Origin of the sequence: Bacillus cereus group sp. BfR-BA-01356, from assembly GCF_022663635.1 — a bacterium.
Lineage (GTDB): Bacteria > Bacillota > Bacilli > Bacillales > Bacillaceae_G > Bacillus_A > Bacillus_A cereus.
On record NZ_JAKUFX010000012.1, the window covers coordinates 1 to 57,671 of the forward strand.

A 57,671-nucleotide genomic window follows, 5' to 3' on the forward strand; every position below is an offset into this window, starting at 1 on the left:
TGAATCGAGAGATTCATAAGAAAACGTCATCCTTTCTAGTCTAGCTTTTTTAGAAAGAATAACGTTTTTTTACACTTGGGGGTAGTGAAGATTTTTAAGTTGATGGGCATGGGATGCAATAAACATACTAGTTTAAATTTACAAATAAAAAAAGCCCACTTTCTCAGTGGACTTTCTACTCTATAACGGTAAATCCCTCTTCCTAAATACTACAATCGCTACGATAAAAATACAAAGCGCTACAGTAGTTAAACCTATACTTACCGGCCATATATTATATGATCCTTCAGCAATTTCTTTCGGACGAAACAGCGTGAATAATGATAGGTTTTTCATCCATTCTAACTTATCACTTAACTTCCCTACCATATCCAATACGAAAAATAAGATAGTTAAACTCGCTGAATAACTTAGTGCTTTTCTTTCGTCATTACATATACAAGAAAAGAAAAATGAATACGCACTAATGACTAAAAATATGAGCCCTCCGACTACATTTATCTTCAAAAATAATTCTTTATTTAAGTTATTATCTTGTAAAAACCATTCTGCACCTACTAACCCAGCTACATACGTAACAGATACAATAATTAGAAGTCCCAATATGAGAACAGCAGCTTGTGTAATCGCAATTTGCACTCTAGATACAGGTGTTGCTAGCAAGTATGCCATTGCGCCTTTATCTACATGACGAGCAATTAAATGTGTCGCAACTGTTACGCAAAAAATTGTTAAAATGATAATAAATAATAGACTATAGTATTCGCCCGCTAGAAAATCCATTACGTTTTGAATCGGACTTTCCATACCAACGATTTTTTTCACGCTATCAGGCATGGCAGCTATTAATTCATTTAGCCCTTTCGCTGATACCATTGACGGGAATATCCAAATTAATAACCACAGATATAAAGCTGCACCAGACGCATAACTCAAAATATTTTTTTGTGTTTCTTTCAAACTAGCTAAAAATAATTGCTTATTCATGCGTTACCCCTTCTTTCTTATCGTAATAATGCATAAATAAATGTTCTAAATCCATCGCTCTCGTTTGAAGTGCCGTTACATTATAGTTTGAAAGTGTTTGTAAAACAGTTTGATAGTTTCCTTGTACAATGATAGATGCCTCTCTGCCTTTTACCGCTTCAAATTGCAAATTACACTTTGTAAGGGACTCAATCTCTTCTTGTGATGATACTGTTACATCTATCACCTGTCTTCTCATACTTTGTAAATCGTGAATATTTTCAACCGTTACGAGTCGACCATCTTTAATAATAGCTACTCTATCACAAGTTCTCTCAATTTCAGTAAAAATATGTGATGACATTAGGATTGTTTTTCCTCTTTGCTTTTCCTCTAATATTAAATCTATAAATACTTGCTGCATAAGTGGATCAAGTCCAGATGTTGGTTCATCTAAAATTAACACCTCTGGATCGTGCATAAATGCAGCGACTATCCCTACTTTTTGCTTCATTCCTTTAGACATTTTGCGAATCGGTGTTTTCACATCAAATTGCAGACGCTCTATCAGTTCATCTCGTCTTTTCGTATCCTTTAATCCTCGCATTCCTTGCATTAATTTTAAAAACTCTAATCCGTTCATTCCTTCAATAAAAGAAATTTCACCCGGTAAGTAACCAACTTCCCTTTGAATTTTCGCCGCTTCATTCCAACAATCTAATCCAAAAATTGTCGCTTTACCAGTTGTCGGTTTTATAAATCCCATTAAATTACGAATCGTCGTTGATTTCCCGGCACCATTCGGTCCTAAATAACCAAATACTTCTCCCTCTTTTACATCAAATGTAATATGAAACAAACCTTTTCCGTTCGAAAACTGTTTTGTGACATCTTGAACTGAAATCATAATTCCACCTCATTTTTTGAAATATTTAATGTGTGATATTTCAAAATTATTGTACTCCTCATCTTCCATATTCGCAACAACTTTTTGAAATATTTATTAGTCCATATTTCAAAATTATTGTTTTCCATTATTTTTTCTTGTATATTTTAAGTGAGGTGATTGCATTGAACGGCTTTGAAAGAGTAAAAGAAAAGAAAAAGCGTGCCATTAAAGAAGCAGCATTCGTATTATTTTCAGAACGTGGATTTAATGAAGTGAAAATAGAACATATCGCAAAAGAAGCAAACGTTTCTCAAGTTACAATTTATAATCATTTCGGAAGTAAAGATGCGTTATTTAGGGAGCTTATACAAGAATTTATCATATCTGAATTTCAATATTATAAAGAGCTTGCAGAAGAAAAATTACCTTTTCATGATATGATGCAAAAAATGATTGTAAGAAAAATGAATACTGGCGGATTATTTCAACCTGATATGTTACTACAAATGATGCAAAGGGACGAAGAACTCCGTAAGTTTATTTATAGTTATCAAAATGAAAAAATCCTACCCTGGTATTTAGAAATATTAGAACGAGCTCAGCGCAAAAACGAAATTAATCCACACCTTACTAAAGAAATGATGTTACTTTACATTCAAATGTTTACAAAATTAGGTGATGAATTTGGAGCACAACTTCTTGAAGGAGATCGGGAAAAACATATAAAAGATATCGTTACGATGTTCTTCTATGGTCTTTCTGTTCCACAAAAATAAAAAGACACGAATTTCGTGTCTTTTTTATTTTATAGAAATGACTCTACCCTTTTCACTACTTTCAATCGCTAATTGAATCAGTTTAATAACATCTAAACCTTCTTTTGCTGTTACAGGTAGTTCCTCACCATTTAATATACTATCTCGTACACCTTTATAATAATTGTCATAACAACCGACTTCTGTTGGAATACGCTCTAAGCTTTCTTCTGTTTCTAAAGTAGCAAAATTCTCTTCATCGTCTACTCCATAACCGTTATCACCTGGCTTCATTCCATTTTTTAATTGCTCTTCCTGCGAATCCATACCGTACTTCACGATAGAACCTTTCTCTCCATGCACTATAAAATGCGGTCCAGCTTTTTTCACATAACTGCTACTACGTAAAATGACACGTTTAACTCCGTAATGAAGTACTATGTGGAAATAATCATCCACCTCTGCACCTGGTCGTTGTTTTATTACATCTGCACTTATCGCATCTGGTTTCCCGAATATTGATAACGCTTGGTCAATTAAATGCGATCCTAAATCGTATAATATACCGGATCCTGGTAGATTTTTTTCTCTCCATCGATCACGTACATGTGGACGGAAACGATCAAAATTCGATTCATATGCGTATACATTCCCTACTCTGTTTTCTCCTAACAATTTCTTAATTGTTAAGAAATCATTATCAAAACGACGATTATGATATACGCTTAACATTACATTATGCTGCTCTGCTAATGAAATAAGCTCTTCTCCTTCTTCAATTGAGACAACAAATGGTTTTTCTACAACAACATGCTTACCTTTTAAAATTGCTTCTTTTACATATGGAAAATGAGTTGTATTAGGTGATGTAATAACAACTAAGTCAACATCAGCTCGCTTCACCAATTCATCAATTGTACTAACAACATTAGCGTTTGGTAATGTTTCTTTTACTACCTCTTCTTTTGAGGATAATACAGCACGAATATCATATTCTTCTATTGTTTGTAATAGTGGGATATGAAATGTCGTACTAGAAAAACCATATCCTACAATCCCTACACCTATTTTTTTCATGTTGCCCCTCCATTTGTCCCGCTTTAACGGGCAGTAAGATTCCTAACTCAAAATTCAGTGAAAGCTAAGGCATTAGGTGAGGAATCAACTGCTTGTTAAAGCCCGATTGGTTCAACTAATAATCAGTGAGGATGAAGAAACTCCCCATTGATTAAAGTTTCACTTTATGAGAACGATTTCATTCAGTTATTATAACAAGATTATTATTATTTACATAATAAATTGCCTAGAAAAAAGCATCTTGCTACTATTCATAGCAAGATGCCCTCTTTATTCTGGTCTTTTCTTCGTCCACGTTTCTACTACTTCACCAGTATCATTAACATCTAGCACAAGGCTACCATTACTATACCGGTCTTTATTTCGATACGCTTTCGGATCAATCTCTTCTACAATGTTTTTCTCTGTCTTCATGTAAACTAATTCATCGTCCCGAACAATTTCAATACCGACAATGCGGTACGGATTACGTTTTAATTCTTTGAAAATAACAAGACCGCGTTTCGCCCTCGTTGACTTTTCAATTTCTGATGCTTTTAGACGTTTTACAGCACCGCGCTGTGTTACGAGAATAAGTTGATCTTTGTCACCATTTAACGGTTTACCAGAAGCGACATAGTCATCTTCTTTTAAATTAATTGCTTTAACACCAGCAGCTCTTACACCGACTGGACTTACTTCATCTTCATGGAAAATAAGTGCATATGCACCGTGTGTAGCAAGAACAATATCACTCGTTCCATCTGTCGCAAATATATCGACAACTTCATCATCTTTTTTCAAGTTTACAGCAACGAATGCCCTTGAATAACGCTGAACTTTATATTGATTTAATTCTGTTTTCTTTATCATACCATTTCGTGTTACAAATACGATAAATCGTTTTTCTTCCTCAAAGTTCGGTACAACCGTTGCCCAAATGATTGTTTCATCCCGGTCGAGTGAAACGATATTAGCAACGTGCTGACCTAAATCTTTCCAACGAATATCTGGCATTTCGTATACTGGCAGATATATATAGTTTCCTTTATTCGTAAATAAGAGGACTGTCTCTGTCGTATTCGTATCGAATCGTTCAAGTAAGATGTCACCCTCTTTCATACCGAAGTCTTTGCCGTTTGAGGCATTATGTGAGCGCCATCCAGTACGTTTCACATATCCTTCTTTCGTTACAGTAACGATGACATCTTCTTGTGGGATCATCACTTCTACATCGATTTTAATTTCCTCGATTTGATCTTCAATAATCGCGCGTCGATCATCACTATATGTTTTCTTAACTCTCTTTAAATCTGTTTTAATTACTTGAAGTAATCTTTTTTCACTTTGTAAAATTGCCTGTAGCTCAATAATTTTCTTATTAAGCTCATCTGCTTCTTCTTGTAACGCCGTAATGTCTGTATTCGTTAAGCGATATAATTGCAAGGAAACAATTGCTTCTGCCTGTGCTTCTGTAAAGCCAAATTTTGCACTTAAATTATCTTTCGCGTTACGTTTATCTTTTGAAGCTCGAATTGTCTCAATTACTTGGTCTAAAATCGATAATGCTTTCTTTAAACCTTCTACAATATGTTGACGATTTTCTGCTTTTCTTAATTCATATTGCGAACGTCTCGTAATAACCTCTTTTTGATGTCCAATATAAGCATCTAAAATTTTCGGTAATGTCATAAGTGTTGGACGACGATTATTGATCGCTACCATATTAAAGTTATATGGAATTTGCAAATCTGTATTTTTATATAAATAATTTAAAATACCTTCGGAGTTTGCTTCTTTCTTTAATTCAACAACAATTCGTAAACCAGTACGATCTGTCTCATCACGCACTTCAGCAATACCATCTAACTTTTTATCTAGACGTAATTCATCCATTTTCTTTACAAGGTTTGCCTTATTCACTTCGTAAGGAATTTCAGTGATTACAATTTGTTGTTTCCCACCGCGCACTGTTTCAACTTCTGCTTTTCCGCGAATAATAATTTTACCTTTACCTGTTTCATACGCCTTTTTAATACCATCAATCCCCTGAATAATACCGCCTGTTGGGAAATCTGGTCCTTTCATAACTGTTAATAAATCGTCAACAGTACTATTTGGCTTATCGATACGCATCATTGTAGCATCAATAACTTCTCCAAGATGATGCGGAGGAATTTCTGTTGCATAACCAGCGGAAATCCCTGTAGATCCGTTCACTAATAAATTCGGGAACGCTGCTGGTAATACAACTGGTTCTTCACTCGTATCATCAAAGTTTGACACGAATTCAACTGTTTCTTTATCAAGATCACGTAATAATTCAGATGCGATTGGTGATAAACGAGCTTCCGTATAACGCATCGCTGCCGCTGGGTCCCCATCAACACTACCGTTATTACCATGCATTTCAACTAAAACATTACGTACTTTCCAAGTTTGGCTTAAGCGTACCATTGCTTCATATACAGAGGAATCTCCATGTGGATGATAATTACCGATAACATTACCTACTGTTTTAGCTGATTTACGAAACGCTTTATCATGTACATTACCTTCTACATACATAGAATATAAAATACGTCTTTGTACTGGCTTTAAGCCATCACGTGCATCTGGAAGTGCACGATCTTGAATAATATATTTACTATAACGTGCAAAGCGATCACCTAACACGTCTTCAAGCGGGAGGTCATGAAACTTCTCTGCTTGCATGTTATTCCACCTCCGTCTCCATAATCATTTCATTTTCTAAAATATTTCCTTCTTCTTGCATACCAAACTGTACATTACGTTCAATCCATTTACGGCGCGGTTCTACTTTATCGCCCATTAATGTTGTAACGCGACGCTCTGCTCTTGCTGCATCATCAATTTTCACGCGAATTAATGTACGCGTTTCAGGATTCATTGTTGTTTCCCATAATTGATCCGCATTCATTTCACCAAGTCCTTTATAACGTTGTAACATATAGCCTTTTCCAACTTTTTTCGTTACACCGTCTAATTCCTCATCTGACCAAGCGTATTCAATTACCTCACTCTTACCTTTTCCTTTACTTACTTTGTATAAAGGAGGAAGTGCGATAAATACTTTACCAGCTTCGATAAGTGGCTTCATATATCTGTAGAAGAACGTTAATAACAATACTTGAATATGAGCCCCATCCGTATCGGCATCGGTCATAATTACAACTTTATCGTAGTTAATATCTTCAACATCAAATTCATTTCCTACACCGCCGCCAATCGCATAAATGATTGTATTAATCTCTTCATTTTTAAAGATATCAGCAAGCTTTGCTTTTTCTGTATTAATTACTTTACCACGTAACGGTAATACGGCCTGGAAACGTCGGTCTCGTCCTTGTTTCGCAGAACCACCGGCAGAGTCACCCTCTACTAGGTACAGTTCATTTTTTTGCGGGTTACGTGATTGTGCAGGTGTTAATTTCCCGCTTAACGTACCTTCTGATTTTTTCTTTTTCTTACCACTACGCGCTTCTTCTCTTGCTTTACGGGCTGCTTCACGGGCTTGTGCTGCTTTAATTGCTTTTCTCACAAGAAGTGTAGCTACATCAGGGTTTTCTTCTAAAAAGTATGCTAAATGCTCAGATACAATGGCATCAATTGAAGAACGCGCTTCACTTGTACCTAGTTTCCCCTTCGTTTGCCCTTCAAACTGAAGCACTTCTTCTGGTACACGTACCGAAACGATAGCCGCTACACCTTCACGAATATCTGTACCTTCTAAGTTTTTATCTTTTTCTTTTAATAGTGCTACTTTACGAGCATACTCGTTAAACACACGCGTCATCGCTGTTTTAAATCCAGCTTCGTGTGTTCCACCATCTTTTGTACGTACGTTATTTACAAACGAAAGAATATTTTCTGAGTAACCATCATTAAACTGGAATGCTAGTTCTGCTTCAATCCCGTTTTGTTCACCAGTGAAATATACAACCGGGTGAATTGAATCTTTTTCTTCGTTTAAATATGAAACGAAAGCTTCGATTCCTGTTTCATAATGAAATATATCTTCTAAATCATTACGTTCGTCTTTTATCGAGATTTTCATTCCTTTTAATAAGAATGCAGATTCACGTAATCTCTCACATAATGTTTCATAATTGTAATTTGTCGTGCTGAAAATCGTTGTATCTGGTTTGAAATGCATCGTAGTACCAGACTCTTTCGTCTTCCCGATTTTCTCAAGCGTCGTTACAGGAACACCGCCATTTTCAAAGCGTTGTTCGTAAATATTTCCGTCACGCTTAATCGTTACGACTAACCATTCTGATAAGGCATTTACAACCGATGCCCCAACACCGTGCAAACCACCACTCGTTTTGTAACCACCTTGACCAAACTTACCACCTGCATGAAGTACAGTTAAAATAACTTCAGGTGTAGGTTTCCCAAGTTTATGCATTCCCGTAGGCATTCCTCGCCCTTTATCTATAACGCTAATACTATTATCTTTATGTATTACGACTGAAATTTCGTCGCCAAATCCCGCTAACGCTTCGTCAACGGAGTTATCTACTATTTCATATACTAAATGATGCAATCCACGGCTATCCGTACTCCCGATATACATACCCGGGCGTTTTCGAACGGCTTCAAGTCCTTCTAACACTTGAATCGCATCTTCATTATATTGGAACTGATGCTTCGCCAAACTCCTTGCCCCTTTCCTAATCCAAAATCAGAACATATGTTTCTATTATAGAATAACGCCTCGACTATAGTTTTGGCAAGTTATCTTATCTCTTTTATATACCATCTTCAATAGAAAAATCCTTGTTTTCTCACAAGGATTCCTCTAGGCTACTATTTCAGAAAAATAATCGTTTGTCAACGAGAAATGGATATGTATTCCAAGATTACACATTCCAAACCTTTATTATGATCCAAATGATCAAGATCCAAAATGGGATTACAAATAACAATCCCCAAAAACAGCCTTTAAAAAATCTCATGATGAACACCTCGTTCATCGGCCCTACTTATCTATAATGAGGGCTGAATCAATCTTTCTACCTTTAAATCTATACTATTTTGTCATCGCATGTTCTACTTTAATACAACGATCCATTATTACAGTATAGTCTTTTTCTTTTAAAAGTTTATATGTATCCTCATCTTGTACTCCTAATTGTGCCCAAAAAACATCTGCATCAATCTCTACAAATTCTTTTGCAACATCCATTAAAAACTCTGAGCGACGAAATACATTTACAATGTCAACGTGTTCCTTAATATCCTTTAGTGAAGAAACTGCCTTTTCTCCGAGCACCTCATCTACTGTTGGATTAACTGGAATAATGCGGTATCCAGCATCTTGCATTGCTTTTGAAACCATATACGATGTACGTTCTGGCTTATCTGATAATCCAACAACCGCAATTGTTTTGCTTTTCTTTAACACTTCACCAATTTCCGTACGAGTTGGGTTTTCAATTGTCATAATTAATCCCTCCTATTCCTTTAGTATAGCCGATAAAGAAAGTCTCTTTCAATATGAAAGAGACTTTCTTTTATTTCGATTATTGATTCTTTGTAGCTGAATTATCTGCTAAAGTAGCCGATTTCGTCATTTTTTGACCGTTACGGTAGAATGTAACTTCTACTTTCTCGCCTACTTTTTTCTTTTCATATAAATATTTACGGAATTGAAGAGCATTCTCTACTTTTTGATTATCTAATGCTACTACAATATCATATTGCTCTAAACCAGCTTTTTCAGCTGGTGATATTGGGTAAATTTTACCTAATACAACGCCGTTTGTTACTTCTTTCGGTACTTTCAATTGATTGACTGCATAAGCTTGCACATCTTCTAGTGAAACAACACCTACTCCAAGAGCTGGACGTTTTACTACTCCATCTTTTTCAAGAGATTCAATAACTGGTTTTGCGATGTTAATTGGAATAGCAAATCCAATTCCTTCAACTTCTTGTTGTGCAATTTTACTTGAATTAATCCCAATTATTTCACCATTTTGGTTAAATAATGCACCACCACTATTACCTGGATTAATCGCTGCATCCGTTTGAATAACTTGTGCTTGCCAATCTGGTCGTTTATCCCCATCAATATCAACCGGAATTTCGCGTTCTTTACTACTGATTATACCTTCCGTTACACTTCCATCAAATCCAAGTGGATTACCGATTGCAATGGCTTTTTCACCCGCACGAAGTTTACTTGAATCACCTAAAGTGGCAACTTTATTTACATTAGATCCATCAATTTCAACAACCGCTAAGTCTAACCAAGGGTCCTTACCAACTAATTTCGCATCAACTTGCTTTCCGTCGCTCAGCTTCACAGCAAGTTTATTTGCTCCATCTACTACGTGGTTGTTTGTTACAATATATGCTTTATTTCCTGCTTTTTTATAAATAACACCTGATCCTGAACCGGCTTGTTGTTCTTGACCTGTCGGTTGCATTGCAAATGGATCAACACTTTGTTGCATATTAATAACACCTACAACAACATCTTTCGCCCCTTCAATCATACCAGGTAAATCAGTTTCATTTTTCGCTTTATTTACAACAGGAACTACAGTACCTTCTACTTTTGAATCCGAACTAAATGACGATACTGGCGCTCCATTATTTTGAGCCCATGGCATATATGGTGCTGCAAAACTAATCGAAACCGCTCCGACTACAGCTCCCACTAAACCTGTGAAGAAATAGCCTTTTTTACTACCTGATTTTCTCACTTCTCTCGTTTCACTATGCTCTTCATTTAAATTTGGTCCGTCGTAATATCCCATGTTTTATTTCCCCTCTCTGGTGAATTCGTATTTTCAGTATAGTCACGTTTTGTGTCCTTCTTGTGAACTCATCGTGAAATCCAATTAAAAAAATACACTTATCTAACATTGTAGACAAAAAAAGTATTTTTTGTACATTTCACCTTCAAAAGAGAGTATAAAATTACCATTTCCCTAGGCTAAATTACACAAATCGTTCTAGATTATTCTTCAAATTTATAACCAACTCGAATAACAGTACCGATATGCTTCGCTTTATCTCCTAGCTTATTTCGAAGTTTTTTAATATGGGTATCAACCGTTCGGTCATCACCGTAATAGTCATATCCCCATAACTGGTCTAATAAATGTTGACGTGATAACACAATTCCTTTGTTCTCCATTAAATACACAAGAAGTTCAAATTCTTTATGTGTCAATATAATTTCTTCTCCATCTACTAAAACAGTTCTAGATAGACGATTCACTTCTATTCCAGCTAAAGACATAGCATTTTCTTCCGCTACTCCTACCGCACCATCCGCACGTTTCAATAACGTCTTTGCGCGAGCTACTAATACTTTCGGGCTAAATGGTTTCGTTACATACTCGTCTGCACCTAATTCGAAACCTAGCAATGTATCATCCTCATCCGAACGTGCTGTCAACATAATAATTGGTACTGCTGATTCTTTTCTAATTCTTCTACAAACAGACCATCCATCTATTTCCGGTAACATAATATCTAACATAATTAAATCAATTTCATGCTCTGCAAATAACTCTAACGCTTTTTTTCCATCTTCTGCCTCGATTACTTCAAAGCCTTCATTACGAAAATAATCACTAACAATTTCACGTAATCTTCTTTCATCTTCAACAAGCAATACTGTTTTATTCATATAATCTATCCCGCCTTTTTACTCTTTCAATCGAATAATACGTTGATTGGAGCTTCCGCGAAATGGAAGTGTTAAATCTTTTTCCTCAATTTCAAACCTTCCATCGACTAAAACATCCCCATAATGTAACAACTCTATCATATCATTATTTTGAGAACTCTGTATCTCTTCTAACGTATAACCTGTATACATCCATAGGTTTTTTTTCAAATCTTTCACGATTTTTGCTACCATTTTCACTTCAGCAGCTTGAAAAAATGGATCTCCACCTGAAAATGTTACATCAGTTAATGGATTACTTGCAATCTCTTTCACAATTTCTTCTACTGTCATTTCCGTTCCGTTGCAAATATTCCACGATTTCGGATTGTGGCAACCAACGCAACGATGCGGACAGCCCGCAAAAAACACGACTGTCCGCAATCCTTCTCCATCTACTACACTATCATGAATAATATTCATCACTTTCATTTATGTTTCACCCGATCTATCTCTTCACTACGTTTCGCACTATTCCACTTTGACATATCTCCTACAAGATAGCCTGTTATACGGCGAATTCTTTCTATATTAGCCTCATCTTCATTCCCGCAACTTGGACATTCATTCCCAATAACCCCGTGATAACTACAGCACTTACAACGGTCAACAGGATGATTAATTGAACCGTATCCAACGCCATGTTCTGCCATGGCTTGTACAATTTGTTTTAATGCCTTTTTGTTATGCATTGCTGCTCCGTCTAGTTCAATATAAGTAATATGTCCCCCGTTACATAGAGCATGAAACGGGCCTTCTAAACGGATTTTATTTATCGCTTGAATGTTATAATAAACTGGAATATGGAATGAATTCGTATAGTAATTATGGTTCGTTATACCGCTAATCACGCCAAATTCTTTTCTATCTTTTTTCACAAACTTCCCTGATAATCCTTCTGCTGGAGTTGCAATTACTGAGAAATTCAGTTGATGTTCTTCTGTCGCTTTATCCATTCTATCTCTCATAAAGGAAATAATTTCATACCCAAGTTTCCATGATTCTTCATCTTCCCCATGATGCTTTCCTGTTAAAGCTACTAAACATTCCGCAAGACCGATAAAACCAATACTTAACGTCCCTTGTTTTAAAATCGAGGCTACGGAGTCTTCAGGCTGCAACGTTTCTCCACCACGCCATACACCTTGTGAATATAAAAACTGAAAATCTCTTGCTCGCTTCGTACATTGATACGCAAATCTTTCTAATAACTGCTTAATTCCTAAATCTAAATAATAGTTTAGCGCTTCAAAAAACGCTTCTTTTGAACCACTAATTAACGCTAATTTCACTAAATTAATAGACGTAAATGATAAATTCCCTCTACCAATCGCTGTTTCTTCTCCATGTATATTAGACATAACACGGGTACGACATCCCATGTAACATACTTCACTTTCTGGTCTTCCATCATAATGTACTGCATTAAACGGAGCATCTAAAAATGAAAAGTTAGGGAACAATCGTTCAGCCGTTGTCTCTAATGCTAATTCAAATAAATCGTAGTTCGGATCACTTTCTTCAAAATTCACACCTTTTTTCATCTTGAAAATTTGAATCGGAAAAATCGGTGTCTCCCCTTTACCAAGTCCAGCTTGTGTCGCTTTTAAAAGTTGTTTAATTAACATTCTTCCTTCTTTTGATGTATCTGTTCCATAATTAATAGAAATAAACGGTACTTGTCCTCCGCCCCTACTATGCATACTATTCGAATTATGAACGAAAGCCTCACACGCTTGATACGTATCATTTTCCGTTTCTTCCCATGCAAATTCTTCTATTTGTTCTTTCGTAAGCGGATATGATTGTAATCGTTTTTTATGTCTCTCAATTGTTTTTCGTACATAAGGTGCTAAATCAATATCAAAGAGTGCAAACGATTGACCACCATGCTGCATATTTTGATTCGCTTGAAAAATAATAGACGAAAGAGCCAATGCACTTTTAATGTCTTGCGGTTGTCTCATATGTCCATGTCCAGTATGAAAACCATTAGCAAGCATTTGCGCTAACGGAATTTGTGAACAAGTCGTCGTTCCTGTTGCATAAAAATCTAAATCATGTGGATATAATATATTTTCATTTATGGCTTTTTTCACTTGATCTGACAATAAATTCTCAACAGCATAATATTTTGCACTCTCAGATGCGAACGTTCCCATTACGCCCATTGGAGAGCGGCCGTCTACATTTGCATTTTCTTGCATCAAATCTTGTTCATTGCCGTGGACTATTGTCTCAAACACTTTCATTAATTCTTCTTCTCCACGTGTATTATTTTGTAACATTTATAACCCTCCACCAATATGTTGTTATCTTTTGATTAAAATGTTACTACATATAGTCTTACTGTTTCTGTGAGAAATGTAACATTACTGTGAAATTTTTTTCACGAAATAATGAATTTTTCATTTACAAAAAAGAAATGTGCTCTTTACAAATGTATGGTACAATATACGGGAAAAACTCTTTTTACCCTTTATCAACACATTTGAATAAAGGAGACTGAACTTATGGTTACTACATATCTTTTATTTATCGTTGCCTACTTACTTGGCTCGATTCCATTTGCACTAGTTGTTGGAAAAATCGGCTACGGAATCGATATTCGTGAGCACGGGAGCGGTAATCTAGGCGGAACAAACACATTCCGCACATTAGGGAAAAAAGCAGGTTTTACCGTTACAATTGCTGACATTTTAAAAGGGACATTAGCAACAAGTCTACCAATGATTTTCGGGTTAGATATTCATCCACTATGGTTCGGGTTAGCGGCTGTTCTTGGACATGTCTATCCAATCTTCGCGAAATTCCGCGGTGGTAAAGCAGTTGCAACTTCTGCTGGGGTGCTATTATGCTATTCACCAGTTGTTTTTGCAATATTGGCTGTTGTATTTTTCACCCTTTTATTTACAACAAGATACGTATCACTTTCTTCTATGGTAACAGCAGTTGTTGCTGTTATTGCATCCATTGTTAGCGGGGATAAAATCTTCATTATTGCGATGTGTTTATTAGCAGGTATGGTTATTTATAAACACCGTGCAAATATCGGACGAATTATAAATAAAACTGAACCAAAAGCAAACTTTTCAAAAAAGCAAAAATAAGATCGTAACCCACATAACGCAAAAAGAAAACGTGAAGCATATTAATACGTCTTTTTGCGTTATTTTTTATACTAAAGAAAAAGCAACATAATTTGGAGGAACTATACATGAATCTTTCCGTAACAAAAGAAGCAGCACAATGGTATAAAACTGAATTAAACTTACAATCAAATGAAACACTACGCTTTTTCGTACAATACGGTGGTTGCAGTACTGTGCAAAAAGGACTTTCTTTAGGTATTCGTAAAGATGATCCTGCACATCCTGCTGTTCAAATTCAAGAAGAAGGTATTAATTTCTTTATTGAAGGCGATGATGAATGGTTCTTCGATGGACATAATTTATCTGTTACACTTAACGAAGGTGACGACTTCCCACAATTTAATTATGAAAAATAAAAAAACGTGGCTTCTGCCACGCTTTTTTATTTTTTCTTAATTTCCTCATATTTCGCATACCACTCAGGATATAACTTTTTAAATGATACAGGGCGGAACCCTTCTTTTTTCGCACAAATATTCGTTGTGCTTGCAGTAATACACAGTTCACCATCACCATTATATATTTCATAACCATATACAACGCGAAGTGGGCTCACAGTATCTACCCATGTTTTTACGATTGCTTTTTCTCCGTAACGCATCGCTTTACGGTATGAAATTTGTAAATCTAACACAGGAGAAATAATTCCTTCTTTCTCCATTTCAACATATGAAAAACCTAAATCTTGTATAAGTTTCGTGCGACCTAACTCAAGCCACACTAAGTAGTTTGAATGGTAAACAACACCCATTTGATCTGTTTCCGCATAACGGATTTCAACTTCATGTTCTGCTACAAACATATGTATTCGCCTTCTTTCACTTCTGCTACCTTGCATACATTTAATCATAATACAGTGACATCAAAAATAAAATAAAAATAGTGAATCTTTTCCCGAAAGGAGCCAGCATATGATTCAAATTGTAACGGTTCGTAGTGGTGATAGCGTATATAGCTTGGCATCAAAATATGGATCAACACCTGACGAAATAGTAAAAGACAATGGATTAAATCCAGCTGAAACGCTCGTTGTTGGTCAGGCACTTATCGTTAATACGAAAGGGAATAATTATTATGTACAGCCTGGTGACAGCCTATATCGAATTTCTCAAACATATAATGTCCCCCTCGCTAGTTTAGCTAAAGTTAATAATTTATCTTTAAAATCTATTCTCCATGTCGGACAACAATTATATGTACCAAAAGGCACAAAACGAGCTGTAGAATCCATCACTTATTTACAACCTTCAACTATACCGATTAAAGAGAGTTTAGTTAATGCGACACGCGCCATCAATCCATTTTTAACATACTTAGCCTATTTTAGTTTTGAGGCAAAAAGAGATGGCACATTAAAAGAACCTACTGAAACAGCTAAAATTGCTAATATTGCAACGCAAGGTAAAACAATCCCTATGCTCGTTATTACAAATATTGAAAATGGTAATTTCAGTGCCGATCTAACATCAGTTATTTTACGCGACGCAACGATTCAAAACAAATTTATTACTAACATTTTGCAAACAGCTGAGAAATATGGCATGCGAGACATTCATTTCGATTTCGAGAGTGTAGCACCTGAAGACCGCGAGGCGTATAATCGCTTTTTACGAAATGTAAAAACACGCTTACCTAGCGGGTACACATTGAGCACAACTCTCGTACCGAAAACAAGTTCAAATCAAAAGGGAAAATTTTTCGAAGCTCACGATTATAAAGCGCAAGGGCAAATTGTTGATTTCGTCGTCATTATGACATATGACTGGGGATGGCAAGGCGGTCCACCGATGGCGATTTCTCCTATCGGTCCAGTGAAAGAAGTACTTCAATATGCAAAATCTCAAATGCCTCCACAAAAAATTATGATGGGGCAAAATTTATACGGGTTTGATTGGAAGCTTCCATTTAAACAAGGAAATCCACCCGCAAAAGCAATTAGCTCTGTCGCAGCTGTTGCACTAGCTCGTAAATATAATGTCCCTATTCGTTATGATTTCACAGCCCAAGCTCCTCATTTTAATTATTTTGATGAAAACGGCGTGCAACACGAAGTTTGGTTTGAAGATTCACGGTCTGTTCAAAGTAAATTCAATTTAATGAAAGAACAAGGTATAGGTGGTATTAGTTACTGGAAAATCGGTTTACCATTCCCACAAAATTGGCGTTTACTCGTTGAAAATTTTACGATTACGAAAAAGGGCTGACAAAAGTCAGCCCTTTTTGTACATTTTGTTAAGATTCATCTTTGATTTCACTTTTTAATGAGTCAATACTTTCTAAACGTCTTTGATTTTTTGCTTCAATAGCAGCACGATCTTTTTCATTAGAAAGTTCCGCTGTTTCTTTTGCTTCATTAAAGTTATCAACTGTATTTTACACCATTTCTTGTAACTTTTCAGCGTTGTCACTTCGATTATCTGGATTTGGCATGTACTTCCCTCCTAATATTGTATATACACACCATCTTAAATTACCTATCTTTCCTCAAATTTATACATAAAAAAGGAGAATGTAATATTCTCCTTTTCTTTAACCATTATCAACAATCGGTTGTTTACCTGTTTGATCTTGCATTTGCTTTCCTTTATTTCCACCAGCTTTTTTCGATTGTGTTCCAATATGATTTGGTGCAAAGTCTTTTGAATTTTTTTTCGGATTACCCATTACTATCGCCTCCTTAACACTAGTATCGTACTAGTGTTAAGAATTATTCAGCTTGCTTAAAAAGTTTCATTTCATAACGTTTTTCAATGCGCTCTTCAATGCGATCAATTGCATCACGATCGCTTAATAATTGTTGTTTATTTTCATTTACAAGTTCTTCAAACGATTTACGGCGACTTCTTCTCATGTTGTTCACCCTCTCTCCTTCGCTTTCTTATTACATAGTATGAGCAAACAAAAAACTCTTTAATCAGATTTGCAAGAAAATTTTATGTTTTAGTACTCCTAAAAAAACTCCGTGTACAATATATTGCACACGGAGTTTTTTATACCATAATATTTAAATACCCTTTCAACTTTTCATCTGCATTCATTTCATTTTCTTTATAATCATGAAGCGCCTGTAATACAAAATCATACTGCTCTAAAATATAACTTTCTAATTTCATAACATCCTCTAAGCTATTAAGCATAATTCTCGTATTACCAACTTCACTTTTTAACGCCGGTTCACATTTTAAACTTGTACATATTTCTTTCACATCTTCTTCTAATATCTCTGTTAATACATATTTCTTTCGCCCTTTTACCTTTACTCTCATAACTGGATAAAAAGCTTTTATATCTAAATAACTTCCTACATTCATACAACGTAGCCATTCTACATTACGTTTATTACGTGCAAGCATTTCTTTCACCGCTTCGTATACTACGATTTCATCAAGTGAGACCTTATTTACTTTTCTCTGTCCTTCTTCTTCAATAGCTGCACACTTTTGATAAACAGCAGCACACGTAATGCAATCGTCAAATGCATTATGAGAGCTTAAACGAATTCCAAGCATTCGCTTTAACGTTTCAAGTTTATGATTAGGCGCCTGCTTCATGTATTTCTTCGCTAAAAATACAGTATCAATTACTTTATTTTTAGGTTCAGGTAGCCCTAGCATATTTACATTACTTTTCAAAAAGCGCATATCAAAAGAAGCATTATGGGCCACAATAACATTTGTATGTAAAAATGCTAAAAATAAAGGTAATACCTCTTCAATCGTCGGTGCATCTGAAACACGATAATTGGTAATACCGGTTAAACTCGTTATTCGGTCCGGAATTGGCCGCTCTGGATTCACGTATGAAACAAATTGATCTACCAGTTCATGATTACGATATTTCACCGCTGCAACTTGAATAATTTTATCATTATAAGGGTTAAATCCTGTTGTTTCAAAATCAATTACAACATAATCTAACGGTAAGGATACATTCCCCACTCCATACACTCCTTTATCTCTAAACGATTATATTTCTTACATCATATCATGAAGTTATTACTACTTGAAAAAGAAAAGGCAGAAATGGGAACTCTCCACCTCTACCTTTTCACCATTATTTTAATTTAGCAACCCTTTTCTCCATCTCTTTTTGCGTCATCGGCCCAATAAACTTATCTTGAATGACACCTTTTGTATCTATAAAATACGAAGTTGGAATCGTAATTACTTTATACGCTGTTGTCACATCAATGTTCTTGTCCAATAAAATAGGAAAAGTAATTCCTTTTTCTTTAGCAAAATTGCTTACCTTTTCTTCCCCCCCACCTTTTTCTGAAGGCGTATAGTTGATTGCTAAAATTTCTACGTTTTCTTTATGTTCTTTATAGAAAGCCTCCATATCCGGCATTTCTTGTTGGCAAGGTCCACACCACGTTGCCCAAAAGTTTAAAATCACTTTCTTTCCTTTTAAATCTGATAGCTTTACATTCGTTCCATCTAACTTCGTTAATTCGAAGTCTGGCGCACTCTTCCCTATTTCAATACCATTCCTTGCGATAATCTCTTTCATCGCAGCTTCACTTTTTTCTTGCTTCACTTTTACCGCCTGCTCTTTATTACCAAACTGTTCATAAGCTGCGTATCCCGCTAAACAAAGTAACACTACAATAATCGTAAGCTTCCGCCACATTTTATATCACCCTAACGTATTATCTTCTTTTAACACATTCATCAAAATACTATATACCTTATTTTAGCTTATACGGACAAGCTTGGAAATATTCAGAGTCGAAATAATTAGAATATTCTTATTTAAGGTGTAATTTTTTCCTTTTTATCATATAATTAGAAAAACAGATGAAGTGTTGTTTATCTTCTTATGGGCCCATTCACCTTTTTACTTTCGTACTTATATAAACTTCAACAAAAGGGGGATTTTTTATGAATTCATTCGAAAAAATAACATTATATATTCTTAGTTTTCTTTTATACCCAATCGGTATTATTACATGGATCATTTCACTCTTTAGTAACGATCTTGAAAAAAAGAACATAGGGCGTATTTGTCTTTACATCTCTCTAGTCTCATTCGTCCTTTTCTTAATCCTTGGAATTGCAACTTTCCTTATGACTGCTACTTTTAACGTAGATCTAAATCATTCAGAATCTATCCAATATCAAATAAATGATGTTGAATAAAGATAAGGTCACTGCTCTTATCTTTATTCACATCTCTTTCAAAATGAATGACTATTTATTAATTCTTCAGGACTTCCACATGCAACAATACTTCCTTCTCTCATTATGACAACACGATCCGCTAGTATCACTTTCTCTACATCATGTGTTGCCACAATTCTCGTTACATCTCTTCCTATCCCTTCAATCATATTCCAAACCAGTTCTTGATTGCCTGGATCTAACCCAGCCGTCGGTTCATCTAAAATAATAAGAGTTGGATTTGATACAATCGCTCGCAATAATGCGAGACGTTTTCTTTCGCCTCCTGAAAGCTCTTCACCGCTTTTATGTAGCACAGTTTGACTCCCTTCAGGTAACCCTCTAATAATCGGCGTTACATTTATAAGTTCACTATTTTTTTCTAACTGATTTTCTAAACACTCTTCCCCGAAATACATATTCTCTGTTACCGTCGTTCGGAAAAAACGTGGTTCTTGCCAAACTGTAGTCATACGAGCTTCATTACCATAATAAGCAATGCTACCGTTAGATGGTTTATACAAGCCCGTTATTAACTTTAAAAGCGTTGTTTTTCCTGCACCGCTTTCTCCCACAATAATAACGAGTTCACCAGGACGAATTTGCAAATCAATATTACGAATTCTGCATTTCTCTTCGTCATTCTCCTGAAATGAAACATTTGTTATCCTGATACCCATCGCTCTTTCTACATTGTTATCTGCTGCTCGTTTATTTAAAAAGCAAAAAGTTCTATTTGCCGAAGCGACTGCAACTTGTGTCATTATTAATAAATCGCCCACATAATGGACAGGGAAAAAGAGCATCTCAATTGTCGCTAACACTGCAATGAGTGAACCAACTTCTATTTCTCCCCTCATTATTTTTTGTGCACCTATAATGAGAACAAGGATATATGCTCCTGTTTCAATCACCGTTCCAACTACTCCAATACAATGTTGCATCATCGTCTTCTTTACTTCCGATTTATACGATTGTGCCGTTACTCTTTTAAATAAGCGAATTGCCCATTTTTCTTTTTGTAAACTCCGCAAATCTTGTATCCCCTTTACAAACTGTGACACCATCTCTACAACACTTGAGTGATTTTTTTGAGCAACGCTTGCAATATCTCTTACCTTTTCTCCCATCAGTATTGGAACAATTGTACTTAAAAATAAAAACGGAGTTACCCACAATATAAACTGTATATCTATATGTTGTAGTGCTATGAAAGCTCCAATAAATTGGGCAATAGCGTGTATATATTCTATTAATATAGAGCCATATAATCTGACCCAGTTCGGAATATCAGACACGACCAAAGTTTCTAACTCTCCTTGCTTAATCTTCTCACTCTCTTCAAACGGTAATGAGAAATAGTGACGCAATAATTCTATACGTTTCGTTTGTAATATACGTTGACTCGCTTTTGAACTTATATAATCAAATAAAAGATTGTTCGCCCACATTAAAAAGCGACTACCCGCAAATAAAGCTATATATAAATACGCACCTTTTAGCTCTCTTTGAATAAGATTGTCTACAATTAATCCCATGAAAATTGGGCGTGATAAATTTAAAATGGCAGCAATTATCCCACTACATACAGCTGCTATTACTAATATTTTCTCTTGTCGTAACGGCAACAATATTCTTTTATACTCTGTCATGACGTTTCCTCCATTTTTATAGTAAAAAGAAAGGGATGAAACCAAATGGTTTCATCCCTTTCCATAAAATAAGGAAGCTAACTATTGTTAGCTTCCTTATTGTTCATTTCAATTATTTAGTTCGACACTTTTGATTCTTCAATTTTCTCACGAAGAACCATTTGCAGAATACCACCGTGACGGTAGTAATCAATTTCAACTTCACTATCGAAACGAGCTACTACTTCAAATTGTTTTTCGTTGCCATCTAAATCAGTTGCAACTACTTTTACAAGATCACGTGGTCTAACTGATTTGTCGATTTGAATTTCAAATGACTCGTTACCAACAAGACCTAACGTTTCAGCACTTTCGCCATCTTTAAATTGAAGTGGTAATACACCCATTAACACTAAGTTACTGCGGTGAATACGTTCGAAGCTTTCTGCGATTACTGCTTTAATACCTAATAAGTTAGTACCTTTCGCAGCCCAGTCACGAGAACTTCCCATACCATAATCTTTACCAGCAACAACTAGAAGACCTGTGCCATCTTCTTTATATTTCATAGCAGCATCATAGATAGATGTTACTTCACCAGTCGGCCAGTATGTTGTATATCCGCCTTCTGTTCCTGGTGCAATTTGGTTTTTAATACGGATGTTCGCGAATGTACCACGCATCATAACTTCATGGTTACCACGACGAGAACCGTAAGAGTTAAAGTCAACTGGTTGTACGCCGTTTTCTAATAAGTAGCGTCCAGCTGGTGTGTGCTTACCGATTGAACCTGCTGGTGAAATGTGGTCTGTCGTTACAGAGTCACCAAATTTACCAACTACACGTAAGCCTGATAACGTTTCAACTTCACCTGGTTCTTTAGATAAACCTTCAAAGAATGGTGGGTTTTGAATGTATGTTGAATCATTATCCCAAGTATATAAAGCTTCGTTTGAAGTTTGGATTTCATTCCAACGCTCATTGCTGTTAAATACTTGTGCATATTCTTTCTTGAACAGTTCAGATGTAACAACGCTTTGAACTACATCTTCAATTTCTTTAGCTGATGGCCAAATATCGTTGAAGTAAACAGCATTGCCATTTGCATCTTTACCGATTTCATCATTTTTCAGGTCAATATCAACAGTACCTGCAAGTGCATATGCCACAACAAGTGGTGGTGATGCTAAGTAGTTTGCTTTTACAAGTGGATGAATACGACCTTCAAAGTTACGGTTACCAGATAAAACAGATGTTACTAGTAAGTCGTTTGCTGCGATTGCTTCTTCTAATTCTGGCGCTAATGGACCAGAGTTACCGATACAAGTCGTACAGCCGTAACCAACTGTTTGGAAACCTAATTGATCTAAATATGTTGTTAAACCAGACTTATCTAAGTACTCTGTAACAACTTTAGATCCTGGTGCTAATGATGTTTTTACATACTCAGGTACTACAAGTCCTTTTTCAATTGCTTTCTTCGCAACTAGACCTGCTCCAATTAATACGTATGGGTTTGATGTATTTGTACAGCTTGTAATTGCTGCGATTGCAATTGCACCTGTTTTCATCGTTACTTCTTTATCTTCTAATGTAACCTTCACTTCTTTATCGAACTCTTGCTCATTAAATCCAAGTCCTTGTGTTCCAACTGGTGCTACAACAGCTTTATGGAACGCATCTTTCATATCTGAAAGTGGAATTAAATCTTGTGGGCGTTTCGGTCCAGAAAGGTTAGATTCAATTGTATTTAAATCAATTTCAACAAGATCAGTATAGATTGGATCTTTACTGTCTGCTGTATAGAATAAACCGTTCGCTTTACAGTATTCTTCAACAACGCGAATTTGTTCTTCATCTCTACCTGTTAAACGTAAGTATTCTAATGAAATATCATCGATTGGGAAGAATCCACAAGTTGCGCCGTATTCTGGTGCCATATTTGAAATTGTTGCACGGTCAGCTAAAGGCATGCTCTTTAGTCCATTACCGAAGAACTCAACAAATTTACCAACTACACCTTTTTGACGTAATACTTGTGTTACTTTTAATGCAACGTCTGTCGCTGTAGTACCACTTGGAAGTGTACCAGTTAATTTCACACCGATTACTTCAGGTACTGGGAAGTATGAAGGCTGTCCAAGCATTCCTGCTTCTGCTTCAATACCACCAACGCCCCATCCAAGAACGCCGATACCGTTAATCATTGTTGTATGTGAGTCTGTTCCAACTAATGAATCTGGGTATGCAACTAAGTCACCTTCAGCATTTTTCACAGCATGAACAACTGGTGCTAAATATTCAAGGTTTACTTGGTGTACAATACCTGTAGCTGGTGGAACCGCACGGTAGTTATCAAATGATTTCTGTGCCCAGCTTAAAAATTTATAACGTTCTTCATTACGTTTAAACTCTAAGTCCATGTTGAATGCAAGCGCGTCTGCCGTACCCGCTCTATCAACCTGTACAGAGTGGTCAATTACAAGGTCTACAGTAATTTCAGGATTAATTTTGTCAGGATCTCCGCCCATGTCTGCCATTGCTTTACGAAGCGAAGCCAAATCAACAACAGCTGGAACACCAGTGAAATCTTGTAAAATTACACGAGATGGTTTAAATGGAACATCGATATCTTGAACATCTTTCGTTCCCCATTTCGCTAAATTTGTAACATGCTCTTCTGTGATTACACGTCCGTCTACTTGACGAAGTACTGATTCAAGTAAAACTTTCACGGAATATGGTAATTGAGATACGTTGCCAACCCCTGCATTTTCAAGCGCTTTCAAATCATAATAATGATACGTTTTTCCATCTACTTCAAAAGTTGCACGTGATTGAAATGGATTATGTTTGACCATTATGTTTCCCCCCTGTTAAACGTGACTAAGTTGTCTGAATATAAAATGTAGACAAACTTTTCAATACCTTACGATAATATCTTATTACAACTTTCTAAATAAGTAAATAATAAGAAACTTATAGATTATCATAAGTTTTCTTTATGTTTCTAAATTTGAATAGCTTTCATGCTCCTTATGAATACTATTATCATAAAGTAAAGTGCTCTATCCGCGGTTTACTTACAGTTCGTACATACTATGAACTGCTCATCATTCAACATACAAAAAATGTTATAGAGGTGAAATAAAATGGGTAAAAGAAAAGCAAATCATACTATTTCAGGAATGAATGCTACATCTGCACAAGGACAAGGAACTGGTTACAATGAAGAATTTGCAAACGAGCCTTTAACTCCAGCAGAGCGACAAAATAATAAGAAACGTAAAAAGAACCAGTAAAGAAAAATCCCAAAAGGTCTATTTTCCTTTTGGGATTTTTTCTAATGTTTATAACGTAGTAATTCCGAAACCGTTACAAATCGATAGCCCTGCTTTTTCAGTTCAGGTAAAATTTTTGCTAGTGCCGCTACCGTTTGACTACGATCATTTCCTCCATCATGTAACAATACAATATCGCCACTTTTAGCATTTTTCACTACATGATTTACAATGGATTCAACCCCTGGATTTGCCCAATCACGTGGATCTTGATGCCACGACCATAGAACAGTTTGATAACCAGCTTCTTTCGCTGTTTTAAATACAGCGTCGTTAATATATCCGCCAGGAGGACGGAATAACAAAGGTTCTTTCACCCATTTTTCAAAAAATTTCTTTCCATCTAAAATATCATTTTCTAATTTTTCATCTGATGAATTACTCGCATACAAATGATTCATCGTATGATTTCCAATTTCATGTCCCTCTTTTAACACTTGTTTCACTAAATATGGATTGCGCTGAACTCGAAATCCAATCATAAAAAATGTCGCTTCAGCCTTATATTGACGTAATAAATCTAAAACTTGTGGTGTATACGTTGGATCTGGTCCATCATCAAATGTAATTGCAATAATTTTTTCATTATTAGGTACTTCCCATGTTACATAACCAGTTGGTTCTAACTCTTTTCTGAGCAACATTTTCGCTTCCACTTTTTCCACTTGAAATATATGTACTGCACATAGCAAAGAAAAAACTAATAGAAAAATTTTCTGTTTTAGCATAACGTTTACTAAAGCAGCAAGGTTGTCGAATAAACAACAACCTCATTTACTTTTCTAATTGATCTACATTTCGCATTATATTTTGGAGATTATTTTCATATTGCTCAAGTTGTGGACGTTGTGTTTCTGAAGCTACCTCTAGTGCATTTTGAATTTGTTCATATGCTTCCTGAACCTCTTGGCGTAATTTTTTTAAATCATGACCGTAGTTTGGATCATTTTTCACAATGTTGTTAAATGCATTTTCTGCTTGTGTAACGCCTTGCTGCGCTGCTTGAAACGCTTGTTGTTTATCTTTATGATATGGCATTATATAATCCCCTTTCTGTAATAGTTAGTCCCAATTATCTTTACCTTTTTTTCTAAAAACATTCTCGTATAAATTTGCAAACTTCTCTCATTCTAAAGAGGAAGAGGAGGTGTCACATACAATGGGAAAAAACAATCGTGAAGCGAAAGAAAAAAAGGACAACCTGAACCATTAAGCGGATCTCATAAAGTAAAAAACCGTAACCATTCACGCCAAAAACATCATGCGCATCATGATATGTAAAACAAAAAGTGCACACTAGCTATCTTTTCCACATACAATGTTTATATTTTTCCATTTATTCTTCACCCCTAATTCATTCATGCATAACATAGTATGAATTGAGATTTTACGGAGGGTGTCTTACATGGGCAAGAAAAAGAAGGATTGTCTTTTTCATGTTGATGGTTTCGAAGAATGGATGGATCAATTTTGTTCTGACTCTTGTAGTAACTTTAGTTTCCCAAATCAAATTCATATTGACCTTTGCGAAACGGAACAAGAATACATTTTGGAAACAGATGTACCAAATGTAACTGAACAAAATGTAGTCATTAAAAAGATGAAGACAGGCCTAACCATTTGCATACTTCATAATAATATTTCTTTACAGCGGATCATTCCTTTACCCGATAATATTATTTATAAGAAGATGCTAGCCTGCTTAGAAAATGGATATTTAGCCATTCATATTTCCAAAAATGAAGTTGCTGATAAGCATGAAAAGAAAGTTCTTTTTTCAAATTAAGAGTTAATATAATACACACTAAGCCCCAGTTGGTTACTGGGGCTTATGTTATTTCGCATGCATTTCTATATTAGAATTTCTATCATATCTTTTTTTCGATAAACCTTTTGTAACTAAAAGCACAGGAAATGCCACAGTTGAAAATATAGCTAATGCTGAAAATACTGCAAACCCATTTTGGTACCCGTAGTAATCGAGAAGTACTCCTCCAAACCACGGACCTATTACTGCTCCAATTCCCGAAAAACCCATCGCACCGAAGTATGTTCCTTTTAGATGCGCAACAGCAATATCATCAATAAATACATCCGTCATCGAAAACATTAAGACTTCTCCAATTGTAAAAATAATTGTACAAACGGCAGCACCTAGCATAGATTCTACTATTCCAAAGCCAAATAATCCCCCGCTCACAAATAAAGTCCCAACCATAATTGATGTTAACGGTGTATACTTTTTGCACATTTGAATAACAGGGTATTGGATAATCACTACAACAATTGCATTTAAAGCGAGCATATATGAGAATAGCTTCACCCCATCCTCAAATATATGTGCATTTGCAAAATATTGAGATACTGTCGTCGTTAAATGTGAAAAACCGCAATTACTCAAAATAATACCGACTAAAGCAACTAAAAATACTATATCTTTTCGCAATATACGCATTGCATTTAACATTGTAACAGGTTTTTCTGTACTCACTTTCTTTTTTTCCATTGGATACTTCTTAAATTGGAACGCTAATATAGCTGTATATAGAATATATACCCCAGCTGCTACTAAAAAAGGAATTGTTGATTTTGCACTTCCAATCTGTAATCCAACAATTGGTCCAATAGCAACTCCAACATTTATTGCACCGTATCGTAAGTTATAGACGAGTAACCGATACTCAGGCTTTGTTAAATCTGATAATAATGCTCTTGATGTTGGCTCAAAAAACGACCTACATAATCCATTTAAAGCGTTTAATAAAAAGAAACTTAAAACATGATCCGCAAGTGAAAAACCTATAAACACAAAAATCCAAACGATCATGGACCAGAGCATAATTGTTTTCCGGCCAAATCGATCTGATAAATTCCCTCCGATAAAACTAGCAAAAACACCAACAAGTGCACTCGTTCCGATAATAGCACCAGTCATTCCAGCTGATACACCTTTAACAGTCGTTAAATAAATCGCTAAAAAAGGGATACTCATTGAAGTTGCAAACCTAGCAAACAATGTCCCTAAAATAATACTCATTCCAAGCGGATGAATATGCTGTAACTTCCCCTTCATCGTTAAACCTACTCTCTCTATTTTCACAAAAAAAAGAAAGCAAAGGATCTGCTTTCTTTTCCTTTTTCTATACTTGAGCTGTTGATACCCGAGTTGTTCTCGTTATGTCCATATCAATTCCATATGTGAACTGTAATTCTTTACACACATCTTTAATTAAGATTGCGACATTATACTTTTCATTAAATTGTAAAACTATGTTTTCTACTTCTTCATATGTATACTTATATTCCCCTGTAATGACACTTTTTAGATCAAAGCATTCGTTAATACAAAGTTGTACAAGTAGCTGGTCATATTTCTCTATTACATCTTCTTTCTTCCAAAGTAACTCTTTTACATATAACCGATCAAACTTCACACTTTCTCGATTACAATCCGTTAAAATCCGGGTCATTTCATTTAATTCTCGATATAATTCAGAAATATTTCTGCTTAAACTAAGCAGTTTATCTACGCCGTTTTCATATAACATATTCATTCCACCCCCGCATTTTCTTTTTCTTATTATAGCAAGAAAATTCTAAAAATAGTTTCTTTCTTCTGAAATATTAGGAAACTAATTTCAATTGCTTTACAATGAAACTAGTTAATGCGAGAGGAGAAAGAAAATTGGAGCACAAATTATATTACACTGACGCTTATAAGCAAGACTTTACTACTAAAATTATAAAGCAAGATTATGATAAAGACGGTAACTTATACGTTGTTTTGAATGAAACAGCATTTTATCCGACAGGTGGCGGACAACCATATGATACTGGTACATTAAATGATATCAATGTAATCAATGTAGAAGAGATAAACGGAGAAATTCGTCACTACATTGCAGAACAATTACATACAGAAGACGTAGAAGGTAAAATCAATTGGGAGCGCCGTTTTGATCATATGCAACAACATGCAGCTCAGCACATTTTATCTGCTGCTTTTTGGGACCATTTTAACATGCCTACAATTGGATTCCATCTTGGTAAAGAAACAGTAACAATTGATTTAGAAACAGAAAATCTTCATGCAGAAACGGTTGAAAAAGCAATACAAATTGCAAACAAAATTGTTTTTGAAAACCATCCAATCCGCATCCAGTGGATGAACTTAGGAGAAGCGAAAAGGTTGCCCCTTCGTAAAGAACCGACTATGACAGAAAATATACGCGTTGTTATGATCGAAAACTTTGACTACAACGGCTGTGGTGGAACGCATCCGAAACGAACTGGTGAAGTTGGTCCTATTCAAGTACTAGGATGGGAGCGCAATAAAGGTGGTATACGCTTAACGTTTATCGCTGGTTGGCGTACACTTAAATTAATGGGACAACAGCAACAAATTATGAAAAATGTTTCTAAACAATTAAACAGTAGCGAAACTGATATTCCAGCAAAAGTGGCGCAACTGCTTACTTCTCAAAAAGAAAACGAAAAAGCAATACAAACAATGAATGAAAAATTATTATTTGCAGAGGCAAATGAACTACTTCTACAACCTATAAAAATTCATGCCGGCATACTTATTTCTAAAGTATTTACAAATCGTTCTATGCAAGAAATCGCAAAACTTTCCGCTATTATTACAGAACAACAAGAGCATGCAATTACGTATTTCGTCATCGAAAATGATGAAAAACTACAATGTATTCTCGCTTGCGGAAAATCAGTATCACTCGATATGAATGCTCTTTTAAAAGATGCTCTTCCTACAATTGAAGGAAAAGGTGGCGGAAATAAAAAGAGTGCTCGCGGTGGCGGGAAAGCAATTATGAGCGGAGATGAATTTTTAAATCAGCTTGTTTCTTCTTTACAGTCGGCGGTGTAAAACATTTTTAGGAAGGATAGCTAATAGCTATCCTTCCTCTATAGTTACAGGCCAATATTTTGTTTCAATCCTTGGTAACTCCCTGCATTTGAAAAACCTTCACTTATAAGAGTTATAAAAGTTTCCGAAAAACCATAGTGACTTAAATCTTTAATCGGCACCATTTGCACATCATGAATCGGATTATGATCAAATTCATTTAAGGGTAACGTAATTTCCCCTGTAATCTTTTCAAGTAAAAATTTAATATGTAATAAAGATGGACTGGCATCCGGTTTATCACAAACATAGAGTAGCTTCTTAATTTTAACTTCTAATCCCGTTTCTTCTCTCATTTCTCTAATCATCGCCTCTTCTAACATTTCACCATTCTCCACTCTTCCTCCAGGTAAAGACCAATTCCTATTAGCAACTTTTTGCTTTACTAGCAATAATTTTTCACCTTCAATTAAAATTCCCGTAACACGAACTTGCATTACATTTTCCATATGTAATCTCCTCTTCCCATTATATTTACAAATTAACCCTTCCATAAAAAGAACGTACGTTTTATAATTAAAGAAAATTATGGAAGAAAGTAGTTGTTACATTCATGCGTCCACCTTTAACAAAGTCTATATCAATTGAAGATTTCCAAAACTATTATTGGTTAAAAGCAGAACTCCAAACATTTTGTCGTGAGCATGGGTTGCCAGCTAGTGGCTCTAAGATTGAAATAACCGATTGTATCTCACATTATTTAACTACGGGGAAAGTGTTAAAAAACAGCTCTGGGCAAAAAGTGAGTAAAGCTTCCCTCTCTTATAAAGACCTTTCTCTTCAAACGATTATTACTAAAAATCACCGCTGTAGCGAAGAGGTTCGTGCTTTTTTCAAAGAAAAAATCGGAACAAACTTCCGCTTTACAGTAGCTCTTCAAAAATTTTTCAAAGAGAATATTGGAAAAACATATGAAGACGCGATAACGTTTTGGTATGAAGAGAACGAACGAAAAAAAGATCCTACATACAAAACAACTATCGGTGCACAATTTGAATACAATCGCTTTACTCGTGACTTTTTCGAAGATCCAAATAATAAAGGGAAAGCAAAAGCTGATGCGATTGCTGCTTGGAACGAAATGAAAGCGAAGCCTGGTAGCAATGTTTATGTTCCTCAAAAAGTAGAAAACTAGTTACCTCGCTAGTCTTCTACTTTCTCAAATAATAGCGCCATCCCTATCCCGCCTCCAATTCCTAATGTAGCAATTCCATATTTCATAGACTCTCTTTGAGCCTGATAAAACAAACGTGTTACAAGCATAGCCCCAGATGCACCGTACGGATGACCGAGCGCAATTGCCCCACCATTTACATTTAATTTTTCATACGAAATTTGTAACTCTTTTGCGCTAGCAACAACTTTTGAGGCGAATGCTTCATTTATTTCAAAATAATCGATGTCCTCTACTTTTACATTCATTTCGTTTAATAATCTGTTCACCGCAAATATTGGACCAGTCCCTGGAAGATTAGGATCCACTCCCACTACAGCACTACGAACGAAACGAAGGACAGGTTTATAACCTAACTTTCGGGCTTGTCCCTCTTCCATTACAAGAACAGCACATGCCCCATCATTTACACCACATGAATTACCTGCCGTCACTGTTCCATTTTGTAAAAATGCGGGCTTTGTTCTTTTAATGATTCGTTCATAATTCATTTCTGGTTTTATAGATTCATCTAATAATCCATTAAAAGAAAATATCTCATCATGTATATAGCCTTTTTCTAACGCTTGCAGTGTCCGCTTATAACTAAGACAAGCATACTCGTCTTGCATTTCTCTCGTTATATTATAACGCTCCGCAACATATTCAGCCGCTACTCCCATGTCAGGATCACCAATTGTTTCAGGTGAAAATCGTGCTCTTTTTTGAAAAGGTGACGTACTTGTACTCTCTACTCCCCCGGCGATATAACACTTACCTGCCCCGCCTTGAATGAGATGACACGCAGTTCGAATTGCTTCTAAACCAGCACCACATTGCCGATCAATCGTTACACCAGGAATATGATAGCCAAGTCCTGCCTCTAAAGCAGATAATCTTGCAACATTCCCTCCTGGCCCAACAACATTCCCTAATATAACATCGTCTATCTCTCTCTTAATTCCTTTACTTAAAAACGTAAGAAGCGGCGTTGTTAATTGATGAACTTCATACTCTTTTAACATCCCATTCTTCTTACCGATAGGTGTTCTTTTCGCCTCTACAATAACTGCCTTATTCATATGTTTTCTCCCGGTTTTCAATCATGCTTTTTGCTTCCATACGAGCGATTTTCCCACTATTTGTATAAGGTATTCCATCTACAAAATGCCATTCTTTCGGTATTTTAAACGAGGATAATCGTTGTAAGCAAAAACTTTTTAATTGTTGTTTCGTAGCACTTCCTTTTACGATCGCGACCGGCTTTTCACCCCAGTAACTATCTTTCACACCAATTACAACTATTTCATCAACAGCTGGGTGTTCATGTAATACACTTTCTATTTCTTCTGGATAAATATTGATTCCTCCAAATAAAATCATATTCTTCTCTCTACCAACAATATATATGAAGCCTTCTTCATCTTCATAGCCTACATCTCGCACTGTCATCCAGCCTTCTGCATTCAACTCCCGTGTTAAAACCCCATCTATTATGTATCCCATAAAAAACTGATCACTTTTCACATAAACAGTTCCTATTTCACCTTTTTGTACTTCTTCGCCTGCTTCATTACATATTCGAACTTGCACATTATGACAAGGTTTTCCTACTGAATTTGGCCTTCTTTCGCTTTCTGCATCGACTAGTGCTGTTACAAAACTTAACTCTGATGCACCATAAAATTCATATCTTTTTGCATAAGGAAATATATTCTTTATTTTTTCTTTCGCTTCAGCTTCCCATTTCGCTCCTGACGAAATAATTTTCACTTTATTTTCTATTAATCTACTTTCTTTATATAAAGATTCAAGCATTGTTGGAACTGTATACATAACTGATATATTTTCAGTTTCTAACTTATCTAATACTTGATTTGGAAAGAACTTTCTCATAATGTGCACTGTTTGTCCTACATATAATGCACTTATTGCCCCATATAAGAAAAGAGAATGAACGAGCGCCCCAACTATTAAAATCGAATCCTCCCTTTTCATATGAAAGTCATGTACATTACAATCAAAACTATGAACCCACGATTGTTGTGCACGTAAAAATGCTTTTGCTGTTCCTGTTGATCCTGATGTAAATCCCATATAAAAAGGAGCATGTTGTACACTTTCTACAGTGGAATATGTAGGAAGATATTTCTCTATCATTCTTTTCCACTCATCAATTTCAATTACTCTTCCTTCTTCATCCAATAGATCATTCACCTTATATCGTTCTGTCACAATCATATCCGGATTACTAATTTCAATTCTTTCTCTGAGCTCATCTTGTTTCCACTTTATATCTAACGGAACACAAACCCACCCGGCCATAGCGGCACCAGAAAATAGTTGTAAAAACTCTATACGATTTTCTAATAGGATTGCTATCGTTTTATTCTTCGATTTTTTTTCATTTAACCAGCTTGCTACTTTACAAACTGATTCGAACCACTCTTCATATGTTAAAACTCTATCATTTTCCTTTATCGCTATTTTATTTGGTTGTAGAGAGGCATGCTTTTTATATTCTTTTGTAATCCCCATATGAGACGTCCTTTCTTTACAAAAATAATAAAAAGAAACACGCAATGAACGTGTTTCTTCCCTTTATCATCCCGCATTTGTATATTTTCCATTCTTTAAAGCGGGCGTAATAATATGTTTCAATGAACGATGTAATTTTGTTACGAGAACTGCCGCAATAATTGCTTTTATACAATCCCCTGGTAAAAACACAGCACTCACTTTCATTATCTCCCATACAGAAACATCCATTAAGAACGCTTGTACAGTAATACCAAATACATAAACTACGAAAATACCACCAATTATATTAATACATAATACTTTTATAATAGAAACTTCACGTAAACGCTCAATTAAATAACCAATAACAAACGCCCCAATGATGTAACCAAGTAAATATCCTGCACTTGGTCCAACAAATACACCAAGGCCACCACGTCCACCAGCAAGCAATGGTGCTCCAACTCCTACAATAAGTAAGAAAATAAGCTGACTTAACGCACCTAGACGTGATCCTAACAACCCACCCGCAAGCATAACACCGAGTGATTGCAATGTAATTGGAACTGGTGTAATAGAAAGAGCAATCGGAGGTATTAACCCTAACACTCCCATAATAGAACTAAATAAAGCGACGAAAACTAAATTTTTTGTATTCATATTTGCTTCTCCTATTTGTAAACTTAAAATTGTTTTTAGATAACATATCACAAAAATTATATTATCTTTCCACCCCTCTTTTGTCAACCGTTAATGTATTAGAGTTTACAAATAGAAGTTCACTTATTTCTCTCTATGCAAATGCTCCAGTTCTTTCCGAAGCGCCTGTTTTAAAAACTTCCCAACAGATGTTTTCGGTATTTCTTCCATAAAGACAATATCGTCTGGCAACCACCACTTCGCAAACTGTGGTTTTAAAAACTCATATATTTCTTCTTTTGTAACCGTACTATTTTTCTTTTGAACAACGCAGGCAATTGGTCGCTCTTGCCACTGAGGGTGAGGAACTGCAACGACAGCCGCTTCAAATATAGCATCATGTGCCATTAAAGCATTTTCAAGATCGACCGAAGAAATCCATTCTCCCCCGCTTTTAATAACATCCTTCGTACGGTCAACAATTTTCACGCAACCTTCCTCATCCACTGTGACAACATCACCAGTATATAACCATCCATCGCGAAAACCTTCGACAGTACGATTATCGTTATAATAGCTTTCAGCGATCCAAGGTGCTCGTAAACATAATTCTCCCATCTCAGTACCATCCCACTTCACGTCACCATTTGTACCGACTACTTTCATCTCGACACCAGGTACAAGATATCCTTGTTTAGAGCGAATTTCTAGTTGCTCTTCATACGATACTTCCGTTTCATAACTTTTTAAACGCGCAAGTGTTACGAGTGGACTCGTTTCAGTCATACCATATGCATGTATGAACGGAACATTATGTTTCTGTTCAAATGCTTTAATAACACTTTTCGGCGCAGCTGCACCTCCGCATAGTATTCTCGTCATACTAGATAAATCGTAACTATTATTTTCTAACTCTTGTAATACGCCGAGCCAAATTGTCGGCACACCCGCAGCTAACGTCACTTTTTCTGATTGAATCATCTCTAATAAAATTTTCGGAGTAAACATCGGTCCTGGAAGAACTTGTTTTGACCCAAACCAAGTAGCAGCGAAAGGAAGTCCCCAAGCGTTCACATGGAACATCGGTACAATCGCCATTGCAGCATCATTTTCCGATAAAGCAGCTGTATCCGCTAAACCGAGTGCCATACAGTGTAATACAGTACTACGATGCGTATATACAACACCTTTCGGATTTCCTGTAGTCGCTGACGTATAACACATACCAGCTGGTGTATTTTCATCAATATCTTTTACAAATTGAAAATTGGGATCGCCTTCTTCTAATAGCTTTTCATAATGATATACAGGCTTCAGCGTAGTGTTTGGGAGTTCATCTTTATCAGTCATAATAATGTAAGCTTGTACAGTTGATAATTGTGATTGAATATTTTCAACAAGCGGTACGAGATCTTCATCTATAAGTAGAATTCGGTCTTCTGCGTGCTGAATAATGTATGAAATATGTTGAGAAGATAAACGAATATTAATTGTGTGTAAAACGGAAGCAATACCAGGAATAGCAAAATACGCCTCCACATGTCGATGATGATTCCACGCTAACGTTCCTACACGTTCGCCTTCCTTAATCCCAAGCTTTTTTAACGCACTAGAAAGTCTTCTCGTCCTTTCTCCTAGCTGCTTATACGTTAATGTCGTAATGGTATCATGTGTACGAGAAACAATTTCTTTCTTCGAAAACAGTTTCTCTGCTCTTTCCATCATAGAACTAATTGTTAGCGGTACATTCATCATCATATTGGTTATATCCCCCTTTAAAACGTTTTCATTTTTTCGTTTATTATAACAGACTTCCGCAAATGATTACGACATTTTTCTGTATTTTCTGAATTATTTCTTTGGAAATAATTCAGAACGATAAACTATCTATCTTTTTTCTTACTTTCTTTTTCAGTTTAAAAATAAAACGATTACTGTATTCCTTATTTTCTACTAAAATTCGATATATCTCCCATACTCCTAACACACGAACAAAAAGATAAACTCCGATTTGTTGTTATCAAAATAAAAAAACTCCTTGATTCATTTAAAGGAGTTTTCAATGTAAGATATTTCATTGATTCACATATCCTTCTCTAGATATACAATATCTTTTTGTATCGCGATTCTTACCTTTAATAAACATATCCTTCTGAATTGTATATTTGTACTCCATATTCAAACGTTTCATTAATTTTTCAGATGCTTCATTTTCTGAATCACATCCCGCTTCAATACTATTAAGATGCAACTCATGAAAGCCATAGTAGAAAAAAGCTAATGCAGCCTCCGTGGCTAATCCTCTTCCCCAATATTTTCGAGATAAGGCGTATGCAATTTCTGCTGTATGTGTGACCAAATCATATTTTATAAATCCACACGTACCTATAAGTTTTTTCTCCTCTTTTAATACAATTCCAAGAGGTGCTACTTGCCCTTCATTATATTGCCCCACAATTTCTTCTACATAGTTATATGTGTCACATAACGATCGATGAGCATCCCATACAGTAAAAGTTGTCATCTCTTTATCTGTAGCATACTCATATATATGTAAACTATCACTCATATTCATTTTCCTTAACATAAGTCGTTTCGTATACAACGTTGGATATGACCATTTCTCAATGATCATAACGGCTTCTGCTTAAACTTTTCATAATGTCGTACTTTTAATAGAAGGATATTCCCGCAATCTGTACAAATATAAGCATCCACCGGTGAAGATGTGAACATCGTTTCCTTTTTCCGTATTTGTGCATATCCGACAAACTCACCTTCTCCTATGTTTTGAGAACCACAATTAGAGCATGTCTGCACGGTTTTTTGTTTCATGAGAGCACCACCTTTAATCTGTTTCCACTCCCTTCGACAGCTCACTTCCATTTCCCTTCCAAAAAACCTCTTATTCTCTCACATTTCAACAGGAATCTCAAAACAAAAATCGTATATGTACTATGAAATATATTTATTAACGGAGGAATTTTATGACTACTGTTATGACACTCGATATAGCAACAGAAATTGAAAATGCAGAAATTGATATGCTCTCTTCTAGATTAGAGAGACTACAAACAATAAGCGGAAACCCAATGCAAGTGCAAATGAAAAATTTCGGTAGTGCCACTGCCTTTTCATCAAAAATAATTGCCGGTCCTGCTTTTAATACGGTAAAAGGTATTACAAATGCAGATGCGATTGATGCAATCATTTCTTATTATGAATCACTACAAATCCCTTGTCGTTTTGAAATTACCCCAGCACAAGGTACAACTGAATTATTTCAATACTTATCTCAAAAAGGGTTTTATCAATCTAGCTTCCATACTGCTTTGTATAGTATACCGAGAGAGGGTTCATCACTTCCTCCTTCTAATATTACAATACGAAAACTAAAAGAAAATGAGTTTGATATTTTTGCAGACATATATATACGTGGATTTAATATGCCATCCTTTACAAAAGATAGCGTGCGCCAAAATAATGAAATTCTTTACAATGAACCAGGATGGCATTTTTTCATAGCTGAAGTTCAAAATATCCCTGCTGGTATTGGTGTCCTGTATATAAATAAGGGTGTCGCATCATTAGCTGCTTCTGCTACTTTACCAGAATTTCAGCGTAAAGGCTGTCATACTGCATTAATTCAAAAACGAATTAAGACAGCTATTGAATCCAATTGTACTTTAATAGTTGGACAAGCAAGGTTCGGTAGCGGCAGTCAAAATAACATGGAACGTGCCCACATGAAAATTGCTTATACAAAATCAATATGGACCGCAAAAGACATATAATTTACTTTATTTCTCCTTCCGTTACATTTTTAAACATTTTATGACAAATCCTTTTCTATCCTATTAATCATTTGAATATTCAAACTAGATTTGTTACGCTATTACTAGATACATCATTCAACTTGCAATATGAAAAGAGAATTCTAATCAAACTACAAGGAGGAGAAATGTATGACTAAACATGATCATGGTTTAAAAGAAAAAGTAGAAGGTGCCATTGATAAGGTAAAAGGTGAAGTAAAAGAAGTTGTTGGGAAAGTAACTGACAATAAGAAATTACAAGCTGAAGGAAAATGGGATAAGGTGAATGGCACTGCTAAAGATACAGTTGGTAATGTAAAAGAAAAAGTACATGAATATAAAGAACACAAGAAAGAAAAATAAAAAAAGAGCCCATCGGCTCTTTTTTTATTTTCCTTCATTCTTCTCTAGTACGTATAAATCTTCTTCGATATTCGTTAATTTCTCACTTACAAGCTTTCTTGCATCTCCAATTGCTTGATTATATGCAAACGGTCCAACTAATTTAATCATTTCTTCTATTAAACGCTCTGCTTGGAAACGTCCAATTTCATCTAAATCTTCTTCCATAAAAAATTGCTGAATTTGTGCTACAAGTTCTTCTTTTTTATCATTTGGTATTTTTATATTCATCATCGTTGTTACTCCTCTATATTTAAGATAGTATCTTCCTTAACTCTACCATAGAAAAACGATTACCAGGACAGCTTTTTGTAACTCCTTCTAACTCTCTATGACCGAGTATATTTTCTTTCTTTATAGCAAATTGCTTCATAAACAGTTTGCATAAAGAATATAATGCATTCACTTGTGCAGGAGTTGGATCGTATTTATCGAAATTTCCCGTCATACATATTCCAATTGTATGGTGGTTATGGTCTTTCGCGTGCGCTCCAATATGTAAACCTCGTCCTTCCACTACAGTTCCATCCTTTTCGATAAAATAGTTGTAACCAATTCCGCTCCACCCCCTTACAGTTTGATGAAATTCATGCGTTTTATACACGTCCCATCCATCTTCAGCTGTATGGTGAATAATCAGTTTGTTTACTTTTTCTAAAGGAACTAATTCATCTTGAAATGTTAGATTGACACGTTTAATTTCCATTTGAACTGCCTCCTCTTAAAAATCAATCATAATAATCGTTTTATCATCTGGCCTTATTCTTTTTTCGCCTTCTAGCTCTTCAATGATTGCTATATATTCGTTTATACTATTCTTTCTTATATATGCAACAGTTTGTTCTAATGACCAATCTGGGTGAAATAACCCGTCTGAACAAATAAAAATCCCACTCACTTCATCTGTATGTAATTCACCATGTTGTAAATAATGTATCGCTTCTTTCATTCCATTTGCAACTGAATAACCATTTGGCATATTTGCAAGATAACGATTGTATTTTAACTGTTCTCGAACATCTTGAAAAACATATTCTTCTGGTACAGATAACCCTTTTTTACGATCTTCTTCCCTCTTCTTTTTTGCTCTTTTACTAATTCCTTCAACTGTGTCTTTCGTTAATACTTGCATCGTTCCATTTTGAAAAGTTGCGACAATCATACAGTCCCCAAGCTGCGCATATTCAATTTTCTCACCAACTATTTGGACTGCCGCGATACATGTGCACCACAAATGCTCTTTTTTTCTCGTGTCTACTTCATATTCTAACATTTTGCTTTGCAATGCTTCATTTGCTTTGGCAACTGCAAATTGTAAACTATGATTCTCTCGTAATGCAGTAAAATAACTTGCAAATAAATGCGAAGCGATGTATGCTCCATTATGTCCCTTTTCATCACGAAACGGGACAAGTGGTGTTGCACCGTCACATACACCATAAATCTTTTTATCTTTATTACAAAAATAAGAATCCTCACATTCTTGCTTCAACGGGCTTTTCTGTTGATATGTTTTTATCTTCACAACTGTATCCCCTTTCAAATGATAAAATACTCAAATTCTTTCGATTAATCTAATTTACCAAAATAAACTGTTTTTACCCAAAACTTTCAATATCATATATAATCTTGAAATAATATGAATTTTTCAGTGAAGGACGGGAAAGAAATGGTCAGATTCCTTGGTGTTATTATCGGTTCTATTATTATTGCGGTTGCCTTTAATCTTTTCCTTATCCCCCACAAAATTTTAAGTAGTGGAATTGGCGGAATTGCTATTATTTTAGGGATTGTAACCCCTGTAAACACAGGCATTATTAACTTTGTATTAAACTTACCTATCCTTATTTTAGGGTACATAGGTCTTGGAAAAAAAGTAATTTTTAACACAGTTGTCTCTGTAGTTGTATTATCTGTTGCATTATACTACGTTCCAGTAAAAGTCGTAGCAACAGACCCATTGTTATCTTCTATCTTCGGAGGTGTCATCGCCGGAGCTGGTATTGGTCTTGTTTTTAACTGTAATGGATCCACTGGTGGATTTGATATTATCGGTATGCTTTTATCCCGCAAGCGAGACATTAAACTTGGCGGATTCCTTATTATTTTAAATGCAGTCGTTGTAATAATCGCAGGATTCTTCTTCACCTGGGATGTTGCACTTACAAGCTTACTTTCAATTTATGTAACTGGTAAAGTAATTGATGCTGTTCATACAAAACATCGTAAAGTTACACTTATGATTGTAACAAATGAAGCAGAAAAAATGAAAAAACAACTTCTTTCAACTGTTGTACGTGGAATAACGTTACTTGATGGCGAAGGTGCTTATTCAAGCGAGAAAAAGCGTGTACTTATGACCGTCGTTTCTCGTGAAGAATTAGCAAGTATGAAACTAACAATTTCTGAAATCGACCCGAATGCATTCGTTAATATTACAGAAACTGTAGAAGTGTTAGGACTTTTCAGAAGAAGTTAAAGACTAGGTGGGAATCCACCTAGTCTTTATTTTGCATAAATTCAATTCGGTTTCCAAATGGATCTGACACGTAAAATCGAATTACATCTGGCCGTGCATAATCATCAATCACTTTAACACCTTGCTCTATAAGTGTTTGCTTAAATTCATTAATTTCATTCACATAAAAAGCTGGATGAGCCTTTTTTGCTGGTGTAAAGTTCCGCTCGACACCAATATGGATTTCTTGATTTCCGCATTTAAACCAACATCCACCTCGTTTTTTCAACTCTTCTGGCTTTGGAATTTCTTCCATACCAATCGTATTCCCATAAAAATCACGCGCCTCTTCTTCACACCCTACAGGTGCAGCTACTTGCACGTGATCAATCCCTTGAATATAATTTTTCATTTTCTCTCCCCCCTCCTCTACCCTAATGTTATACGGAAAACAGCCGTCTGTAACTTACAAAAGGTTTATAAAACAATATAAGCTCCCCTTATTACCATCCTGCATTCACCTTGCAAAAAATAAAAAAAAAACAAAATTTATTCTATAACTTCCATTTTTTATAGAAATACACATTACATCTATATTATAGTTATGAATAGACAAATCTTTTTAGATGCTATTTGTACGGAGGAACTATTATGAGTCGTAAAAAATATTCACCAACTCAAAAAAAACGTCATCCGAACATTTCTAGACGTTTGCGAAACCATATACAAGATCGTTCATTAACAGAAATGTACGCATCTCTGTTCGAACACAATCCTGATAGTATTATTTCATTAAATTTAGAAGGAGTTATTCTACATATAAATCCTTCTGCCGAAAGAATATTAGGTTACACTTCTTTAGAATTAGAACAGAAAAATATTACCTCTATTTTAGAAGCCCATATTTCTGAGCAAGTATTACAAAATATAAAGAATACTGAAGCGGATAATCAACAAGAGTATATCTTATCTATTTATCATAAAAATGGATTCTTATTAGATGTTGTGACAAAACTAGTTCCTATTTTTGTTCAAAATCGTCTTACTGGCGTATATGCTATTATGAAGCCGCTTGAAAAATCAGAAAGAATTGAGAATATGCTAAAAGAAAGTGAGAAGAGATTACGTACATTAGTAAACTCCATGCCTGCGTTTGTTATATTTAAAGATCATGAAGGGCGCTGGCTTGAGGCAAATGATTACGCACTTTCTTGCTTCAATTTCCATCATGTACCTTACCACGGGAAAAAAGATAGCGAACTCATTCAATATAATGAAGCATACCGAGAAGCTTTTTTACATTGTGAAGAAATCGATGAACTAGCATGGCAACAAAGACAAATTCTTCATGGCGAGGAATTTATTATACATAGAGATGATTTCGATCTAATCTTAAGTATATCAAAAGTTCCGCTTTATCATCCTGATGGTTCTCGCAAAGGTCTTATCGTGATGGGGAGAGATGTTACTGAGCTAAAAGAAACTGAAAAGTTACTACGAAAATCAGAGAAGCTCGCAGTAGTCGGACAACTGACAGCTGGAATTGCCCATGAAATTCGAAATCCACTCACTTCTCTAAAAGGTTTTCTAACGTTGCTCCTCCCTGAAATAAGTGAAGAGCAGAAATGGTATATCGATGTTATGTTAAGTGAGATTTCACAAATGGAATCCATCACGAGTCAATTTATGGCGATGTCTAAGCCACAAGTATTATCTATCCAAACTTGTAACATACAAACTTTAATTGAAGAGGTAGTTACATTTATTTTACCGACTGCAATTATGCATAGCGTTCATATCATCATGGATCATTTTGATTACGTATATGATATTCAATGTGACGGTAACCAATTAAAACAAGTTTTTATAAACATATTAAAAAATGCGATAGAAGCAATGCCAAATGGCGGAAATATTTTCATCCAAACAAAACCATTAGAGAATAATTTCATCTTAATACGAATTATCGATGAAGGTTGTGGCATTCCAGAAGATCGTATCTCCCGTCTAGGCGAACCTTTTTATAGTTTAAAAGAAAAAGGCACAGGACTAGGATTAATGATGTGTTACAAAATAATTGAAGAACATCATGGTAAATTACACATTTCAAGCGAATTAAATAAAGGTACAATTGTTGATATTGAGCTACCACTTTCTTCATCTCACCTTGCAATCCAGTCTTAAATAAAAAAGAAGCATCTGCTAATCGTTAGCAGATGCTTCTTTTTTTAAAATACTTTGTCATACCACTCTTTTGCTTTTTCTACTTCACCCATCGTTAATTGATGCCCTCGATTTTCCCAATGCATTGTTACATTCGCATTTGCATTTTCTAATAGTACCTTCAATTCCTCTGACTCTGCTGATGAACAAATTGGGTCATTTGTCCCAGCAGCAATAAACACAGATTTCCCTGCTAAATTTGCTAATTGCATTCCTCTTCTAGGCACCATTGGGTGATGAAGCACAGCACCTTTTAATGCATTCTCATAATGGAATAATAAGCTTGCTGCGATATTTGCCCCATTCGAATAACCGATAGCTACAATGTTATTTCTATCGAATTTATATTCTTTAGCCGCTTCATCTAAAAATTCATTTAATTCCTTCGTACGGAAAATTAAATCCTCTTCATTAAAAATGCCCTCTGCTAATCGGCGGAAGAAACGCGGCATCCCATTCTCTAACACATTTCCCCTAACGCTTAATACCGACGCTTCCGGATCAATTATTTCTGCAAGTGGTAGTAAATCTAATTCATTACCACCTGTGCCATGAAGTAATAATAACACTGGTTTTGACGTATCTTTTCCTTTTTGAAAAACATGTTTCATCATAATCCTTTTCCCCCTTCAATCACTTTAATCTAAATTTCTCACTTCAAATGGTAAAAGCGTTTGTTCAATCTGTTTTCTATGTTGTTCATATTGTTCCGGTAACTTTAATTCCTCACCCATCGTCTCTAACGATTCATCATGAGCGAAACCAGGAGGATCTGTTGCAATTTCAAATAAGATTTCACCATGTTCTCTAAAATAAATCGCGTTAAAATAATTTCGATCTTGTACAGGAGTTACGTGATATCCAAAACGCGACACATGCTCTTTCCAGTCTAGCTGATCAGCATCGTCAATCGCTCTCCAAGCTATATGATGAACTGTACCAACGCCCATTTGGCCACGACCGATTGTTGATAATTTCAAATCAATAATATTTCCAATATCAGCAGAAGAACGGAATCGAACAAATTCACCCTCTTCTCCGATTTTCTCAAGACCCATAATATGTTCTAACAATTCAGCTGTTTTTTGAGGCTGTGCAGATAAAAGAACAGCACCTCCAAACCCTTTAATTGCTACTTCTGGTGTAACTTCTCCAAAACTCCAATTATTTAATTCGCCTGCTTCTCTTTCAACTAATTCTATATGCAAACCATGCGGATCATCAAATTCTAAATACTGCTCTCCAAAACGAGTCATTTTCGTATACGAAACATCGAATTTTTCTAATCTATTTTCCCAAAACTCCATTGCACCTTTTGGTACAACGTAAGACGTAATTCCTACTTGACCGTCCCCAATAATACCTTGACGAGCACCTGCCCATGGAAAAAACGTAATAATTGTTCCAGGTTTTCCTCCTTCATTTCCAAAATAAAGATGGTACGTACCTGGATCATCAAAATTCACTGTTTGTTTCACTAAACGTAACCCTAATACACCAGCATAAAAGTCTACATTTTCTTGTGGATGCCCTACAATCGCTGTAATGTGATGGATTCCCATTGTTTTCTTTTCCATTTCTTCCACTCCTTTTTTATTTCATTATAAAAATTCTTTTACATTTAAATTCATTATTCATTTTGTCCATGCTGCAAAGTAAAATCCGTTATAATAATTTTATCTCGAATTCGAGATATTAATTACAAAAATACATATTGGTGTCTAACCTATCAAATTACCTTGAACTCAAGATAATTCACAAAAAATATTCATTCGATTTATAACCATAATAATTTTTCATTATGCATGTTATTTATCTCGAACTCGAGATTTATTATAAGTTACTTATTTTTTATTGTCAATAAGTCCTTACTTTCATTTTACATGTAAAAAGAGTAAACGCTATTCATCGTTTACTCTTTTTGCAAATCATTTCTTTTCTTCTTCCAGTACTGCTTCCATCTCATTAAATTCACGATGAACTGCCTTAACGGGTTCTTTCGTTAATAAACTTACAACGATAACAGTTAATAAACTACAGAAAAATCCAGGTACCATTTCATACATAATTGCTTTTAAACTTGGAATTTGTACCCATGCTATAACAACTACTGCACCAACAATCATACCTGCAAGAACGCCCCATTTATTCGTCCTTTTCCAATATAAACTTAATAAAATGGCTGGTCCGAACGCTGAACCAAATCCAGCCCAAGCATAACCTACAAGTGTTAAAATTGTATCACTTGGATGATACGCTAAAACAACTGCGATCATAGCTACTACTAATACTGACAATCTACCGATAAATACAAGTTCTTTGTCACTTGCATTACGACGGAAAAATGTTTTATAGAAGTCTTCCGTTACTGCACTTGAAATAACAAGTAATTGTGAGGAAATACTACTCATAATCGAAGCCAAAATAGCTGATAATAAAAATCCTGTAATGTACGGATGGAATAAAATATTGGAGAATGTTACAAAGACCATTTCTGGATCTTGCAATGTTGCATTATTTTTAGCATAATAAGCGATACCAATTAGACCAGTAAGCATTGCACCTATAATTGAAATTGTCATCCAACCGATACCGATTCTACGAGAAGTCTTTAAATCTTTAATAGAGGTGATTGCCATAAAACGGACAATAATATGCGGTTGACCAAAATACCCAAGTCCCCATGCTAAAAATGAAATAATGCCAAGTATTGTGGTCCCTTTAAACATATCTAAATGCGATGCATCGACTTGTTTAATCGTATTAAATGTTTCTGTTACACCACCGACATCCGTAAAAGCAACAATTGGCACTAGTACAAGCGCAATAAACATAATACAACCTTGCACAAAGTCCGTCCAACTTACGGCTAGAAAGCCACCAAATAGTGTATACGCAACAACGACACCTACTGTTACAAATAAACCAATTTTATAATCAAGGTTAAAAGAATTTTCAAACAAACGTCCACCTGAAACTAAACCAGCCGACGCATAAAATGTGAAAAATACTAAAATGACGATAGCGGAGACAAAACGAAGTATTTTCGTACGATCTTTAAACCGATTCTCTAAAAAGTCTGGAATCGTAATTGAATCATTTGCCACTTCTGTATACGTTCGTAAACGCGGGGCAATGATTAAATAGTTTGCATACGCACCTATTAATAAACCTATCGCAATCCATACACTTGATAATCCTGTTGCATACATCGCACCAGGTAATCCCATTAGCATCCAACCACTCATGTCAGAAGCACCAGCTGATAAAGCTGTAACTGCTGGGCCGAGTCCCCTCCCGCCTAACATATAATCTGATAAATCGGATGTCTTCTTATAAGACCAATATCCGATATACAACATACCTGCCATATAAATAGCAAGCGAAACCATAATTTCAATCTTCACCAAATCTCTCCCTTAGTCCATAAGCCATTCAAAATTTCGAAAAATGACTTTTTCTATTTTCTTGTTTTCGCTTATGGTTCCCTACCTTAACAAACATTTTTTGTTCTTTCAAGTGAACGAGCACTGTTCATTACATGTGAAAACCTTTATAAACGCCTTTATTCCAGTGGATTACAATGATTTTTCAAGAATTTAAAGTAAAAATATTCAGAAAATTATATTGTGTTTTTTCACACCTTATTTACATTCGTTTACCCGATAAATTTTAAAAGAAAAAGCCATACAAATGTATGACTTTTAGCTTATTGACGTCTCAATTTTCGCTTTCTCTACATATACTTTACGAAATTTCATATAGCATCCAATACGCCAAGGTACTATATAACAAACCGCAAGAGTGTAGAAAAGAATGCCGATTGACTTTGGATCTAGACCTTGTAAATGTCTTCTAAAATAAGCACGTAAAAGAACGATAACTAAAAATGTAGCAATAAAAGCGATACTTTTTTTTGCATAAATTTGACCATCTTCTCTGACTTCATACCCACTTAAAATAATAAGTGGAATTGACAATAACAGTCCGATCCCAGCAGCTATACCAATTTGCCAACCAGCAAGTTGTATCGGTGCTGCGTATAAAGAAAAACCTGGTAATAAGAAGAATAATGGCAATAGTAGTCGTCTTCCTTTATTATTAATTGGTCGATTCATAGAGCGCATGCGTCTAAATATAACGAGCCCTATGAAGAGTAAAAAAATTGTAATACTGTACGAACCTTGCTGCAAGTGAATCTCTCCCTAAAAATAGTCATTTTCAAAAATACTCCCCTATTATACTCCTAATTTTTCCAAAAATATAATTATTCCTCTAAAAAATCTTACACATCAAATATACTTTTAGGTTTGATTTACTATAGGAAACAATTCCGAAAGAGGAACTACTCTCCCCACCTCGTCTTTAAACACAATATGCTCTCTAGTTAAATGGCGCGGGCTCTTCACTCCCGCCGCTGCCGCTAATGAAAATAAACTATATCTCATACTAATAATATAATTCATGACTCGCCACTTCTTCTCATACGGATCTAACGCTTTTTGATAATGCGGATTCGTCGTGGCTACACCAGATGGACATTGACCAGAATTACATTGAAGGGCCATAATACAGCCACTTGCCATCATAAACCCACGGGCTGAACTTACAGCATCCGCCCCAATCGCTAAAGCAATCGCCACTTTATCTGGTGTGATTAATTTACCCGATGCAAATACTTTAAACTTGTTACGGACACCATAATGGTTTGCTGTATCAATAAATGTAAGTAATGCTGGAATAAGCGGCAGTCCCATATAATCTGCCATCGATTTATACGTTGCTCCTGACCCGCCTTCTGAACCGTCGATTGTAATAAAATCTGGGTAAATGTTTAGTTCTTTCATTGTTTTTATTAAATCTTCCAAAGGCTCCTGCTGACCAATTACAATTTTCATTCCAACTGGTTTACCGCTGTTTTCTTGCAACTGTTGAATAAAACAAAGTGTATCCGCTGCATTCTTTAAAAATGAAAATCGATTCGGTGAATTAATCGTCTCTCCCTTTCGGACGTTGCGAACAGAAGCAATTTTCTCATTTACTTTTTGCCCCTCTAAATGACCACCACGTATTTTAGCACCTTGCCCAAATTTCAATTCGAATGCTCTAATATTACTTTCTTTCGCTTTCTCCATGAATTTTCCCATTGAAAAATTACCGTCTTCATCACGGTATCCAAATAACCCTGGACCAATTTGCGCAACGATATTCGCTCCTGTATGTAAATGTTCTGGAATAACGCCACCTTCACCCGTATTAATCCACGATCCGCCTGCCATTTTTGCTCCAAAACCACTCGCTAAAATATAATTTTCTCCAATCGCACCGTAAGAAGTCGCAGATGCACCAAACATGCCATGTAGCTTCCACGGATATTTACGGTTCTCACCGACTATAATTGCATCTTCTTCTTCGTACAGCCAAAGATTCGTTGTATCCGCTGTCAATTTTTCTCTTCTTGAAAATAACCCTTCTTTATGAATCACGTACTTTTTACCTTCCCGCTCTTGCGTGAGATTCACACTTAATTCCTCAGTTAATATCGGAAATAATGTATTAGCAATATAATATCCAGAAGCTTCAAAATCTCGTTTTGATCCAAAACCAAGTATTTCAGAGCGATATTTCGCTAAAAACATAACACTTTGAAAATCATAACGTGAGAAAGGCTTTCCATCCGTATCATGATCAAACCAATATTGTCGAAATTCAGGCCCTATCTTTTCCAGTAAGTAGCGCATTCTTCCTAAGTACGGATGTAATTTTAAAATAGAATGGTGTGTTCGTTTTTTTATAAAAAATGTAATGATAAAAAAGACGATTAAAAGCAACATTAAAAATAGTAATATACTAATAATAACGAGTAGCGTTTCACTCATCCCGCTTCCCCCTATGAAATTCCATAATAAAAGGAGAACACTAGATGTGCTCTCCTTTTATCTTTATTCATACTAACGTAGCAAGATGCTCTTTCGCGTCATATTCAACTAAACTTTCAGCGTGTTTAATTCGATGAACAAAGTCTGGATTAGCAATTAACGGTCTTCCGAATGCCGCTACATCAATCGTTCCTTCTTGCAACGCTTCTTCGGCCTCTTTCGGATTTTAATTACCAACCCCAACAATCGTACCATCCCAATATTTTCTTACTAGTTGATGAAAATTCTTTCCGTCAGCAATCTCTTGGGTATAATTCATCGTTGAAGGATGGATCATCGTTAACCCAACCTCTTTAAACATATTTATGAACGTTTCAATTGCAAACTCAGGGTTTTCCCACATATAAGTAGGATTATCACCTTTGAAAGCAGAGAAACGAAGAAGTGTTTTATTAGCTCCAACAGCTTCTATTACAGCCGCCGTTACTTCTTTCATAAACGTTAACCTTTGTTTTAAATCACCGCCATATTTATCTGTTCGCTTATTCGCAAACTCATACGTAAATTGATCGATTAAATATCCGTGTGCACCGTGAATTTCTACTCCATCAAATCCAGCTTCGATCGCATTTTTCGCAGCTTGTGCGTATTGCCCGATCACTTCTTGTATTTCTTCTAACGTCATTGCTTCTGGCGTATCAAACGGTTTACGAAAGCGTGGAACATTTCCCTCTGCAGCGATAGCCGACGGTGCTTGTGGCATTTGACCACCAATTATTTCATGATGACTCATACGCCCAACATGCCATATTTGAGCAATAATCGTCCCGCCTTCTTTATGTACCGCCTCTGTAACAGGTTTCCAAGAATCGATTTGCTCTTGTGTATAAATACCTGGTACTCCTGGGTTTCCTTTTGCTCTCGGACTAATGACAATTCCTTCTGTAATAATTAGTCCAATTCCATCCGCAGCACGTTTTCTGTAGTACTCCACTACATCCGCACCAACTACTCCAGTCTCATTATCTGCAAAGCATCTTGTCATCGGTGCCATCGCTATACGATTACGAAGAGACCAAGCTCCAACTTGAATTGGATCAAACAACTTTGTTTCTTCAACGTTTTCAAAAAATCCCCCAGCATTTACATTTGTTCCTTCATAAATACTCGCTGCTTTATTACTTGAACTTGTCATTTTTCTTCCCCCTAAAAAATCTTACTATAACCGCATCATACTTACTTTTAGATAGTAACGTCAATTTTTACGACTTTACAATAAAAAATTCGAATATCCAAAAAATAAAATGCTATAAATAATATTAAAAAGGTTTCCTTAGGAGGAAACCTTTTTTGTTGACCATATATGGCTGTCAATTCGTTTATCTCTTTAATAAAAAAAACACCTTATCAATAGAAGTAAAAATGGTTCAGTATTCTTCTAAAAATAATAACTTATATACCTAAAACAATGAAAGCCCTACCTCTCTTTCATCCTTACGGCTCCTCGTCCGTGCCAGTGTGAATCAGGATTGCAAAAATCAAGTAACTATTTTATCGAAGTATTCAATTAAACTTCGAACATTCATAAATGAAATTAAAAAATAAAAATGGATTTGATTGTAGTAATAACAATAGAGGTAATGCTCTAAAAGTGGTTTGAAAGAGTTGAATGTCTTTGAAATGATAAATTTTCTATAATTATGTTCCCAAAAAATTCAAGATCTTTTTTGGGATATAATACATTATTTGTAATGAACCTTAACAAAAGCTTTTTATCTGATTTTCTGTGATACCTTCAATTAATCCCAGTTCACTAATCAAAAATTCATATGCGTTATCTAACATCTTCTTTTCGCTTGCATTAAGTGCTTTTTCTTTCTGTATACGCATTAAATCACGCACAACTTCAGCACCTTCTTGCATTTTACCCGTCTTTATTTTATCAGTGTTCAATTTATACCTTTGTTTCCATGTAAGTAATCTATCTGATTCCCCATGTTGAAAAATATCCATTATGTGTGCTAATGCGGTTATATCCGTAACTGGACGTATATTCGAATTCAATATTCTCCCTGCTGGAATCATTAGTTCCATATTACTAGCCGACATTTTTATAACATAATACTGTTGTTTTTCTCCTGAGATTTCCTTCTCTTCTATGGCTTTAATTATACCTGCTCCCTGCATTGGATAAACAATGTTATCGCCAATTTGAAACAAATAATCCACCTCCATATATGGTAACCTTCTCAAGCTTAACATACTTTTAGTTTTTTAGCAAAAATTTTATTTTATCATAAAATTATTTTACACGTCAATACTTCAGAAGCAAGAAATTAAATTTACACAATACACTATAAAAATCGCAATTCCATTAAAGGTTCCACACACATTCATTCTCTTTTAATACAAAAACACATCACTACATTTAAGTAGTGATGTGTTTTTGTTAAGGCATAAATAAAGATCTACTTTTCCGTCTATATACTAACTTGCTTACTAACCGTTTCCCTCGCTAAAAGAAAACTCATAATCACTTGCGCTGCTACTCTACTCGTCATATCTCTGAAATCAAGAGTTGGATCAATCTCTACTATATCCATCCCTTGAACGAGCGGTTCTTTACCAAGGAATTCAATCGCATCTAGTAAAGTCGTACTATCCATTCCACCAGGCCCAATTGCTGGACAACCTGGCGCAAACGCTTGGTCTAGCACATCCATATCAAGAGAAATATAAATAGAAGTCACACCTTGATTTCTTAATAATTCAATACTTTCCGTGATAATATCTTTTATTTCTCGCTCTCGTACGTCTTTCATTGTATACACTGTTACACCATGCTCTATTGCATATTCATGGTACGCACGTGCATTAGAAAAATTACGAATTCCAATTTGAACAAGTTGTTTCCCTGTAATGACATCATTTTCTAGTAAACTACGGAATGGTGTACCATTTGACGGGCCTCCATCATCTAAATTACGTAAATCATGATGAGCATCAAATTGAATAATTCCGACCTTTCCTTTACTGTTTGCAAAACCTGTTATACTCGGAAAACTAATCGAGTGGTCACCCCCAAGAACGATTGGTATCATGTTCGGGTTTACTTTCGTTACATGACCAACTGTTTCCGCAATTCGTTTATGACTTTCTTTTATATCCGTCACATGCATCGTAATATCGCCGCAATCATATAAGACACTTTCTTTCATATCGTGTTTTTCTGTAATTGCATATGTGCTATATGCATCTAACATCGCACGAATTGTCTTTGGAGCAAAACTTGCTCCTGAATGACTAATAGATGGTTTAGAAAGGGGTGCTCCAATTAAGGCAGCACCGAATATTTCTACGCCTTCCTCCCAATCTTTAATCATCTCACTCCATTTTGTCACTTCACGATCAATAAACTTTGCATTTTTCTTTAAATAGTGGCCGTGCTCCACGATTGTTCACCTCTTGTATATGCAATATTACCATTCTTCCATACTGTATTCACATGACTTACGCCGTAATGATACGGTACGTAAGCATAATTGTAAGCATCCCATAAAACTAAATCTGCCTTACGACCAACTCTAATTTTCCCAGCTACATCACCACGGTTAATAGCATATGATGAGTTAACCGTTACGGCATTCCAAACTTCTTCTGGTGTCATTTTCAGTTTTAGCATCGCAATGCTCATAATAAGCTGAATATTTTCAGTTGGACAGCTACCTGGGTTAAAGTCTGTAGCTAACGCAACTGCAACACTTTCATCAATCATTTTACGACCACGAGCAAAGCTTTCTTTATTTAAATAGAAAGTTGTTCCTGGTAATAATGTTGCTACTGTATTCGAGTTTGCAAGCATTTCAATCCCTTTATCAGAAGCTCCAACTAAATGGTCCGCTGATGCTGCACCGATTTCTGCCGCTGCTTCCGCACCACCAAGAGGGTCGATTTCATCTGCATGAATTTTCACATCAAAGCCAAGCTCTTTCGCTTTTAATAAAAATTCTTTTGATTCTTCCACAGAGAACACACCTGTTTCACAGAAAATATCAACGAACTCCGCTAATTGTTTCTCTTTCATTTCTGGTAATAAATCTAACATCCATTGTAAAAACTCTTTCGATCTACCTTTATATTCTTTCGGAACTGCATGAGCACCTAAAAATGTGGAAACTAAATCGACTGGATGCTCTTTTTGTAATTGTGCTGTTGCCTCTAATTGTTTCCATTCCGTCTCATCATCTAATCCATAACCACTCTTCGCTTCTACAGTAGTAACTCCGAAAGATAGCATACGGTCTAAATGGAATTTCGCTTTTTGAACAAGTTCTTCTTTCGACGCCTGTTTCGTTGCATTTACAGTTGCAAGTATGCCTCCGCCTTGTTCTAAAATTTCTAAGTACGGAACTCCTTGTAGTTTTAGTGCGATTTCATTTTCACGAGATCCACCAAATACAAGGTGAGTATGCGGGTCAACAAGACCAGGAGAAACCATTTTCCCGCCGCAATCAATAACTTCTCTCGCTTGTAATCCTTTCGCTTCTTCCGCTGTTCCAACGAAAGTAATTACACCATTTTCAATTCCAACCGCACCGTTTTCGATAACAGGAAGCGTGTTCATCGCTTCCCGTCTTAACAAGCCATCTTCTTGATCCATTGTTAGTAATTGACCGATATTTATTAGTAAAGTGTCCAGCATGTTTTCTCCTCCTTATTTCATCATCGGAATGTTAACGCCTTTTTCTTTCGCAGTTTCCACAGCTAAGTCATACCCTGCATCCACGTGACGAACAACACCCATACCAGGATCAGAAGTTAATACGCGCTCAATTCGTTTTGCTGCTGCTTCTGTTCCATCTGCAACGATAACCATTCCCGCATGAAGTGAATAACCCATACCAACGCCACCACCGTGGTGAACAGATACCCAGCTTGCACCGTTTACACTATTAATTAATGCATTTAAAATTGGCCAGTCAGCTACTGCATCACTACCGTCTTTCATCGCTTCTGTTTCACGGTTTGGAGATGCTACTGATCCGCAATCTAAATGGTCACGACCAATAACAATCGGTGCTGATAATTCACCATTTGCAACCATTTCATTAATGATGCGACCAAATTTCGCACGCTCACCGTAACCTAACCAACAAATACGTGATGGAAGTCCTTGGAACTCAACTTGTTGACGTGCCATACGAATCCAGTTACATAAATGTTCATTATCAGCGAACTCACGTAAAATTACTTCGTCTGTTTTATAAATATCTTCTGGATCACCAGAAAGTGCTACCCAGCGGAATGGCCCTTTTCCTTCACAGAATAATGGACGAATAAATGCTGGAACGAATCCTGGGAAATCGAAAGCATTTTTCAAACCTTCATCGAAAGCAACTTGGCGAATGTTATTTCCATAATCAAATGTAATTGCACCTTTTTCTTGCATCGCAAGCATCGCTTCCACATGTTTTGTCATACTTTCTTTTGATAATTGTACGTAACGTTCTGGATCTTTTTCACGAAGTTTCGCTGCTTCTTCTAATGTGTAACCTACTGGAATATAACCGTTTAATGGATCATGAGCAGATGTTTGATCTGTAACTAAATCTGGCGTAATATCACGCTTCACTAGTTCTGGTAAAATCTCTGCCGCATTTCCTAGCAAGCCAATTGAAATTGGTTCTTTCTTCTCTTTATACTCGTTCGCAACAGTTAATGCTTCTTCTAATGATTCTGTATACATGTCACAATATCTCTTTTCAATACGACGATCGATGCTACGCTTATCAACATCAATAGCAATGACAACACCGCCGTTCATCGTTACAGCAAGAGGTTGTGCACCACCCATACCACCTAAACCAGCAGTAAGTGTTAATGTACCTTTTAATGAACCGTCGAAATGTTGACGAGCTGCTTCACCAAATGTTTCATATGTTCCTTGTAGAATCCCTTGTGTTCCAATGTAAATCCAGCTACCAGCTGTCATTTGTCCGTACATCATAAGACCTTTTTTCTCTAGTTCTCGGAAGTGATCCCAGTTTGCCCATTTTGGTACTAAGTTTGAGTTCGCTAACAGAACGCGAGGTGCATCTTCATGTGATTTAAAAATAGCAACTGGTTTTCCTGATTGAACAAGTAACGTTTCATCGCTTTCTAACGTTTTTAATGAATCTACAATCGCCTGATAGCTTTCCCAGTTACGAGCTGCACGGCCAATTCCGCCATACACAACTAATTCTTCTGGTTTTTCAGCAACTTCCGGATCTAAATTGTTCATTAACATACGAAGTGCAGCTTCTTGCACCCACCCTTTCGTTTGTAACTCTGTACCTCTTGGCGCGCGAATTGTTTGTTGTACTTTTTCCATTTCAATCTCTCCCTTTTCTCATTTTATAGTGCTGCGTTTACGTCTAATCTTTCTTTTATTGAATAATTCGTTTTTAACCAGTGCGCAATATTTTCAATATCCGTTGAGAATATACGGTCATTTTTAATAGATGGCACCTGCTGACGACCTTGATGGTAGAAGCTCTTCGTCACTGTACTCATGTTTTCAATTCCGCGATATTCTGCCGCTTGCATCGCACAAATCATTTCAATTGAAAGAACACGTCTTACATTTTGAATAATTTGATGTGCATGACGTGAAGCGATTGTTCCCATACTTACGTGATCTTCTTGGTTAGCTGATGACGGGATTGAATCAACACTCGCCGGATGTGCTAACGTTTTATTTTCAGAAACTAGCGACGCTGCAGCATATTGCATAATCATTGCACCAGACTGAAGTCCTGGTTCTGGACTTAAAAATGGTGGTAAATCGTTTAACTGCGGATTTACTAAACGCTCAATACGACGCTCTGAAATGTTTGCAAGTTCCGCCATTCCTACTTTTAAGAAGTCCATCGCAAACGCAATCGGTTGACCATGGAAATTACCACCTGAAATTACTTTTTCCCCGCCATCAAAGATTAGCGGATTATCTGTTGCGGCATTCATTTCAATTTCTAATTTTTCTTTCACATAATTCAAAACTTGCCAAGAAGCACCGTGTACTTGCGGGATACAACGAAGTGAATAGGCATCCTGTACACGTAGTTCTCCTTGTTTTGTTGTTAACTTACTATCATGAAGAATGTCACGAATTCTGCTTGCTACATCCACTTGCTCTTTATAACCACGTGCTTTATGAACATTTTCATCAAATGCATCAATAATGCCTTGTAACCCTTCAATTGTCATCGAAGCAATTAGTTCAGCTTGATACGCCGTTGCTTCTGCTTCTATATAAGAAAGAACTCCTTGTGCTGTCATCGCCTGCGTACCATTAATTAACGCAAGACCTTCTTTCGCTTCAAGTTCAATTGGCTCAAGCCCTTCTTCTGTAAGAGCAACCATTGCATGAACGCGTTTCCCTTTATAGAACACTTCACCTTCGCCTAATAATACGAGCGCAAGATGAGATAAAGGTGCTAAATCTCCACTTGCACCAAGTGAACCTTGTTGCGGAACGACTGGATGAATTTTACGATTTACAAACTCAAGAAGCATATTTACAACGAGCGGCCTTACGCCTGATACTCCTTTAAGCATCGTGTTCGCTCGTAAAATTAACATTCCGCGCGATACTTCTTCCGGGAATGGATCACCAATTCCACATGCATGTGACTGAATTAAATTATGTTGAAGTGCCTTTACATCATCTTTTTGGATAAGCACATCACTAAACTTTCCAAATCCAGTTGTAATACCGTAAACGACTTTTCCGTCCTCTACAATTTTCTCAACTACTTCACGGCACTCCGCTACCTTTTGCATACTAGTTGGACAAGCTGTTACACCTTCTCCTTCCAGTAATAACCTCTTCATTTCTTCAACTGTCAATGTATGTCCTGTTAACGTAATCATCATTTTTCCTCCTTAAAAAGGCAAAAGGGGACCTTATCTTTTTAAGACAGACTTCTGTCCTAAAAAAGTAAGGCCCCCTTCTAACTAATAGACTATGGGCAAATCATATGTGATTAATTCCTAAACCAATCGCCTCATGCTCAGATCCTTTTACAGGTGCACCAATCGTTCCATATAATGCAACAGCAACCCATTCGCCTTCTTTTTTCCCGTCGTATGGTGTACCGCGCACAATCGCAAAACGAAGTCCTACTGTACGAAGAACGTCTGCTAACTGAATTTGACCTCTCGTCACTCCGTACAAAGCTTCCATAATTGCATGATAAAGTGCATGTGTTTCTCTGTAAACGTCTGTTTCAATAACTTGGTTGCTTTTAGCCGCTGTTTCCATTGCTGCGACAACCTTTTGCGAATTCATCGAACCCACTTTCCCCGTACAATACTTCCAACCTTTTGGAATGGATAATACAGGACTTTCATTCTCATCCGCAAGTGCCAACAGCATGGCCATACGACCAATTCGATGTGTTCCTTGAAGAAGCATGTGACTCTCTCATTTCTTTTGAATTATTTGAATATTACTTAATTTAAGAATATATGAAAACGGTTAAATCGTCAATAGTTTAAAATCATATTCAAACATTTTTTTCATCCCCCTAATTTTGTGTACACAAATGATTTACACAAAATTTCCAGACGTGCTATAGTCTCACTAACAGATGCAAAGGAGCGAAATTTCAGTGACAAAACGAAAAGATATTCATTTTCGAATTGAAGAGAAATTACTTGAAAGGTTTGAATCAGCACTCCATTACGAAGGTTTAAAGAAAACAGATGTATTAACACATGCAATCCAACAATTTTGCACAAAGGTGGAATGTGACAAAATGAATGATGTAAAACGACAATATAACGTTAGCAACCATTTACAAACACGCATCAACACACATACACATTACGAAGAAAAACACGTAGATTTAGATAAGATTGTCATTGAACATTTACACCTTCAAGGGGATGAAAACATATTAGAGGTTGGGTGCGCTAGTGGAAAATTCCTTTCCCTTTTACAAACAAATGG

At 35.9% G+C, this 57,671-nt stretch carries 57 protein-coding genes and 4 pseudogenes (1 of these 61 running past the window's edge); 15 read left to right on the forward strand and 46 right to left on the reverse strand.

Annotated elements, in window-relative coordinates:
* Nucleotides 1-180: 180 nt before the first annotated feature.
* Entirely contained in the window at nt 181-987 is an 807-nt protein-coding gene (locus tag MR168_RS06775) for an ABC transporter permease subunit (RefSeq protein ID WP_001041419.1), read from the reverse strand.
* Nucleotides 980-1,873 (reverse strand): ABC transporter ATP-binding protein, encoded by an 894-nt coding sequence (locus MR168_RS06780; protein WP_000626577.1) that lies wholly within the window; start codon nt 1,871-1,873, stop codon nt 980-982. Before MR168_RS06780 ends, MR168_RS06775 begins: the two co-directional genes overlap by 8 nt.
* Nucleotides 1,874-2,028: 155 nt before the next feature.
* On the opposite strand from MR168_RS06780, the gene MR168_RS06785 reads away from it, so the two are divergent.
* Nucleotides 2,029-2,631: a TetR/AcrR family transcriptional regulator gene (locus MR168_RS06785; RefSeq protein WP_002024578.1), complete on the forward strand. Its 603-nt coding sequence runs from the start codon at nt 2,029-2,031 to the stop codon at nt 2,629-2,631.
* Between the two features lie 24 nt (nt 2,632-2,655).
* On the opposite strand, the gene MR168_RS06790 is transcribed toward MR168_RS06785, so the two are convergent.
* The 8 genes from MR168_RS06790 to MR168_RS06825 all read right to left on the reverse strand — a co-directional run bounded on the left by MR168_RS06790 (nt 2,656) and on the right by MR168_RS06825 (nt 13,665).
* On the reverse strand, nt 2,656-3,687 hold the full coding sequence (locus tag MR168_RS06790) for an oxidoreductase (RefSeq protein WP_000719783.1): 1,032 nt from the start codon (nt 3,685-3,687) through the stop codon (nt 2,656-2,658).
* Between the two features lie 270 nt (nt 3,688-3,957).
* A complete protein-coding gene (gene parC, locus MR168_RS06795) occupies nt 3,958-6,381 on the reverse strand; it encodes a DNA topoisomerase IV subunit A (protein ID WP_001147470.1) in 2,424 nt (807 codons plus the stop codon).
* Between the two features lies 1 nt (nt 6,382).
* Complete coding sequence (gene parE, locus MR168_RS06800; protein ID WP_001062199.1) at nt 6,383-8,347, reverse strand: DNA topoisomerase IV subunit B; 1,965 nt, start codon at nt 8,345-8,347, stop codon at nt 6,383-6,385.
* 375 nt (nt 8,348-8,722) lie between these two features.
* Complete coding sequence (locus MR168_RS06805) at nt 8,723-9,136, reverse strand: CoA-binding protein (protein ID WP_000151390.1); 414 nt, start codon at nt 9,134-9,136, stop codon at nt 8,723-8,725.
* Nucleotides 9,137-9,215: 79 nt separating this feature from the next.
* Nucleotides 9,216-10,457, reverse strand: a complete 1,242-nt coding sequence (locus MR168_RS06810; RefSeq protein WP_000542646.1) for a S1C family serine protease — start codon at nt 10,455-10,457, stop codon at nt 9,216-9,218.
* A 203-nt stretch (nt 10,458-10,660) separates the two neighbouring features.
* The gene (locus MR168_RS06815) at nt 10,661-11,338 is read right to left on the reverse strand and encodes a response regulator transcription factor (protein ID WP_001044679.1); all 678 of its coding nucleotides are present in this window, start codon (nt 11,336-11,338) and stop codon (nt 10,661-10,663) included.
* An 18-nt stretch (nt 11,339-11,356) separates the two neighbouring features.
* Nucleotides 11,357-11,809: an anaerobic ribonucleoside-triphosphate reductase activating protein gene (gene nrdG, locus MR168_RS06820; RefSeq protein ID WP_000867081.1), complete on the reverse strand. Its 453-nt coding sequence runs from the start codon at nt 11,807-11,809 to the stop codon at nt 11,357-11,359.
* On the reverse strand, nt 11,806-13,665 hold the full coding sequence (locus MR168_RS06825) for an anaerobic ribonucleoside triphosphate reductase (RefSeq protein ID WP_000940063.1): 1,860 nt from the start codon (nt 13,663-13,665) through the stop codon (nt 11,806-11,808). Before MR168_RS06825 ends, nrdG begins: the two co-directional genes overlap by 4 nt.
* A gap of 225 nt (nt 13,666-13,890) precedes the next feature.
* Between MR168_RS06825 and plsY the strand changes: the two genes are divergently transcribed.
* Both plsY and MR168_RS06835 read left to right on the forward strand, forming a co-directional pair.
* Entirely contained in the window at nt 13,891-14,487 is a 597-nt protein-coding gene (gene plsY / locus MR168_RS06830; protein WP_000258974.1) for a glycerol-3-phosphate 1-O-acyltransferase PlsY, read from the forward strand.
* A gap of 107 nt (nt 14,488-14,594) precedes the next feature.
* A complete protein-coding gene (locus tag MR168_RS06835; RefSeq protein ID WP_001054455.1) occupies nt 14,595-14,885 on the forward strand; it encodes a HesB/YadR/YfhF family protein in 291 nt (96 codons plus the stop codon).
* Between the two features lie 26 nt (nt 14,886-14,911).
* Here the strand turns inward: MR168_RS06835 and MR168_RS06840 are convergent, their stop codons facing one another.
* Entirely contained in the window at nt 14,912-15,331 is a 420-nt protein-coding gene (locus MR168_RS06840; protein WP_000495812.1) for an acyl-CoA thioesterase, read from the reverse strand.
* Nucleotides 15,332-15,440: 109 nt separating this feature from the next.
* Here MR168_RS06840 and MR168_RS06845 point away from each other — a divergent pair, with 109 nt between their 5' ends.
* Nucleotides 15,441-16,733, forward strand: coding sequence for a glycoside hydrolase family 18 protein (locus MR168_RS06845; RefSeq protein WP_086412231.1), 1,293 nt, complete (start codon nt 15,441-15,443; stop codon nt 16,731-16,733).
* 28 nt (nt 16,734-16,761) lie between these two features.
* Here the strand turns inward: MR168_RS06845 and tlp are convergent.
* From tlp to MR168_RS06870, 5 genes and pseudogenes are all read right to left on the reverse strand, one after another.
* Nucleotides 16,762-16,959 (reverse strand): annotated as a pseudogene (tlp, locus tag MR168_RS06850) (small acid-soluble spore protein Tlp).
* Nucleotides 16,960-17,058: 99 nt separating this feature from the next.
* Nucleotides 17,059-17,193, reverse strand: coding sequence for an acid-soluble spore protein SspN (gene sspN / locus MR168_RS06855; RefSeq protein ID WP_000527987.1), 135 nt, complete (start codon nt 17,191-17,193; stop codon nt 17,059-17,061).
* A gap of 43 nt (nt 17,194-17,236) precedes the next feature.
* Nucleotides 17,237-17,380 carry an FbpB family small basic protein gene (locus MR168_RS06860; protein WP_001254699.1) on the reverse strand — a complete coding sequence of 48 codons (144 nt, stop codon included), beginning with the start codon at nt 17,378-17,380 and terminating at the stop codon, nt 17,237-17,239.
* Between the two features lie 139 nt (nt 17,381-17,519).
* Complete coding sequence (locus MR168_RS06865) at nt 17,520-18,467, reverse strand: 3'-5' exonuclease (protein ID WP_086412232.1); 948 nt, start codon at nt 18,465-18,467, stop codon at nt 17,520-17,522.
* Nucleotides 18,468-18,582: 115 nt separating this feature from the next.
* Nucleotides 18,583-19,158, reverse strand: coding sequence for a redoxin domain-containing protein (locus MR168_RS06870; protein ID WP_000269083.1), 576 nt, complete (start codon nt 19,156-19,158; stop codon nt 18,583-18,585).
* A 251-nt stretch (nt 19,159-19,409) separates the two neighbouring features.
* Here MR168_RS06870 and MR168_RS06875 point away from each other — a divergent pair, with 251 nt between their 5' ends.
* Entirely contained in the window at nt 19,410-19,667 is a 258-nt protein-coding gene (locus MR168_RS06875; RefSeq protein WP_016123225.1) for a hypothetical protein, read from the forward strand.
* 38 nt (nt 19,668-19,705) lie between these two features.
* On the opposite strand, the gene MR168_RS06880 is transcribed toward MR168_RS06875, so the two are convergent.
* Nucleotides 19,706-21,340 carry an ABC transporter ATP-binding protein gene (locus MR168_RS06880; protein ID WP_103597469.1) on the reverse strand — a complete coding sequence of 545 codons (1,635 nt, stop codon included), beginning with the start codon at nt 21,338-21,340 and terminating at the stop codon, nt 19,706-19,708.
* 116 nt (nt 21,341-21,456) lie between these two features.
* On the reverse strand, nt 21,457-24,180 hold the full coding sequence (gene acnA / locus MR168_RS06885; protein ID WP_000238564.1) for an aconitate hydratase AcnA: 2,724 nt from the start codon (nt 24,178-24,180) through the stop codon (nt 21,457-21,459).
* A 291-nt stretch (nt 24,181-24,471) separates the two neighbouring features.
* Here acnA and sspO point away from each other — a divergent pair, with 291 nt between their 5' ends.
* The gene (sspO, locus tag MR168_RS06890) at nt 24,472-24,621 is read left to right on the forward strand and encodes a small acid-soluble spore protein O (RefSeq protein WP_000518058.1); all 150 of its coding nucleotides are present in this window, start codon (nt 24,472-24,474) and stop codon (nt 24,619-24,621) included.
* A 41-nt stretch (nt 24,622-24,662) separates the two neighbouring features.
* On the opposite strand, the gene pdaB is transcribed toward sspO, so the two are convergent.
* Complete coding sequence (gene pdaB, locus MR168_RS06895; RefSeq protein WP_061665781.1) at nt 24,663-25,388, reverse strand: polysaccharide deacetylase family sporulation protein PdaB; 726 nt, start codon at nt 25,386-25,388, stop codon at nt 24,663-24,665.
* A 46-nt stretch (nt 25,389-25,434) separates the two neighbouring features.
* The gene (locus tag MR168_RS06900; protein ID WP_029443034.1) at nt 25,435-25,698 is read right to left on the reverse strand and encodes a hypothetical protein; all 264 of its coding nucleotides are present in this window, start codon (nt 25,696-25,698) and stop codon (nt 25,435-25,437) included.
* A gap of 121 nt (nt 25,699-25,819) precedes the next feature.
* Between MR168_RS06900 and MR168_RS06905 the strand changes: the two are divergent.
* Nucleotides 25,820-25,941: pseudogene (locus MR168_RS06905) on the forward strand (small acid-soluble spore protein P).
* A gap of 124 nt (nt 25,942-26,065) precedes the next feature.
* Nucleotides 26,066-26,446 (forward strand): Hsp20/alpha crystallin family protein, encoded by a 381-nt coding sequence (locus MR168_RS06910; RefSeq protein WP_000516748.1) that lies wholly within the window; start codon nt 26,066-26,068, stop codon nt 26,444-26,446.
* Between the two features lie 48 nt (nt 26,447-26,494).
* Here MR168_RS06910 and MR168_RS06915 read toward each other — a convergent pair whose 3' ends face one another.
* Both MR168_RS06915 and MR168_RS06920 read right to left on the reverse strand, forming a co-directional pair.
* The gene (locus MR168_RS06915) at nt 26,495-27,733 is read right to left on the reverse strand and encodes an MDR family MFS transporter (protein ID WP_000676812.1); all 1,239 of its coding nucleotides are present in this window, start codon (nt 27,731-27,733) and stop codon (nt 26,495-26,497) included.
* Between the two features lie 67 nt (nt 27,734-27,800).
* Nucleotides 27,801-28,208: a hypothetical protein gene (locus MR168_RS06920; RefSeq protein ID WP_000965149.1), complete on the reverse strand. Its 408-nt coding sequence runs from the start codon at nt 28,206-28,208 to the stop codon at nt 27,801-27,803.
* Nucleotides 28,209-28,345: 137 nt separating this feature from the next.
* Here MR168_RS06920 and MR168_RS06925 point away from each other — a divergent pair, with 137 nt between their 5' ends.
* Entirely contained in the window at nt 28,346-29,548 is a 1,203-nt protein-coding gene (locus MR168_RS06925; protein ID WP_153579099.1) for an alanyl-tRNA editing protein, read from the forward strand.
* Nucleotides 29,549-29,592: 44 nt separating this feature from the next.
* Here the strand turns inward: MR168_RS06925 and MR168_RS06930 are convergent, their stop codons facing one another.
* Nucleotides 29,593-30,036 (reverse strand): NUDIX hydrolase, encoded by a 444-nt coding sequence (locus MR168_RS06930; RefSeq protein ID WP_086388762.1) that lies wholly within the window; start codon nt 30,034-30,036, stop codon nt 29,593-29,595.
* 104 nt (nt 30,037-30,140) lie between these two features.
* Here MR168_RS06930 and MR168_RS06935 point away from each other — a divergent pair, with 104 nt between their 5' ends.
* Nucleotides 30,141-30,722, forward strand: a complete 582-nt coding sequence (locus MR168_RS06935) for a DUF6434 domain-containing protein (RefSeq protein WP_086388763.1) — start codon at nt 30,141-30,143, stop codon at nt 30,720-30,722.
* Between the two features lie 8 nt (nt 30,723-30,730).
* Here the strand turns inward: MR168_RS06935 and MR168_RS06940 are convergent, their stop codons facing one another.
* The 7 genes and pseudogenes from MR168_RS06940 to MR168_RS06970 form a co-directional block, all read right to left on the reverse strand.
* Nucleotides 30,731-31,822 (reverse strand): acetyl-CoA C-acyltransferase, encoded by a 1,092-nt coding sequence (locus tag MR168_RS06940; protein ID WP_086388764.1) that lies wholly within the window; start codon nt 31,820-31,822, stop codon nt 30,731-30,733.
* A complete protein-coding gene (locus MR168_RS06945) occupies nt 31,815-33,278 on the reverse strand; it encodes an acyl-CoA synthetase (RefSeq protein WP_086412235.1) in 1,464 nt (487 codons plus the stop codon). The genes MR168_RS06940 and MR168_RS06945 overlap by 8 nt, the downstream gene beginning before the upstream one ends.
* Before the next feature lie 66 nt (nt 33,279-33,344).
* The gene (locus tag MR168_RS06950) at nt 33,345-33,920 is read right to left on the reverse strand and encodes a biotin transporter BioY (protein ID WP_001093333.1); all 576 of its coding nucleotides are present in this window, start codon (nt 33,918-33,920) and stop codon (nt 33,345-33,347) included.
* A gap of 123 nt (nt 33,921-34,043) precedes the next feature.
* A complete protein-coding gene (locus MR168_RS06955) occupies nt 34,044-35,657 on the reverse strand; it encodes a long-chain fatty acid--CoA ligase (protein ID WP_086388766.1) in 1,614 nt (537 codons plus the stop codon).
* Nucleotides 35,658-35,769: 112 nt separating this feature from the next.
* Nucleotides 35,770-35,910: pseudogene (locus MR168_RS06960) on the reverse strand (helix-turn-helix domain-containing protein); the annotation flags it as partial.
* A 63-nt stretch (nt 35,911-35,973) separates the two neighbouring features.
* Nucleotides 35,974-36,534: a GNAT family N-acetyltransferase gene (locus tag MR168_RS06965; protein ID WP_140159392.1), complete on the reverse strand. Its 561-nt coding sequence runs from the start codon at nt 36,532-36,534 to the stop codon at nt 35,974-35,976.
* A complete protein-coding gene (locus MR168_RS06970) occupies nt 36,531-36,734 on the reverse strand; it encodes a hypothetical protein (RefSeq protein ID WP_000810948.1) in 204 nt (67 codons plus the stop codon). Before MR168_RS06970 ends, MR168_RS06965 begins: the two co-directional genes overlap by 4 nt.
* Nucleotides 36,735-36,886: 152 nt before the next feature.
* Between MR168_RS06970 and MR168_RS06975 the strand changes: the two genes are divergently transcribed.
* Complete coding sequence (locus MR168_RS06975) at nt 36,887-37,693, forward strand: GNAT family N-acetyltransferase (RefSeq protein ID WP_006927357.1); 807 nt, start codon at nt 36,887-36,889, stop codon at nt 37,691-37,693.
* Nucleotides 37,694-37,864: 171 nt separating this feature from the next.
* The gene (locus tag MR168_RS06980; RefSeq protein WP_242291210.1) at nt 37,865-38,077 is read left to right on the forward strand and encodes a CsbD family protein; all 213 of its coding nucleotides are present in this window, start codon (nt 37,865-37,867) and stop codon (nt 38,075-38,077) included.
* Nucleotides 38,078-38,101: 24 nt separating this feature from the next.
* On the opposite strand, the gene MR168_RS06985 is transcribed toward MR168_RS06980, so the two are convergent.
* The 3 genes from MR168_RS06985 to MR168_RS06995 are packed head-to-tail and all read right to left on the reverse strand — an operon-like array spanning nt 38,102 to nt 39,659.
* Entirely contained in the window at nt 38,102-38,350 is a 249-nt protein-coding gene (locus MR168_RS06985) for a DUF2164 domain-containing protein (RefSeq protein ID WP_000981064.1), read from the reverse strand.
* Nucleotides 38,351-38,369: 19 nt separating this feature from the next.
* On the reverse strand, nt 38,370-38,822 hold the full coding sequence (locus MR168_RS06990; protein ID WP_006927358.1) for a peptidoglycan recognition protein family protein: 453 nt from the start codon (nt 38,820-38,822) through the stop codon (nt 38,370-38,372).
* Nucleotides 38,823-38,837: 15 nt separating this feature from the next.
* Nucleotides 38,838-39,659 carry a protein phosphatase 2C domain-containing protein gene (locus tag MR168_RS06995; RefSeq protein ID WP_033692858.1) on the reverse strand — a complete coding sequence of 274 codons (822 nt, stop codon included), beginning with the start codon at nt 39,657-39,659 and terminating at the stop codon, nt 38,838-38,840.
* 126 nt (nt 39,660-39,785) lie between these two features.
* Between MR168_RS06995 and MR168_RS07000 the strand changes: the two genes are divergently transcribed.
* Nucleotides 39,786-40,595: a YitT family protein gene (locus MR168_RS07000; protein WP_000251344.1), complete on the forward strand. Its 810-nt coding sequence runs from the start codon at nt 39,786-39,788 to the stop codon at nt 40,593-40,595.
* 19 nt (nt 40,596-40,614) lie between these two features.
* On the opposite strand, the gene MR168_RS07005 is transcribed toward MR168_RS07000, so the two are convergent.
* A complete protein-coding gene (locus MR168_RS07005; RefSeq protein WP_000800772.1) occupies nt 40,615-40,986 on the reverse strand; it encodes a VOC family protein in 372 nt (123 codons plus the stop codon).
* A 239-nt stretch (nt 40,987-41,225) separates the two neighbouring features.
* Here MR168_RS07005 and MR168_RS07010 point away from each other — a divergent pair, with 239 nt between their 5' ends.
* Nucleotides 41,226-42,758 (forward strand): BA3702 family sensor histidine kinase, encoded by a 1,533-nt coding sequence (locus tag MR168_RS07010; protein WP_000087654.1) that lies wholly within the window; start codon nt 41,226-41,228, stop codon nt 42,756-42,758.
* Nucleotides 42,759-42,802: 44 nt separating this feature from the next.
* Here MR168_RS07010 and MR168_RS07015 read toward each other — a convergent pair whose 3' ends face one another.
* The 12 genes and pseudogenes from MR168_RS07015 to hutP form a co-directional block, all read right to left on the reverse strand.
* Nucleotides 42,803-43,411 carry an alpha/beta hydrolase gene (locus MR168_RS07015; protein ID WP_086412236.1) on the reverse strand — a complete coding sequence of 203 codons (609 nt, stop codon included), beginning with the start codon at nt 43,409-43,411 and terminating at the stop codon, nt 42,803-42,805.
* Between the two features lie 24 nt (nt 43,412-43,435).
* Nucleotides 43,436-44,374, reverse strand: coding sequence for a ring-cleaving dioxygenase (locus tag MR168_RS07020; protein ID WP_000412727.1), 939 nt, complete (start codon nt 44,372-44,374; stop codon nt 43,436-43,438).
* Nucleotides 44,375-44,725: 351 nt separating this feature from the next.
* On the reverse strand, nt 44,726-46,204 hold the full coding sequence (gene putP / locus MR168_RS07025; protein ID WP_139849073.1) for a sodium/proline symporter PutP: 1,479 nt from the start codon (nt 46,202-46,204) through the stop codon (nt 44,726-44,728).
* Between the two features lie 297 nt (nt 46,205-46,501).
* Nucleotides 46,502-46,990, reverse strand: coding sequence for a cytochrome c biogenesis protein CcdC (locus MR168_RS07030; protein ID WP_086412238.1), 489 nt, complete (start codon nt 46,988-46,990; stop codon nt 46,502-46,504).
* A gap of 111 nt (nt 46,991-47,101) precedes the next feature.
* Complete coding sequence (locus MR168_RS07035; RefSeq protein ID WP_000005171.1) at nt 47,102-48,676, reverse strand: FMN-binding glutamate synthase family protein; 1,575 nt, start codon at nt 48,674-48,676, stop codon at nt 47,102-47,104.
* Nucleotides 48,677-48,743: 67 nt separating this feature from the next.
* A pseudogene (locus tag MR168_RS07040) lies at nt 48,744-49,871 on the reverse strand (alkene reductase).
* A 563-nt stretch (nt 49,872-50,434) separates the two neighbouring features.
* Nucleotides 50,435-50,896 (reverse strand): CarD family transcriptional regulator, encoded by a 462-nt coding sequence (locus tag MR168_RS07045; protein ID WP_170317877.1) that lies wholly within the window; start codon nt 50,894-50,896, stop codon nt 50,435-50,437.
* A gap of 260 nt (nt 50,897-51,156) precedes the next feature.
* Nucleotides 51,157-52,128 (reverse strand): formimidoylglutamase, encoded by a 972-nt coding sequence (hutG, locus tag MR168_RS07050; protein ID WP_000399850.1) that lies wholly within the window; start codon nt 52,126-52,128, stop codon nt 51,157-51,159.
* Nucleotides 52,107-53,378, reverse strand: a complete 1,272-nt coding sequence (hutI, locus tag MR168_RS07055; RefSeq protein ID WP_242291211.1) for an imidazolonepropionase — start codon at nt 53,376-53,378, stop codon at nt 52,107-52,109. The genes hutG and hutI overlap by 22 nt, the downstream gene beginning before the upstream one ends.
* 12 nt (nt 53,379-53,390) lie before the next feature.
* On the reverse strand, nt 53,391-55,049 hold the full coding sequence (gene hutU / locus MR168_RS07060) for a urocanate hydratase (protein ID WP_000416944.1): 1,659 nt from the start codon (nt 55,047-55,049) through the stop codon (nt 53,391-53,393).
* A 23-nt stretch (nt 55,050-55,072) separates the two neighbouring features.
* Nucleotides 55,073-56,590 (reverse strand): histidine ammonia-lyase, encoded by a 1,518-nt coding sequence (gene hutH, locus MR168_RS07065; RefSeq protein WP_000631872.1) that lies wholly within the window; start codon nt 56,588-56,590, stop codon nt 55,073-55,075.
* A gap of 103 nt (nt 56,591-56,693) precedes the next feature.
* Nucleotides 56,694-57,134 carry a hut operon transcriptional regulator HutP gene (hutP, locus tag MR168_RS07070; protein ID WP_000926516.1) on the reverse strand — a complete coding sequence of 147 codons (441 nt, stop codon included), beginning with the start codon at nt 57,132-57,134 and terminating at the stop codon, nt 56,694-56,696.
* Nucleotides 57,135-57,330: 196 nt separating this feature from the next.
* Between hutP and MR168_RS07075 the strand changes: the two genes are divergently transcribed.
* Nucleotides 57,331-57,671 carry the beginning of a class I SAM-dependent methyltransferase gene (locus MR168_RS07075; RefSeq protein ID WP_103597621.1) on the forward strand. The gene runs 607 nt beyond the window's last position, so the window shows 341 of its 948 coding nt (coding positions 1-341); its start codon is at nt 57,331-57,333; the stop codon falls past the right edge of the window.

What these genes read in the sequence shown, in the direction of transcription:
- MR168_RS06775 (WP_001041419.1), bottom strand. Translation starts at nt 987, where the DNA reads ATGAATAAGCAATTATTTTTAGCTAGTTTGAAAGAAACACAAAAAAAT.
- MR168_RS06780 (WP_000626577.1), bottom strand. Translation starts at nt 1,873, where the DNA reads ATGATTTCAGTTCAAGATGTCACAAAACAGTTTTCGAACGGAAAAGGT.
- MR168_RS06790 (WP_000719783.1), bottom strand. Translation starts at nt 3,687, where the DNA reads ATGAAAAAAATAGGTGTAGGGATTGTAGGATATGGTTTTTCTAGTACG.
- parC (WP_001147470.1), bottom strand. Translation starts at nt 6,381, where the DNA reads ATGCAAGCAGAGAAGTTTCATGACCTCCCGCTTGAAGACGTGTTAGGT.
- MR168_RS06805 (WP_000151390.1), bottom strand. Translation starts at nt 9,136, where the DNA reads ATGACAATTGAAAACCCAACTCGTACGGAAATTGGTGAAGTGTTAAAG.
- MR168_RS06810 (WP_000542646.1), bottom strand. Translation starts at nt 10,457, where the DNA reads ATGGGATATTACGACGGACCAAATTTAAATGAAGAGCATAGTGAAACG.
- MR168_RS06815 (WP_001044679.1), bottom strand. Translation starts at nt 11,338, where the DNA reads ATGAATAAAACAGTATTGCTTGTTGAAGATGAAAGAAGATTACGTGAA.
- nrdG (WP_000867081.1), bottom strand. Translation starts at nt 11,809, where the DNA reads ATGAAAGTGATGAATATTATTCATGATAGTGTAGTAGATGGAGAAGGA.
- MR168_RS06825 (WP_000940063.1), bottom strand. Translation starts at nt 13,665, where the DNA reads ATGTTACAAAATAATACACGTGGAGAAGAAGAATTAATGAAAGTGTTT.
- plsY (WP_000258974.1), top strand. Translation starts at nt 13,891, where the DNA reads ATGGTTACTACATATCTTTTATTTATCGTTGCCTACTTACTTGGCTCG.
- MR168_RS06835 (WP_001054455.1), top strand. Translation starts at nt 14,595, where the DNA reads ATGAATCTTTCCGTAACAAAAGAAGCAGCACAATGGTATAAAACTGAA.
- MR168_RS06840 (WP_000495812.1), bottom strand. Translation starts at nt 15,331, where the DNA reads ATGTTTGTAGCAGAACATGAAGTTGAAATCCGTTATGCGGAAACAGAT.
- MR168_RS06845 (WP_086412231.1), top strand. Translation starts at nt 15,441, where the DNA reads ATGATTCAAATTGTAACGGTTCGTAGTGGTGATAGCGTATATAGCTTG.
- sspN (WP_000527987.1), bottom strand. Translation starts at nt 17,193, where the DNA reads ATGGGTAATCCGAAAAAAAATTCAAAAGACTTTGCACCAAATCATATT.
- MR168_RS06860 (WP_001254699.1), bottom strand. Translation starts at nt 17,380, where the DNA reads ATGAGAAGAAGTCGCCGTAAATCGTTTGAAGAACTTGTAAATGAAAAT.
- MR168_RS06870 (WP_000269083.1), bottom strand. Translation starts at nt 19,158, where the DNA reads ATGTGGCGGAAGCTTACGATTATTGTAGTGTTACTTTGTTTAGCGGGA.
- MR168_RS06875 (WP_016123225.1), top strand. Translation starts at nt 19,410, where the DNA reads ATGAATTCATTCGAAAAAATAACATTATATATTCTTAGTTTTCTTTTA.
- MR168_RS06880 (WP_103597469.1), bottom strand. Translation starts at nt 21,340, where the DNA reads ATGACAGAGTATAAAAGAATATTGTTGCCGTTACGACAAGAGAAAATA.
- acnA (WP_000238564.1), bottom strand. Translation starts at nt 24,180, where the DNA reads ATGGTCAAACATAATCCATTTCAATCACGTGCAACTTTTGAAGTAGAT.
- sspO (WP_000518058.1), top strand. Translation starts at nt 24,472, where the DNA reads ATGGGTAAAAGAAAAGCAAATCATACTATTTCAGGAATGAATGCTACA.
- pdaB (WP_061665781.1), bottom strand. Translation starts at nt 25,388, where the DNA reads ATGCTAAAACAGAAAATTTTTCTATTAGTTTTTTCTTTGCTATGTGCA.
- MR168_RS06900 (WP_029443034.1), bottom strand. Translation starts at nt 25,698, where the DNA reads ATGCCATATCATAAAGATAAACAACAAGCGTTTCAAGCAGCGCAGCAA.
- MR168_RS06910 (WP_000516748.1), top strand. Translation starts at nt 26,066, where the DNA reads ATGGGCAAGAAAAAGAAGGATTGTCTTTTTCATGTTGATGGTTTCGAA.
- MR168_RS06915 (WP_000676812.1), bottom strand. Translation starts at nt 27,733, where the DNA reads ATGAAGGGGAAGTTACAGCATATTCATCCGCTTGGAATGAGTATTATT.
- MR168_RS06920 (WP_000965149.1), bottom strand. Translation starts at nt 28,208, where the DNA reads ATGTTATATGAAAACGGCGTAGATAAACTGCTTAGTTTAAGCAGAAAT.
- MR168_RS06930 (WP_086388762.1), bottom strand. Translation starts at nt 30,036, where the DNA reads ATGGAAAATGTAATGCAAGTTCGTGTTACGGGAATTTTAATTGAAGGT.
- MR168_RS06935 (WP_086388763.1), top strand. Translation starts at nt 30,141, where the DNA reads ATGCGTCCACCTTTAACAAAGTCTATATCAATTGAAGATTTCCAAAAC.
- MR168_RS06940 (WP_086388764.1), bottom strand. Translation starts at nt 31,822, where the DNA reads ATGAATAAGGCAGTTATTGTAGAGGCGAAAAGAACACCTATCGGTAAG.
- MR168_RS06945 (WP_086412235.1), bottom strand. Translation starts at nt 33,278, where the DNA reads ATGGGGATTACAAAAGAATATAAAAAGCATGCCTCTCTACAACCAAAT.
- MR168_RS06950 (WP_001093333.1), bottom strand. Translation starts at nt 33,920, where the DNA reads ATGAATACAAAAAATTTAGTTTTCGTCGCTTTATTTAGTTCTATTATG.
- MR168_RS06955 (WP_086388766.1), bottom strand. Translation starts at nt 35,657, where the DNA reads ATGATGATGAATGTACCGCTAACAATTAGTTCTATGATGGAAAGAGCA.
- MR168_RS06965 (WP_140159392.1), bottom strand. Translation starts at nt 36,534, where the DNA reads ATGATCATTGAGAAATGGTCATATCCAACGTTGTATACGAAACGACTT.
- MR168_RS06970 (WP_000810948.1), bottom strand. Translation starts at nt 36,734, where the DNA reads ATGAAACAAAAAACCGTGCAGACATGCTCTAATTGTGGTTCTCAAAAC.
- MR168_RS06975 (WP_006927357.1), top strand. Translation starts at nt 36,887, where the DNA reads ATGACTACTGTTATGACACTCGATATAGCAACAGAAATTGAAAATGCA.
- MR168_RS06980 (WP_242291210.1), top strand. Translation starts at nt 37,865, where the DNA reads ATGACTAAACATGATCATGGTTTAAAAGAAAAAGTAGAAGGTGCCATT.
- MR168_RS06985 (WP_000981064.1), bottom strand. Translation starts at nt 38,350, where the DNA reads ATGATGAATATAAAAATACCAAATGATAAAAAAGAAGAACTTGTAGCA.
- MR168_RS06990 (WP_006927358.1), bottom strand. Translation starts at nt 38,822, where the DNA reads ATGGAAATTAAACGTGTCAATCTAACATTTCAAGATGAATTAGTTCCT.
- MR168_RS07000 (WP_000251344.1), top strand. Translation starts at nt 39,786, where the DNA reads ATGGTCAGATTCCTTGGTGTTATTATCGGTTCTATTATTATTGCGGTT.
- MR168_RS07005 (WP_000800772.1), bottom strand. Translation starts at nt 40,986, where the DNA reads ATGAAAAATTATATTCAAGGGATTGATCACGTGCAAGTAGCTGCACCT.
- MR168_RS07010 (WP_000087654.1), top strand. Translation starts at nt 41,226, where the DNA reads ATGAGTCGTAAAAAATATTCACCAACTCAAAAAAAACGTCATCCGAAC.
- MR168_RS07015 (WP_086412236.1), bottom strand. Translation starts at nt 43,411, where the DNA reads ATGATGAAACATGTTTTTCAAAAAGGAAAAGATACGTCAAAACCAGTG.
- MR168_RS07020 (WP_000412727.1), bottom strand. Translation starts at nt 44,374, where the DNA reads ATGGAAAAGAAAACAATGGGAATCCATCACATTACAGCGATTGTAGGG.
- MR168_RS07035 (WP_000005171.1), bottom strand. Translation starts at nt 48,676, where the DNA reads ATGAGTGAAACGCTACTCGTTATTATTAGTATATTACTATTTTTAATG.
- hutI (WP_242291211.1), bottom strand. Translation starts at nt 53,378, where the DNA reads ATGCTGGACACTTTACTAATAAATATCGGTCAATTACTAACAATGGAT.
- hutU (WP_000416944.1), bottom strand. Translation starts at nt 55,049, where the DNA reads ATGGAAAAAGTACAACAAACAATTCGCGCGCCAAGAGGTACAGAGTTA.
- hutH (WP_000631872.1), bottom strand. Translation starts at nt 56,590, where the DNA reads ATGATTACGTTAACAGGACATACATTGACAGTTGAAGAAATGAAGAGG.
- hutP (WP_000926516.1), bottom strand. Translation starts at nt 57,134, where the DNA reads ATGCTTCTTCAAGGAACACATCGAATTGGTCGTATGGCCATGCTGTTG.